The organism is Chitinophaga sp. SYP-B3965 (assembly GCF_009647655.1).
In the GTDB taxonomy this organism is placed as follows: Bacteria; Bacteroidota; Bacteroidia; order Chitinophagales; family Chitinophagaceae; genus Chitinophaga.
This window is the reverse complement of record NZ_WJFD01000001.1, coordinates 1,499,459-1,557,129: the sequence shown is the minus strand read 5'-3', so window position 1 is coordinate 1,557,129 and position 57,671 is coordinate 1,499,459. Positions and strand designations below refer to the sequence as shown.

The following is a 57,671-nucleotide window of genomic DNA, read 5'->3' as shown; positions in this document are numbered from 1 at the left end:
ATGGATACTACGGCAAACGGAACGCCAAAGGGGATCGGCTTATCATTATGGCGTTTTAACATAGGCGGGGGCAGTTATGAACAGGGGGTTGGAAGTAATATTGCAGATGAATGGAGAAGGGAAGAATGTTTTATGAACCCGGATAATACTTACAACTGGTCTAAACAGCAGGGCCAGCAATGGTTCCTGCAGGCGGCAAAACAACGTGGTGTTAAATACACGCTGGGGTTTTCATTAACCGCACCCGTGTTTATGTCTAAGAACGGAAAAGCCTATAACAGTTCCGGCGGCACACTGATGAATATACAGGACGGCAAATTAGACGCATACGCAGGTTTTCTGGCAGAAGTAACCAAACACTTCCGGTTTGATTACCTGAGCCCTGTAAACGAACCGCAGTGGGCATGGGGGCAGGCTACTTCTGCGGGCCAGGAAGGTACGCAGTGTACCAACGAAGAAATAGCTGCGTTTTGCAAAGCCCTTTCCCCTAAACTGGCCGGTACCTCTTCTCAGATAGTAGTCGGAGAAGCCGGTACACTGGCATACCTCTATGGTACCAACACAGATAACCGCGGAGATCAGATCACACAGTTCTTTAACGCAGCTTCCACCAATTACATCGGAAACCTGCCGAACATGGCACATACTATTTCAGGGCATAGCTATTTCACTACTTGTCCGGATAACACATTGATCAGTACCCGCCAGCAGTTGGTAAACAAAATAAACCAGGTAGATGCCACCCTGAACACCTGGCAAACAGAATTCGGGATCCTGGGAGATATCTGCGGCCAGTACAATGGTTCTCCAAGGAATATCGGTATTGAATACGGATTGTATGTGGCTAAAGTGATCCATCACGACCTCGTGATCGCTAATATGAATTCCTGGCAGTGGTGGCTGGCAGTAAGCCCTTATAATTACAGCGATGCGCTGGTGTATATCAACGATCCTGCCGGACAGATAAACGTGGCCAACTGCAAAACGGATGGCATTGTGCTGGACTCCAAGCAGCTATGGGCATTCGGCAATTATGCGCGTTTTATCAGGCCCGGCATGAAACGGGTGGAAACCACCATACCCGGGAATAATGATCCTGGCATAGCAGCGGGCACGTTGATGATCTCAGCTTACAAGGAAGAAACCGAAAAGAAAATAGTAGTAGTGCTGGTGAACCCGGAAACAAAAGAGAAAACGATCCAGCTGAACGGATTGACCGTTGGTGTGTTAGATCAGTATACAACAGATGCCGGTAACAACCTGAAAAGAACGCAAACGGCTGCCGGAGAAATTAGGGTGCCCGCTAAATCTGTTGTAACATTAACAGGAAAATATCAATAATGAGCAAGCAATTCAATCATACTTACATCATCGGGATTTCATTTATTTCGGCATTAGGCGGATACCTGTTTGGTTTTGATTTTGCAGTGATCTCCGGGGCGCTGCCTTTCCTGCGCAGCGCCTTTGGGCTCAATGCATGGTGGGAGGGTTTCTTAACCGGCTCGCTGGCATTGGGCTGTATGGTAGGATGCCTGGCTGCAGGAAAGCTGGCAGACCGTTATGGCAGAAAACCAGGGCTGATACTGGCCGCTATAATTTTCACCATCTCTTCCTTAGGCATGGCCTGCTCCAATGGTTTAGGCGTATTTGTTTGCATGCGTTTTGCCGCAGGCATTGGTGTGGGTATGGCGTCTATCCTGAGCCCTATGTACATCGCAGAGGTTTCTCCTGCACAATTCCGCGGGAGGAATGTTTCCATCAACCAGCTGACTATCGTGATAGGGATCTTGATTACAAATCTCGTGAATTATACATTGGCAGGTAAAGGAGAAGAAGCATGGCGCTGGATGTTTGGTCTGGGTGCCGTGCCTTCCCTTGTTTTTTTACTCGGTGTGTTATGGTTGCCGGAAAGCCCGCGCTGGCTGATCGGCAAAGGAAGGATAGATGAAGCAAAGAAAACGCTGGCGAAGATTGGTGATGATATTGAACTATCAGTAAAAAAAGAAGAAGCCCCCTCATACCGCGCAGTATTCGAGAAAGCAGTAAGACCAGCAGTGGTGATCGGTATTACTCTCGCGGTGTTCCAGCAATTGTGTGGCATCAATATCGTATTTAATTATACCTCTACCATTTTTGCATCTGCGGGTGCAGACCTCAACAGCCAGTTATTTGAAACCATCACCATTGGTGTGGTGAACCTTGCTTTCACATTAGTAGCCATGTGGCAGGTAGATAAACTGGGGCGCAGGCCTTTAATGCTCATAGGTTCCGCGGGACTTTCCGTAGTATATATCGTACTCGCATTCCTGTTGCAGAACCAGCTGGATGTGCGGCTCGTTTCTTTTTTCGTGATGCTGGCCATTGCGCTGTACGCTACTTCGCTGGCCCCGGTTACCTGGGTATTGATCTCAGAAATATTTCCGAATAACATCAGAGGGCTTGCTTCTTCAATTGCCATTGTTTCCCTGTGGGGCGCTTATTTTATCCTCGTATTTACTTTTCCCATCCTGGCAGAGCAGCTGGGTACTTACGGGCCATTCTATCTATACGCCGGTATCTGCGCGCTGGGATTCCTGTTCATCAGAAGCAAAGTGAAGGAAACAAAAGGGCAATCCCTCGAACAATTAGAACAACATTTAACAGGACATTAAAATACAGACATGAGTAGTGATTCTTTGGTGCAGGTTTGGGAGGAAAAGATCAGTATCCCAACTTATAGCATTGGTAAACCCGACAAAAACCCGATGTTCTTTGAAAAGCGTGTGTATCAGGGCAGTAGTGGCGTTGTTTATCCTAACCCGGTAATAGAAAAGATCTTTGATGAAAAGAAGGATGAGGTGTACACAGCCGTATTCCTGGAGAACCGTTACCTGAAGATCATGGTGCTGCCGCAATTAGGTGGCCGTATACAGATGGCTTATGATAAAGTAGGGCAGCGGCATTTCATTTACTACAACCAGGTGATCAAACCCGCCCTGGTTGGATTGTGTGGGCCATGGATCTCCGGTGGTATAGAATTTAACTGGCCCCAGCATCATCGCCCCAGCACTTTTGAGCCGGTGGATTATGCCATGGAAGAGAACCCTGATGGCAGTAAGACGGTATGGGTGAATGAGGTGGAGAAGATGTTCCATACCAAAGGTATGGCAGGTTTTACTTTACATCCGGATAAAGCTTACCTTGAAATTAAAGGCAAACTCTATAACCGCACTGCATTGCCGCAGACGTTTCTGTGGTGGGCCAATCCGGCCGTGAAAGTGAACGATGATTATCAATCCGTATTTCCGCCGGATGTGAATGCTGTGTTTGATCATGGCAAACGGGATGTGTCCACTTTCCCGATCGCTACCGGTACTTATTATAAAGTAGATTATGCACCGGGCACAGATATTTCCCGGTACAAAAATATCCCCGTGCCTACTTCGTATATGGCTATCCGTTCAGATTATGATTTTGTAGGAGGATATGAGAATGATACACAGGCAGGTTTACTGCATGTGGCCAATCACCATATCTCCCCCGGCAAAAAGCAATGGACATGGGGACACAGCGATTTCGGCAAAGCATGGGATAAGAACCTCACGGATGAAGATGGCCCGTATATAGAATTGATGACGGGGGTTTTCACAGATAACCAACCGGATTTCAGCTGGCTGATGCCTTATGAGGAAAAGTCATTTTCGCAATACTTCATGCCTTACAGGGAACTGGGCATTGTTAAAAACGCCAGCAAAGATTTATTGATCTACGCCAGCGATACAGCAATAAAAGTATTTGCCACCGGCATTCAAACCGGCATCACGCTGGAAGTGTATATCAATCAAACATTACTTTTCTCTGAAAAAATAAACGTATCTCCTGAAGCCATTTATCAAAAATCCATACTAGCGAAAGAAGAAGAATTACTGGTGATATTAAAAGATCGCCACGGAAAAGAATTGCTACGCTATGAACCAGCTGCCAACCGGAAAAATGAGATCCCTCAGCCAGCAATGGCCGCACTGGAGCCAAAAGCCGTAGAGAACAACGAGCAGCTTTTCCTGACGGGTTTGCATCTGGAACAGTACCGTCACGCTACCTATAACCCCGTGGATTATTATGAAGAAGCATTACGCCGTGATCCCAAAGATCTGCGTTGCAATAATGCATTGGGAGCATGGTATTTGAGAAGAGGTAATGTAGAGAAAAGCGAAGCCTATTTCCGTAAAGCCATTGAAACACTCACACAGCGCAATCCCAATCCATACAACGGAGAGCCGTTGTATAACCTGGGCCTTTGCCTGCAATTACAGGGCAGGGTAGAAGAAGCATATGAGATGTTCTATAAAGCTACCTGGAACAGCGCCTGGCAGGATAGCAGTTATTTCTCTCTTGCACAGCTGAGCACCGCGAAAGGCAATTATGCAGAAGCGCTGGAACAGATAGAATGGTCGCTGGACAGGAATGCACGTAACAGTAAAGCCTGGGCCCTGAAAGCCATGATCCTGCGTTTATTGGGGAAAGACACAAAGGAAGTATGCAAAGAAGCGTTACGCCGGGATATCTTTAACCTCACGTTGTATGCAGAACTAAAAGAACTGAATACCTTAATAAAGCTAGGCCGCGAAGACGAACATAGTTTCATTGAATATGCCATCGATTATGCATCCGCAGGTTTGTACAAAGAAGCGGTTGAACTGCTGAGCCTTGTGAAAGGAGGTCCCATGCATGCATATTACCTGGGATGGTTTCATTACAAGGCCGGTAACACAGATCAGGCGCTTTTCTTCTTTAAACAGGGTGCCAAAGCAGATCCTGCCTTATGTTTTCCGAACAGGATAGAAGACGTGGCCGTATTGAAACTGGCTATGACGCTTAACAATGAAGACGCTAAAGCGCCCTATTACCTGGGCTGCCTCTGGTATGATAAACGCCAGTATGCAGAAGCCATGGAGATGTGGGAACTGTCTGCCATCAGGGATAATACGTTCCCCACGGTATTCAGGAACCTGGGCATAGCATGTTTCAATAAAAGGCAAAATAAAACGAAAGCACTTTATTATTTTGAAAAAGCCTTTTCACTGGACCCAACAGATGCGCGGGTATTAATGGAACTGGACCAGCTATACAAACGGCTGCATAAAGATCCTGAAAGCCGTTTATTGCAGCTGGAAAACCATCTTAAACTGGTGAACTGGCGGGATGACGTGTATCTCGAAAGGGCAGCCATCTATAATTTCATGGGGCAATTTGAAAAAGCATTTGACCTGATCATGCAGCGGAAATTCCATCCATGGGAAGGAGGAGAAGGAAAAGTCTCCGGGCAATATCTCTGCAGCCTCACCGGCATGGCGCGGCAGCATATCCAGGATAAGGATTATGAAGCAGCCATCAGGAAATTGAAAATGGCGCAGGAATACCCGGATGCATTAGGGGAAGGCAAACTGTTCGGGGCACAGGAAAATGATATATTTTACTGGCTGGGCATGGCATATGAAGGAGAGCTGTCAAAGGGGTACCTGGAAAAAGCCACGGAAGGATTATCGGAACCCTCCGCCGCGATGTTCTATAATGATCAGCCACCTGATAAGATCCTTTACCAGGGGTTGGCATGGGCCGCATTAGGAGATCAGGAGAAAGCGAATATTATCTTCCGGTCACTGGTAAAGTATGGGGAAACACATTTGCATGATGACGTGAAGATCGATTACTTTGCCGTTTCCCTGCCAGACCTGCTGATCTTTGAAGACGATGGAAAACTGAGGAACACGCTACATTGCACCTATATGATGGGACTGGGCTGGCTGGGATTGCAGGAGTATGATAAAGCTACAGCAGCATTTACACAGGTATTGGAACAGGATATGCACTTTGGTGCACAAACACATTTATCAATGATCCGGCAATTGCAGGAACAACATCTTTTACATGCGCGTTAGTTTCATTTTATTGGCATTGTGCTGCATGCTGCAGGCAAAGGCACAAACTATTTCACTGGAAGGAGAATGGAAATATAAATTAGATGAAGGAGGACAATGGTCTAAGATCAAACTGCCCGGAACACTGGATAATGCGGGTGTGGGCAATGCCACTACCTTAACAGCGGATTCGCTGAATAAGGAAACATTGCTGATGCTCACGCGTAAACATTCCTATATCGGCCCGGCATGGTATAGCAGGGAGGTCGTGATCCCTGCCAGTTGGAAAGGGAAAAATATCGAACTGTTCCTCGAACGGGTGATTTGGAAATCACAGGTATGGGTAGATGGAAAGGAAGCTGGTATTACCGAAGAAAGCCTGATCGCACCGCACCGTTTCCCCTTAAGCCAATTGCTAACGCCCGGCAAACATAAACTGGAGATCAGGATAGATAACAGGAAGTTATATGATATGAGCACACGCGATATGGCGCATGCTTATACCAATGGCACGCAGATCATGTGGAACGGGATCATCGGGCAGATAAAGCTGATCGCCAATAACAAAACAGCCATCCAGGTGTACCCTGATGTACAGAATAAAACAGCCAGGATAAAAATTTCCACAGAAAACGGCAATCGTTTAAAAGTAAAAATTACGGGCAAACAATTTTCCTTTGAGAAAGAGATCCCAACTACCGGAGCACTAACAGAACTGGAGGTGCCAATGGGCAACAATGCAGCGCTCTGGGATGAATTTTCTCCTAACCTCTATAAAGTAACTGTACAGGTGAATGGAGAAACAGCCAGTACCACATTTGGTATGCGGCAGCTTTCCACTGAAAACGGTTTATTACAGCTCAATGGCCGGCGCATCTTTTTAAGAGGTACACTGGAATGTAATATCTTTCCTTTAACAGGTTATCCGCCAATGACCAAACCCGGATGGCTAAAGGTGTTCAGCGCAGCAAAAGCATATGGCCTGAATCATTTGCGCTTCCATTCCTGGTGTCCGCCCGAAGCAGCTTTTGAAGTAGCAGATTCTATGGGTTTCTATCTGCAGGTGGAATTGCCTTTCTGGAATAAGAATGCCGGAAAGGATGATCCTATGGATAAATGGCTGGCAGCAGAAGGCCAAAAGATCATCGCCAATTATGGCAATCATCCTTCTTTCTGTTTCTGGTCTATGGGTAACGAACTGGAAGGCGATTTTACATGGCTGGCGCAATTGCTCACCACATTGAAGAAAGAAGATCCCCGCCATTTATACAGCAGCACTACTTTTTCTTTCCAGAAAGATCACGGCCGTTTCCCTGAACCGGTAGACGAATTTTTTATCACACAATACACCAAGAAAGGATGGGTACGCGGCCAGGGCATCTTTAATACCTATGCGCCTAATTTTTCCACTGATTATACAAAAGCGATAGACAGTATCCCCGTTCCGGTGATCACGCATGAAATAGGCCAGTATTCCGTGTTTCCGAACATGGAAGAAATAAAGAAATACACCGGCGTATTAGATCCGATCAACTTTAAAGCTATCCGCAAAGACCTGGACAAAAAAGGGCTGCTTCCATTAGCGAAACAATTCCTGCTGGCCAGTGGTAAATTTGCTGCCAATCTTTACAAGGAAGAAATAGAACGTGCTTTAAAAACAAAAGGCCTCAGTGGCTTTCAGTTGCTGGACCTGCATGATTTCCCCGGTCAGGGCACCGCATTGATCGGTATCCTGGATGCTTTCTGGGATAGCAAGGGACTGGTGTCAGCCGAAACACATCGTACCTATTGTGGCCCCGTAGTGCCGCTTTTGCGATTTGATAAAGCAGTGTACACCAACAATGAACAATTCAAAGGCGCGGTAGAAATAGCTAATTTCAGCAATGTAGAATTAAAGAACAGCACTATTACCTGGACGGCGAATGATGCATCCGGCAAACAACTCGCAACAGGAGAGGGCAGTGTTACATTTGATCTGCAAAAGATCACAGTAGCAACAGCCGTCACTATTCATCTTAACGTAGCCGGTTATAAGAATGAGTGGACCATCTGGGTATATCCGGAAAAAATAACCACCAATACCACCATTGCAAAAACACTGGAAGAAGCTTTGCCGCTATTGGAACAGGGAAAAAGTATACTGCTCAACCCGGATACAGCAGCTCTCAAAGGGGTGCAAGGCCGTTTTGCACCAGTGTTCTGGAGCCCTGTGCATTTCCCTGACCAACCAGGCACCATGGGCATCTTATGTGATCCTGCACATCCTGCATTTAGACATTTCCCTACGGAGTTTTACAGCAACTGGCAGTGGTGGGACCTCATCACATCTTCCAAAACCATGGTCATTGACTCACTGCCGGAGCTGACACCATTGGTACGGGTAATAGATAATTTCTTTAAGAACAGGAAAATGTCCAATGTGATAGAAGCGAAAGTAGGCAAGGGAAAACTGATCCTCACTTCGATGGACCTCACGCACAACCTGGAAGGAAGACCTGCTGCAAGGCAGCTTCGCTACAGCCTGGAACAATATATGGCCACTAAAGCATTTGCGCCGAAAGTGGAATTGTCCATTGCACAGTTACAGTCGCTGATGAAATGATGCTAATTGTATAAATTAGCAGGATGGAATCGTTACGACCATTACTGACCACATATGCCTATAATGTAACAGGCTCACTGGAAGAAGCAAAAGACATTGTACAGGATACTTACCTGCAATTTATGCAGGTGGATGGAGAGAAGATCGAAAATAAGAAAGCCTACCTCGTGCGGATGGTGATCAATCTCGCTATCAACCGGAAAAAGAAACAACAAAAAATGCTTTCCGCTTACCATGGCGAATGGCTGCCCGAACCCGTAGCAACGGAGCATGCAGACGCCATGGTAAACCGGAAGGATATACTCAGTTACTCCCTCATGGTACTCCTGGATAAACTGGACCCTAAACAAAGAGCCGTTTTCATCCTGAAGGAAGCATTTGAATATGACCACGCAGAGATTGCCGATGTATTGGGCATCACGGTAGAATATTCGAGAAAGATATTAAGTCGCGCCAAACAACAATTAGCCACACTGGCCACGGTAAAGGACAGTAGCATCCCTGCTGATTACCTCAACAAATACCTCACCGTAATGGCCGCCGGCGATACCAAACGCCTGGAACAATTACTGAATCAGGACATTGTGCTCACGTCCGATGGCGGCGGGAAAGCCACTGCTGTACTCAACCCGGTTCATGGTTTGAAAAATGGCATGAGCATGCTGTTTGGATTGTACAACAAATTCTTCCGGATGGCAAAAATTGAGCAGGGTATTATTAATCACCAGCCCGCATTGTTCATTTACGAAGGAGACAGGCTCGCCACCTGCCAGGTATTCACCTTTAAGAATGGGCTGGTAGACCGGGTCTATTTCATCCGGAATCCGGATAAGCTCCAATCTCTCCAAAAAAAGTAAAGAAAGCTGTCACGTTTTAAACGTGAGATCACTCTTTATATAAAAAAGATGGAAAGAATTGCTTATCAGGAAATACCCGAAGGGCTTTTCCCGGCCTTGCTCAAACTGCAGGCGTATATCTACAAATCCGGATTGGACAGGAAACTGCATGAACTCCTGGCTACCCGGATCTCCCAGATCAATGGTTGTGCGTATTGCCTGGATATGCACTACAAAGAAGCAGTACATGCAGGAGAAGATCCGATCCGCCTGATCTCTTTACCCGCCTGGAGGGAAACCACTTATTACACGCCAAAGGAACAGGCTGCACTGGCTTTTGCAGAAGCCTTGACCCGTTTGCCGGATAATGGTGATCATGAACATCTTCATGAAGAATTGCTCAAACATTTTACCAAACAGGAGATTGCATTGCTCACACTGGATATTTCACAGAGCAATACCTGGAACCGTTTGAATATATCATTTGGCTCCGTTGCCGGACATTATAAAGTAGGACAGTTCAGTTAGTTGATAATCAGCTAAAAAGCCTCCCGGTGTTGCATCGGGAGGCTTTTTATTTTGATATCTATCAGGATAAGTTTAAATTACTGTAGTTATACCCGATCCCGAAAATCCCTTAACTCAAAACCCTTCTCCAATGAAAAAGATCCCCGTCACATTATGCTTATTCCTGTTGCCCCTATGGCTATTGGCGCAACAAAAGTTTGACTACCCAATTAAGCCCGGCACTGATAACTGGAAAGTGATGAAGAGCCACAAAGAAAGGGTAGAGGCCAGCCAGATCCCGGCTGCAGTTGCAAAGCAGCTCAGCACCCCCGCTTTGCTGGAAGCCGTGCTGGATTATCCGCTCAGCATGGACCTTTTTTTCTTTAATACCCTGCAGGATGGTATGGATATGCTGAAGACTAATTTCGCGGCTTTGCCTGAACTGTTATCCCGCAAAGACCTGATGACCGTATCAGTAGAAAGGTATGCGCAATTAAGAATGGACTCAGTAACATCGCTGGAAGGTAAATACGACAGGGCCATCTTCTCATTTAAGGTCAGTTTCCTGGAAATGATCCTGGCGCAACCGGAAGTAACCAATAAGCTGGATGCAGGCCGACGGAAGGTTGTGCTGGAGGCATTGGTGTCAAAGTATGAGCAGAAGGAAAGGCTGAAGGAGTTTTATGGAGAGATGAACCTCGGTTCCTCCGCCTGGGCTGCATATCGCATCAGCAAAAGGAGTGATGACAGTGCCCTGAACAAAGGTGCTTTTATATCTCCTGCTGCTTCAAAAAGTGTGATCCTGCAAACCAGGAAACAGATCGACTAAACTATCCTTCACCCTGAAACAGATCCTTCTATGAAAAAGATTTACTGGTTTTATATATTCCTGCTGCCCACAATTACTTTTGCGCAAACGCAAAGTAATGTTACCACACCTAAAGGCAGTTCAGTAGTGGCGTACATTTATGCTGAGGGAAGCTCAACCGCCAGAGGTAACACGGACATTGCGGTGGCTGCACAGTATCCCAATGCGGTGCAAACTTCTTATTTTAATGATGGCTATAGTTCTTCTGCCAGGTTTAATTGCCACGGTTATGCGTGGAACATGGTAGAGGGCGGGCCGGTGAGGTGGATAGGTGTAGGCACTACCACCCACGAAGATATTTATATGACAGATGGAAGTTATGTGCAGGTATGCAGTGAAACCTACCCTGGCAAGGTTTCACTGGGTGTTGCTGATCACTCTGCCATCACAACATCTACGCCTGGTATCTGGCAATCAAAGTGGGGCGGGCAGCCTTTGATGACACATGCCAGCAACGATCATCCTTATTATAAATTTGATTATACCTATTGGGTATCCACTGCTATTTCAGGCCCTGCAGAAGTATGCAGTCCATCTACCTTTTCCGTACAGAATATTTCCGGCGCAACTTATAGCTGGACGAGCAGCAGCAATCTGAGCATCTCCGGTTCAGGCAATGCCGTTACAGTAAGTGGAACCGGTACTAACGGAGCAGGATGGGTGGAAGTATATATTTCTACCGGCTGTGGTACTGCTACCCGGAGAATGAATGTACACAAAGGTCCTCCCGGCGCTCTCACACATACCATTGAAACCCTCTTTGATCCAACGCAGCTTTGTTACCTGGCAGGTAATACGTATACCTGGGTATTAAGCCCCCATGGCCCGGTGCCCGGAGCAACTAATATTTACTTCATGGTGTTTGAAGCTGCTACCGGACCAGGCTCACCCATACAGGGAAGTTACAGCCAGAATATGGATGTTAGTTTCTATTGGTATCCTTCTAATTATACTTTTATGGCCTGGGCAGAGAATGCCTGCGGCGCGGGATTGATCACGCAGAAAGATGTAACAACCTATGCTACCTGCGATGGGCCTATGTTCCGGATGTCCGTTTCTCCTAATCCTACTTCAGGACAATTGGTTGTTGAGATGGATAAAGATGTATCCGCCGGCAAAGTGGTATTTGAATTATTCGATTTCAATACCAATGAACGCAAAAGGATGTGGACGCAGCAGAGTGGCCAGGGCAGGCATAATCTCAGCCTGCATGGTTTGAAGAAAGGATTGTATATCCTCTCCGTAACAAAAGGAAAATTGAAAGAGTCTAAAAAAGTGATCATTCAATAATGCAGGAAATGATAAGGGTATAACAAAAAACGGGGCTGTTTGTAACGGCCCCGTTTTTAATTAGCATGAAGTTTGTAGTATATTGCTGGTAGCGGCTTTCAGCTAAATTTTACTTCAAATAGCATAAAAAGCAAGTCCACCTCATCTCCACCCCATCTCCGCATTAAGTCCACACCATCTCCACAGTTCTCCCTACTGTCTCCCATAGTTTCCCCATTATCTCCCCATGGTTCCCCCGTAGTTGAAGCATATCAAAAGCATTAATCCACCAATGCCTGGTAAACCACGTTCTGGAATGTTTCCCTAAGAGACCAATAAGGAGAGAAGTACTGCTGCGTAAGCATGATCCCTATCATTTGTTCCTTCGGGTCCGCAAAGTAATGTGTATGAAAAGCACCATCCCAGCTAAAGCTTCCGGAAGAAAGCGGCAGCACATAATCATTCTTATCTGTTTCCAGCGCAAAACCTAAGCCAAATGCAAAATCAGCCGTCATCTGCGGAACAGGTGATGCGGTAACGCCTTCCGGCAATTGATTACTGAGCATAAGTGCTACTGTTTTGGGGCTTAGTAAGCGCTTGTCTTTATATATTCCCTTGTTCAAAAATAAGGTCAGGAATTTGGCGTAGTCTTCAATTGTACCGCTAAGGCCGGCACCACCGGAAAAGAAAGTACTGGGTTGATTGGGATAGGAGGGATCGGCCCCGTCAAAGATGGGATATTCCACTTTAGCGATACCGCCATCTTCCATCGGCTGGTGAATGCTCACCAGGCGGTGATGTTTGCCGGCAGGGATCGTAAAATAAGTATCGTTCATCTCAAGCGGCTGGAAGATCCTTTGCTGATAAAGATCCGGGAGGGATTGCCCGCTCCAGGTTTCTACAAGATATCCCAGCAGGTCCGTGCTCAATCCGTACGTAAAGTGTTCTCCCGGCTGATGCAGCAAGGGTACTTTGGCCAGCATTTCCATGTGCTGCAGATTGGTGATCTCCGTAGTGCCCATTCCGAGCCTTATTCCGGCCTTTGAATAAATGGCTACCATCTTATCCTCGCTGAGGTAAGGGATGGGATAGGCGAGCCCGGAAGTGTGCCGGAACAGATCGCGGATGGTGATCTCCCTGTTGGCGGGTTTGGTGGTGTAGCTGCTGTCTTCCGGGTTGAAGGTATCTACCACTGCCATGTCCTTAAAGGCAGGCAGGTATTTGGAAACCGGTTCGTCCAGCAGGAATTTGCCTTCTTCCCAGAGCATCATGGCGGCGAGGCTGGTCACTGCTTTGGTGAAGGAAGCGATCCGGAAGATATCATCACTTTTGGTAAGTCTTTTAGTGGGCAGGTCTGCATAACCGAATGATTTGTTATACGCCACCTCTCCATTTCGCATCACCAGTACATTGGCCCCTGCAATGTGATTTTGTGTGATATGATCGTTGATGAACTGGTCTATCCTTGTGAGCCTGTTTTGATCGAATTTCATTTCGCGAGCATTTAATTTTTGTCAAAGCTGCGCGAATTCTACACATTAATCAAGTACTTACCCTATTGTAAGTACTAAATTACACCCTGCTGTATTTCCTCCTGTAATCCTGTGGGGTTAATCCTGTAATACGTTTAAATACCGTCCTGAAAGTTTTCAGATCATTATACCCCACATCATACATCAGTGAAAGGATGCTATAGTTATTTCGTTCCAGTGCTTTCTTCGCGGATTCTATTTTCACCCGCTGCAAATATTCCAATGGTGTGTTCTTCGTGGCGCTTTTAAATCTCCGGATAAAATTCCTTTTGCTCATATTGGTTTGCTCTGCCACGTGCTCCACAGAGATCTGTGCATGAAAATTCTCTTCGATATATGTTTGCGCACGCAGTATCTCTTCATCCTCATGCTGTCGCTGGCCCTGGAATACAGCAAAGTGGCTCTGGCTCATCCTGTCCAGATCTATGGAAAACATTTTGCTGGCCCATATCGCAGTATCGCGTCCGCAGAATTTTTCTATCAGGTAAAGGATGAGATTGAGAGAAGAAAAGGCGCCGCCGCTGGTATAGATCCCGTCTACATCTGTTACTACTTTATCAAACAACATCTTTACACGGGGATATCTTCTTTCCATATCCTCTACAGCCGTCCAGTGTGTGGTGCAGGATTTACCATTCAGCAAACCGGCTTCTGCCAGAAAGTAACTGCCGAAGCACAGGCTGGCCACTTCCGTGCCCATCTCATTCATTTCCTTTAACCACTCCACCGTTGCGCGGTTTTTGGATAACATGGTTGCAGGATCTCCGTGAAAGGCCGGAACAATGATGAGGTCTGTACTAGCTACTTCATCAATGGTTTTATAACAGAAGAATTGTGCGGGCAGGCTCGTTTGGATATTCTTCATTGTCTCGCTGACGAGACTTACTTTAAATGCAGGGTCTTTTCCTGTGCTTTCCAGGAATCGATTGGTCTGCGTTAGTATGTCCAGTACACCGGAAACGGAGGAAAGTACAACGTCCTCAAAAATGAGCAAAGAGACTTCTTTCATGGCATTTTGTGCATGGTTGAAGACAAAAATACCAATAGTTTATGGCAAAAATGCCCCCGCAGTTAGTCATTTTTGCCCTCTTTTACAGGCAATAAAAAACCCTGCCGGTTTTGCCGGCAGGGTAAAAAGTCTTTCATGCGATGTTAGAGGTTAATCGTTTCATTACCAGACCAGTCTGTTTCACCGATCATGAGGCCAATGCCCGCTCTGCTATATTCGGGGAACGTCAGTTGCAATTTAGTCAGCACATTCCTTTTGAAATAGATGTTTTTAGTGATGATGACCGAATGGCTGCCATCTGGTCTTAGCAAGGTCAGCTTTACATTAACAAGCTGAGTGCTATCAGAAGTTCTGAAATCATCTGAACCCAGGATATGATAGTCGCTATTGATATTAGCCGGCGTTAGCCTGAGATCAGCCAATACCGGACCGCCCAGGGCGTCTGGCCCGCGTGAAAATTCAACATACAATTCTCCTTCTGTAAAATTGGTAGCTCTGAACTGGATACCAAACGATCTTCTCATCATGCTAATGTAAATAGGCGCCGGATAGGGAGAGCCTATAAAATCAACATCTCCCTGGAAGTATTCCACCTCCGGATATATCACGGATGGTAAGCTGGTAATGGTTGAATCCAATGAGGCCACATCTGTAAAAGCTACCTGATCCATCAGATATGGGAACCTCACAACACTATCCATCCTGTTTTTCAGTTCGGTGCCTATAGGAAATGGAAAATACTTGAACCCATCCAAAAGGTCATAGTATAAACCGCCACCCGTTCCTTTCTTATAGATGTGGATACTTACATTGTATTGTCCGGACGAAGGTACGTCAATGTAGATGGAATCAGGATGAGTGAATAGTCCGGTAAAGAGCGGCTCAGTACCATCCTGCCTGCGCACGCCAACAGCATACAAAGTGTTGTTGCCAAAACTACTCCTTGCTGCGGATAAAATATCTCCGATCTTTCTGCCATTGGACAGGGGAGACTCGGTAAGCAGGATATCACCGGTTAGCTTCAGCTTTACCTTTGTGGTTTTATTGGTAACCGGAGGTTCTGCTGGTGGATTTTGCTTGTTCTTTTGGCAGGAAACAGCCATGATAACACAGCTAAGGGCTAAAAACAAAGTAATTGATCTCATAAATAAAGGGGTGTTTATCTCATGAAGATAGATGCATTTTATAACATTTGCAAGCGGTTTAATGGATGAGCAGCACACTCCCCATATTTTGCTTTAATTCCTTGGTTTTTAAAGTACGGTACTGCAAATGCCATACATAGCTGCCCGCAGGCATCAATGTTCCATTCAGCCGCCCGTCCCATCCCTGTTGGGGATTGGTTGACCGATACAACAGGTTGCCCCAGCGGGAAAAGACCTGCAGCAGGTAACCCGTAGGACCTCCACGGAATACGGGTCTTAAAAGATCATTTACACCATCCTTATTAGGAGAAAAAGCAGTAGGAAAAACATACTCCGGCTCACAGTCTGCTTCTTCAATGATCAGTGTATCACTATAGGTGCCGCAGCGGTTGGCGGTTTCGAGATAGTATTTTCCCGGTTGCGTAACCCTGAACTGCGGCGCATGGGAACCATCCTGCCAGGTATATTGCGGGTAATTGTATTGCGATTGATCCAGCAGTAATTTATCATTATAACACAACTTCGTGTTTTCGCCCAGTGAGAAACGGGGCAACGCATCCTGCTCCACGCGGAAACTGGTTGCCGTATCACAACCATTCAGTGAGATCCTTACATGGTAGGTGCCGGAATTGCTGATGCTGGTAGCGGGGCTCTGTTGCACCTGTTGCCAGTAATACAATGCACCGGGTTGTGCTATGCTTACATCCAGCTGCAGGGGAATATTATCACAGATAAAAGTATCACTCAATGCTTTTAATACCGGGTAAGGTTTAAAGTCAACATAAATTTGATCGCGTGTTTTGCAGTTCAGTACGCCGTACGTTACTTCCAGCCAATATAAGCCGGATTGTGTAACAGCCAGTTCCGGTGTAGTTTGCCCGGAGCTCCAGTAATAGGCTGTTCCTGCCAGATCTCCTTTAAGCGTTAACGGTTTCCCTGCACACACTGCTGTATCATTACCCAGATGTACAACCGGAAGCCGCATGTCATGATCCTGCCAGAGTGTATCAGTATGACAGGGATAATAACGGATAAGGCTGATGGTGTACATCCCTTCTGCCGGGAATTGATGTGTGCCGCTGAGTACCCTGGTGGTATCGCTGCCATCGCCAAAATGCCAGTGAACAGAATCAGGCGGCAGCAGACTGGTAAAACTATACACAGTACTGAGTTGATTGCAAACAGGTTCTAAGTTGATGATGGCGGAATTATCCGTGTTATCGCCGGCAATGATATTCGGAAGGCCGAGTGTGGTGCCGCCGGTACGGAAATTATAAACGCTGTAACCGGGCCTGTCGCGGTTATCAGGATCAGTGAGCACACTGGTGTAAGTGCCCGTTATTTTTTCCGCAACATAGATCCTGTTATCTGGTGCAAGGGCCAGGCTGAACACTTCCCTGTAATCATCCCACGGCAATACCTGCCTTACAGAAGCAACGATATCATTCCTGTTAAAATTAGTGATGTCCATGCTCAGCATTTCTCCGCCACCGCCCCAGGAGTTGGAAGAACTCACATACAGTGAGCGGCAGTTACGGGAGAATTCAAGGCCGTATGGCGATAAATAATTAGCCGGAAAGGCCCAGGAGTAGAAAGTGATCGGATTCGTTAATTCACCGGTTTGGTTATTGAAATCGAAGATCTGGAAACCCAGTTCATAGAAAGCAGCCGCCATCTTTCGCCCGTTAGGGGCGTAACGGAGGTAACCTACGGTTTGATCCAGCGGCATCATCTGCATGCCTGTTCCACTTACAACCGGCATTGTACTGATACCGGCGGGTGTAACGAGGTAAGAGATAAAAGTATTATTGGTCTGCAGATAAGTGGTTACCCAAACATCCCGGTTGTTACAATGTTTTACAGCGCCCAGCTTCTCATAACAATTTGTTGTGAGCAGCACATTTTTAACAGCTGTAACAGCGCCATTACCGCCATCCAGTCGTATATCCACTTCTGAATACGTTAAACCGCTGGTACTCACTTCTCCTTCCCATGGCACCGTAAAAATGTAATAGATATTTTTATCGTCTGGTTTGGGAACTATCAGGGCAGATTGTGTACTGGATGCATGACCTTTCAGGCCGGTACCATTCACCATTACCTGGTGCAGTTTATTATACACTGTAACGCCATCGGTATAAAATAATAATTCTCCGTTATCATCTGCAACAGAGGCAGATCCTTCCATCTGGTTCAACGCGCTGGTAGTGAGCATAGTAGGACCAGTAGTACGGAAATCCAGTCCCACACCTTTGCCATAATACCATTGATACCATTGTTTCTGCTGGCTGAAGGAAGGCTGGAAGGATAAAAAGAAGAGGAGAAAGAGTAAATACTTTTTCATGAAAGGCCAGGCGTAAGGACACACTAATGTATGCATATTTTGCGTAACATTAGTGTGCTTTTTTAGTAGCTTTAACGTTATGGAGCATATTATAGAAGCAACGGTTCAATTTGTAAAAAAAGAACTGGAAGGGGCCGAGGGTGGCCATGATTGGTGGCATATTCATCGCGTATGGCAGAGATCTAAGCTGATAGCCGAAAAAGAAAAAGCAGACCTGCTGGTGGTGGAGCTGGCCGCCTTACTGCATGATATTGCAGATGCAAAATTCCACGATGGAGATGAAGAAATAGGCCCCACAAAAGCAGTGGCTTTCATGCAAACTTTAGCTATACCGGCGGACACGATAAAACATGTAGAGAACATTATCCGGCACATTTCTTTTAAAGGCGGAAACAATGCACGGGAGTTCTATTCTCCGGAACTGGCCGTTGTGCAGGATGCGGACAGACTGGATGCATTAGGAGCTATTGGTATTGCGCGTGCATTCAATTACGGAGGTTTCAAGAACCGCCCGTTATATGATCCTAACGTGAAACCACAATTGCAAATGACAGGGGAAGAATATAAATCCAGCACTGCACCAACCATCAATCACTTTTATGAAAAGTTACTGTTGTTAAAAGATCGAATGAATACAGCAACAGGGAAACAGCTCGCCGCGGAGCGGCATGCTTTTATGGAGGATTTTTTGGATAGGTTTTATGCGGAGTGGGAGGGGAGATGATGATGTTAAAAAACAGAATGAATAATAGAAATAGACAATAAGCTCGCCGCAGGGCGGCACGCTTTTATGGAGGATTTTTAGAAAGGTTTTACGTGGAGTGGGAGGGCAGATGATGATGTTAAAAAACAGAATGAATAATAGAAATAGACAATAAGCTCGCCGCAGAGCGGCACGCTTTTATGGAAGATTTTTTGGAACGATTCTATGCGGAGTGGGAAGAGAGATGATGATGTTAAAAGACAGAATGTATAATAGAAAATAAACAATAAGCTCGCCGCTCCGCGGTGAGCTTATTGGAAAGATTTTATGAAGAATGAGCGTGAATAGTGAGGAATAAGCCTGAGTATTTCAGGCAAAGTAACAGGTTTATCCAGCCGGCTCCACTTCCCTCACAGCAACAGGCGCCTGTTTCAGCTGACTAAATGCAAGAACCGCCAGCAATGCCATAGCCACTGCTGTAAGGATAGCCGTAAAATGAAGCCCATTCACAAAAGCTTCTTTCGCAGCATCCATTAAAGGAACACTTAATTCCCCCGAAAGTTTTGCAGCTTCTGCCACCGCACCGCCTAATGTATCTTTAGCGGTATCCGCCACTTCCGCCGGAACACCAGATGGTATATTATTGCTGATAGAAGTTCTGTAAATAGCCGTACTGATACTACCAAGGATCGCAATCCCCATCGCCGCACCAAACTCCGCACTCGTTTCTGAAATAGCAGAAGCCATCCCAGCTTTCTCCGGAGGCGCAGCACCAATTATCAGATCAGTGGTAAGCGTGAACACCGGCGCCAGTCCAAAGGAATAGATCACTCCGCCAATGATCAGAAAATTCAACCCGCTATCTATGCCTACCATGGACAATATCGAAAAACCCACAGCACCCACCGCTAATCCAACACCCATCACAAAAGCAGGTTTGGTATTTTTCACAAACACAGGCACCAAAAGAGACCCCACTATAAAACCAAAGAAGGTAGGCAGCAACCATAACCCCGCCTGCATAGCAGATAATCCGAGCACCAGTTGCAGATACTGCGAAGTGAAGAAGAAAGACCCGAACAGAAAGAAACCTCCCAGCCCATAAATGCTCAGCGCTGCACTGAAAGTCTTCGAGTGAAAAAGATGCAGGTCTATCATGGGATGTGCTAAAGTCTTCTGACGGCGGATGAAAACAATGGATAACAGAATACCAATGGCGATAGATAACAACGACAACCCGTCTATACCGCTTTCTGCTATTTTCTTCAACCCAAAAATGATAGTCAATACAGCCGCCAGGGATAAAAACGCGCTGATAAGGTCCAGCCGTCCTGCATTAGGATCACGGAATTCAGGGAGCAACATAGGCCCCAGGATCAGTAAGAGGATCATAACGGGAACGCCTATAAGAAATACAGATCCCCACCAGAAGAACTCCAGCATAAAACCACCCACGAGTGGCCCGATGGCCCCACCCGCAGAATAACTGGCTATCCATATCCCAATAGCGATGGTACGCTGCCTGTTATCATGGAACATATTGCGGATGAGTGATAAAGTAGAAGGAGCGAGGGTAGCGCCGGCAATACCCAATAATGCACGCGCAGCGATCAGGGTACCTGCACTGTTGGCAAATGCAGCCAGTATAGATGCAACGCCAAATGCAGCGGCGCCGATCAGTAATAACTTCCTGCGCCCGACGCGGTCGCCCAATGTGCCCATGGTAATGAGCAATCCTGCAACCAGGAACCCATAGATGTCCATGATCCACAGTAGTTCCGTACTGCTGGGTTTGAGGTCTGCACTCAAAGCAGGAACAGCAAGGTTCAATACGGTGAGGTCCATGGAGTAAAGGATGCAGGGCAATGCTATCACAGCAAGCCCTATCCATTCTTTACGTCCGGCAAGGCCATTGGTTTCCATATTACAGGTCTTTTTGTATAAGACAAAACTACAGGCAATCCGCCACTTTATGAGGGTGCGAATGCGGCAACTTAGAGGGGGAAATGTGACATTCTTTATTCGATCCTGAGCGATTTTATGGGGTTTGTCAATGCTGCCTTCACGCCCTGGAAGCTCACCGTGATCACTGCAATGGAAATGGCCAGCAGTCCGGATAAGGTAAACATCCACCAGGATAATTCCACATGATAATCCGCATCCGCCAGTAATTGCTGCATGGCAAAACCAGCCAGGGGGGAGGCCAGTACGAAAGCCAGCAATACCGGTTTTACAAAGTCTTTGGATAAAGAGTACCAGATCCTCCCGATGCTGGCGCCAAATACTTTGCGGATGCCGATCTCTTTCCTGCGTCTTTCTGCCAGGAAAGCGGAAAGCCCAAAAAGCCCGAGGCAGGAGATCAGGATGGCCAGCATACCCACGCCGAAAGTAAGTTGTACCGCTGCACGAAGGCCACGATATTCCTGGTCGTATTCTTCTTTCATAAACTTAAGTTCAAAGGGATATTCGGGGTTACTTCTCTTAGCGGCGCTTTCTACCAGGCTCACTGTTTTACGCCAGTTCTCGTCATTCGTTAATCTTACAAAGAAATAATTCATGCCGCCCGTACCCAGGAAAATGATCATAGGATTTGGATGGCTGTTCGGGTTATTGAACACAAAATCCTCCACCACACCTATCACCGTTTTGTCCCCCAGCCTGGTACCGATCACCGGTTCTTTCAATCCCATCTTTCTTACTGCAGTTTGATTGAGCAGGCAGGCAGTTGTATCTGTGCTGTAAGCAGGATCAAAATCACGGCCTGCCGCCATTTTTAAACCGGCCGTTTTGGTCCAGTTGTATGCTACGGATGTAACCGTCATGGGAAAATTCTGATCATCTGTTTTTCCCGGCCATTTAATATCATCTGTGGAACCGCCAAATCTGATCATGTTATTACTGCCCCCTGTAATGCTTTGCACACCAGGGATCTGCTGCACTTCTGATCTGAACAGCGGAAACTTATCCACCATATTGCCTCTTGCCGGTATAATGATCAGGTTCTCTTTATCATAACCCAATGGCCGGTTCTGTACATGTTGCTGTTGCTGGAAAATAACAATGATGGAGATGATCAGGAAGATAGAGATCACAAATTGAAAGGTGACCAGTCCTTTGCGCAAAAGCGCGCCTCCTTTACTATTCGTTACCACACCTTTTAATACCCGCACCGGTTTAAAACTGCTCAGAAAGAAAGCAGGATAACTGCCGGCTACAAGCCCTGTGAGGATGGTGAGGCCGGTTAAAGTACCAAGTATGGGCCAGTTGAAAACATCAAAGCTGATATTGACATCCGGCCAGCTGTTCACAACAGGTAATATCAGCCTGGCCAGTAACAGGGCTAATAGCAACGCCAGGAAGGTCATGGACAATGCCTCTGCCAGGAATTGCAGGATGAGCACTTTCCTGGAAGCGCCTAAAGCTTTACGTACGCCAACTTCTCTTGCACGGCGTTCTGAATGTGCCGTGGCAAGGTTCATGAAATTCACACAGGCGATCAGTAAGATGAACAACCCGATAATACACATCACCTTCACACCGTCTATCAATCCGCCGCTTACTTTACCGTTCCTGAAACTGCCATACAAGTGCAGGTCTGCCAGGGGATAGGCGAAGAAAGTAGTTTTATCTACTTCAGCATGTCGCTTAACTGTCTCCTGGATCTTATTATTAACAACGGTGATATCGGAAGAAGGCATTAATTCTATCCAGGTTTGAATGCTCAGGTGATCCCATCTGGTGATCCATTCGCTGTTTTCCTGTTCAAATATTTTAAAGGGCAATACCACATCAAACTTGAAAGTGCTTTTCACTGGAACATCCCGGATCACGGCGCCCACTTTCAGATCGCGGATATTATTATGCTTCAGTATCTTGCCCAGTGCGTTTGCTGTACCAAAGAGCTTTTTAGCTGTTCTTTCCGTGATCACTACGGATCCCGGATCTTGCAATGCGGTGATGGGGTTTCCTTCAATGGCATCGAAACTCAGCATCTGAAAGAAAGCTGGATCTGCATACATACCTCTTTCATAAAAACTGTTTTCACCGGCATGTATGATCTGCTGATCCGGATAACTGGTGCGGGCAGCGTACTTTATATCAGGTACTTCATCGCGTAATATGGGGGCTAATGGTGCTGCTACGGATCTTGATGTACCAATATCTCCACCTATCTGGTGGTTGTACATTACCTGGTGGAGTTGCGGAAGATGTGTATGGAACTTATCAAAGGTGAGGGTATCCCTGATCCACAACAAAAGTACAATGGTAATGGCCAGCCCGACAGCCAGGCCGCCTATATTGATCGTGGAAGAGATCTTATCTTTTATAATGTTCCTCCAGGAGATGAGAAAGTAGTTTTTAAACATAGCGTGGCAATTGGTCAGCAAGCATGCACCAAGAGAATGCCAGAAACATTATCCTTTATAAATCAAAGGTATATGCTTTTCATAATAGTAGGGAATGTCCGGTTTTAGTACATGAGGTGTTCGTTTTTTAAAAACAAAAGGCTGTATCAAAAATATGATACAACCTTTAATAAACAGTTCCCTTCAAAAAAAAATAAAAACCTCCGCCCTTTGCTGCGTGGCATGGTTGCTGCCTTAAATCTCCTCCGCCTTATACCCCACTTTCTCCAACGCCTTTCTAATCTCCTCTTCATCCACAGCCGCAGGCACCGTCAACACCTTATCCGGACTTAACAAATCTACCTCCCACTTATCTTTTCCAACCAGTTCATTCAATGCAGGCGTTACAGTAGCAATACATCCTGAGCACTTAATATTCGTCTTAAATTGTACAGTTTCCATTTTAAATATCTTTTGTACTGTAAAATTACACCACCACACCCGCGCCATTATTACATAATTCCTGATTCCTTTTATACAATTAGGATTTCTAAAAACCACTTCATACATTTGATATGTACTACATAAAGACCTAATGAACGTATTAAACGCAAACGGGATATATGGCAACTGGGCAACCCTGCTACTCCCGTTGAACAATGATGACAGTATCAATTACGACCAGCTGGCGCAGGAAATAGACACACTCATCTCCTTTAAAGTAGATGGCATCTACTCCAACGGCACCGCAGGAGAATTCTATAACCAGACAGAAGAAGAGTTCGACAAAGTAAACTTCCTCCTCGCCACAAAATGCAATGCCGCGGGCATGCCTTTCCAGATAGGCTGCTCCCACATGAGCCCCGAAATATCCCGCGAAAGACTAAAACGCGCCAAAGCACTGCAACCATCCGCCATACAGATCATCCTGCCAGACTGGTTCATACCCACCATGCCGGAGATCATTGATTATTTAAAAGTAATGGCGGAAGAAGCAGCGCCCATCGGCCTGGTATTATACAATCCTCCGCATTCCAAAAAGAAGCTGCAGCCAAAAGATTTCAAAGAAATATTGGAGGCAGGAATCCCGCTGGTAGGCTGCAAAGTACCCGGAGGTGATGAACAATGGTATGAGGAAATGAAACAACTGCCGGTTCCTTTTTCTATATTTATTCCCGGTCATCACTTAGCCACAGGCATTTCCCACGGAGCGCACGGAGCTTACTCCAACGTAGCCTGTTTAAATCCGCTGTTTGCACAACGATGGTATAACAGCATAAAAAAAGGAGAAAAAGAAGCCTTTGAATTAGAAAAGCGGATCCAGCAATTCATGAATGACTGCATTGTTCCTTATATTAGAGATAAAGGATACGCCAACCAGGCAGTAGATAAATTCATGGCAGCTGTTGGTGCCTGGAGCCCCATCAGTCCTCGTTTACGCTGGCCTTACAGATGGATCCCGGAAGAAGATATTCCACACATCAGAAAGCAATGCGAAGTTATTATTCCCGAAGTTTTTAATCAGACAAAATGAGATATTTATTAATAGCCATTATATTAACAGCCAGTGCCTGCAAAACAACCAGCACACTAACAAAAAATACCCCGCTGTTCGACAGCTCCCTCGTTTTTGAACCAGGAGGCCCATACGCCTCTATGCGCATCCCCGCATTAGTGATCACCAAAAAAGGAAGCCTCCTCGCATTTTGTGAAGGAAGGATCGGCACTGCCAGCGACTGGGCAGACATGGATATGATCATGAGAAGAAGCACAGACGGCGGAAAAACCTGGGCACCCAATGTGATCATCGCCCTAAAGGTAAGCGGGCAGCCCACCAGCAACGCAACACCCATCGTTGATAAAGACGGCACCATCCATTTATTATACCAGCGTGATTACGCGAAAGCATATTATACTTCTTCAAAAGACGACGGGAAAACCTGGAGCGAAGCAATAGATATCACCTACGCCTTTGATGCATTTAAACCGGAATACGATTGGAAAGTACTGGCCCCCGGCCCCGGACACAGCATCCAGCTCACAAACGGAAGACTGCTGGTACCAGTATGGTTAGCCAACCCGGTAAAAACCACGCCCAGAAGAGCGCACGCACCATCCTGCATTGCTACGATCTACAGTGATGATCTCGGCAAAACCTGGAAACGCGGCGCCATCATCGCAGATAATTCAACTGAGTTCAAAAATCCCAGTGAAACCATGGCTATCCAGTTAAAAGACGGCCGCGTAATGGTGAACATCAGGAACGTAACAGAAAAACGCCGCAGAGGCATCAGCTACAGCGCAGACGGCATCAGCAATTGGACCAAACCCACTTTTGATGAAGGTCTGTTTGAACCCATCTGCATGGCCACCATCAACCGTCTTGGATCAGATCTGTTATTCATCAATCCGGACAGTCAGGACACGGCCAGGAATAACCGCAGGAACCTCACCGCAAAGATCAGTCATGATGAAGGGCAGACCTGGCCTGTAAAGAAAGTGATCAATCCCGGCGCATCCGGTTACTCAGATGTAGCGGTGGGCCCGGACGGAACCATCTATTGCCTCTACGAAACCAATGCTGGTACAGGTTTCAACTACAGCATGATCCTGAAAAGGTTCAATTTACAATGGATCAACCAAAAAGACTAGCAGATCCGCTCTGCTGGCTGTTTTAATCAAATTCAGGAAAAATAATTTGGATTAATAAGAAATACTTCCCACTTTTGATATGTACTACATAAGTACTATTAACCAATCAATCATTCCAGTTATGAATAAAAAGTTACTCAGCAATTCCGCGGGGTATATTCCCAGGCTATTCAGCCTCCTATTCCTATCCATCTTCTTTCTTGGCGCAAGCGTTTACGGCCAGGACAGGGTATTAAAAGTTTCCGGTAAAGTAACCACTGAATTAGACGGGGCCGTGATCGGGGCCAGTGTCAGGATATCAGGTACCCGCCTGGGTACAGTAACTGACGCAGATGGTAAATATGCGATCAATGTGAGTCCTACAGACTCTCTTGAGTTCTCTTATGTAGGGTACAAAACCATCCGTTTTGCCGTAAGGAACAGGGTAGACCTGAACGTAAAATTAGAAGCCACTGCAGGTGGTTTGAACGAAGTAAGCATCATCGGTTACGGACAACAGAAAAAGATCAGCGTAATTGGTGCGCAATCCACACTGGACGTAGCTGATATCAAATTACCTATCAGGGACATTGCCAGCACATTGGGCGGCAGGATCTCCGGTATGATCACCACTTCCCGTGGTGGTGGCCCCGGCCAGGATAACTCCGGTTTCCTGGTAAGAGGGGTCGCTACATTTGGTACCAGCACGCGTACACCTTTGATCATTATCGACGGTGTGCCAGACAGGAATTTGAATGATGTAGATCCTGAAGACATTCAAACATTCACCGTATTGAAAGATGCCGTGTCCACAGCCGTATATGGTACCCGTGGTGCAAACGGCGTTATCATCATCACCACCAAAAAAGGGGTGGCTGGTAAACCCGCTGTTAAGTTTGAACTGAACCAGGGTATTACACAACTGGTACAGGTACCGAAATTAGTAGACGCGCCCACCTGGATGACCCTTTATAACGAAGGCCTCACCAGCAGGGGAAGACCAGCATTGTATACAGATGAACGTATTGCCCTGCACAGGGATGGTACTGATCCTGAACTGTATCCAAACGTAAACTGGTATGATGAGATCTTCAGAAAATCAGGCCTTACACAAAGAGCCAATGTAAATATCAGCGGCGGTTCAGACAGGGCTACTTATTATATCTCTGCAGGTTATTACAGGGAAACCGGCATGCTGCGGGATATACCGAAAGATCAGGACAGCTACGATACAAAATCAAATTACAAACGATATAATTTCACCGCCAATATTGGTGTTAACGTAACGGCTACCACAAAAGTAGACCTGGGTATTGCTGCTATCATTGATAACAGGAATGGCGTATGGGGTGGTGCAGATGTGAATGCACTCAACAACCTGTTCTTACAGGTGCTGCGTGTTCCTCCGCACATCATGCCGGGCCGTTATCCGAATGGTGTTTATTCCCAGTATCCCGGTGGTTTCAGCAGTCCAAGCAAGATCGCTTTTGACCAGGGTGCAACGAATGATTATTCTGCCACCATCCGTCCTAACTTAAGACTGAAACAAGATCTTGACTTCGTTACAAAAGGATTATCCTTCTCCGGTTTATTCTCTTTTGATATTTATACGGATGGTACTACGGCCACTACAAGGTCCGGCCCCTCTGTATATGCAACAGGCAGGGATACAGACGGAGAGCTGATCTATCAGCTCACACGTGATGCAAACGGCGCATTGACTTATTATTCCGCAAGAAGCTCTACGAGGAGAATGTATTCAGAGGCATCTCTGAACTACAACCGTACTTTCGGTAAACATGAATTTGGCGGTCTGGTGCTTTTCAACCAGTCTGAGTATATTGACGGAAACGCGGCCACCTTTACTTCCGCTGTACCTTTCCGCAACCGTGGTCTTACAGGAAGGCTTACTTACGGTTACAATAACCGTTATTTCCTGGAAGGTAACTTTGGTTACACCGGTTCTGAAAACTTCAGCCCGAGCAACCGATTTGGGTTCTTCCCATCTGCGGGTGTAGGATACATTATTTCCAATGAGAAATTCTATGAGCCGTTGAAAGACATCATGCCTTACTTCAAATTAAGGTATAGCTATGGCTTAACCGGTAATGGTGGTTTCAGCACCCGTTTCCTCTATCTCACACAATTGGCTAAAACAGCTGCTACCGGTTACCAGTTTGGTACACCTACTGCACTGTCTCCTGCCTACAGCGGATATGCTGAATCACAGATCGCTACAGATCCTACCTGGGAAACTTCTTATCGCCATAACCTGGGGATAGAAATGAACTTCCTGAAGAACGACCTGAAGATCGTTACAGAGCTGTTCAGAGAGATGCGTAAAGGTATCTTAAGAGCAGACCAAACTATTCCCGGCCTGTCAGGTTTTGGTGGTGTGAACCCTACCCGCAACATTGGTATTGTGCTGAACGAAGGGATAGACGTAACCATGACGTACAAGAAAACACTCAAAAACCAAAGCTGGATCAACGTTACAGGAACATTCACCTTTAACGATAATACCAACTTGCAGGATGGTTTACCTCCGCAAAGATATCCATGGATGGAGTGGAAAGGCAAACAGGTAGATGCTAAAACACTCTACATTGCTGACGGTCTCTTCAAAGACCAGGCAGAGATAGACAGATCAGCTAAACAAACCGGTGATATCCGCCCCGGCGACATCAAATACAAAGACCTCAACGAAGATGGTGTGATTGATGCAAACGACGTAGCACGTATAGACGTGTCCGGTACACCAAAAATGATGTATGGTGTGAACCTGCAATTTGGCTGGAAAGGTTTTGACATTGGTGCTTTTTTCCAGGGTACCGGTAAAACATGGCTGAGTTATGGTTTGGGTGATGGAACAACACCTTTTGCACAAGGCCCTATCAGTGCTGGTTTGATGAGCATGACAACAGACAGATGGACAGAAGCCAATCCTAATCCGAATGCCTTCTATCCAAGAATGAATACCAACCAGGACCCTAACTCCAATTACCTGAACAGTACCTGGTGGCTGAAACCATCAGACTTTGTTAGGCTGAAGAGTGCGGAGATCGGTTACACCTTAAGCGCTACACTTACAAAACGTATCGGTATCAGTAACCTGCGGATCTTCCTGAACGGAACCAACCTGCTTACATGGTCTAAATGGAAATACTGGGACCCTGAATTGAACGATACCGGTACCAGTTCAACGAACTACAGCAAGGGTGAATCTTACCCTAATACAAAGGCGTACAATTTTGGTGTCAGGGCTTCATTTTAATCTTTCAAGACTACTATCATGAAATATAATATCACTAAATATACCGCATTACTGAGCATCACTTTATTACTATCCACCGGATGTAAAAAGGGTTTCTTTGATGGTGCACCAAAAGATCTGCAAACCGTTGAAATGGTATTCCAGAATAAACTGGAAGCGGAAAGCTGGCTTTCCGGTGTATACAACCGGCTGCCTGATGTATGGGCAGATGGAACCGTAACCGGCAGGGGACTGGGGGAATTATGCGATGAACTGGAACTGAATGCGCCTTCCATCATAGCGGCGGGTACTATCAATGGTAGCAGCAGTATCAACGTATACACTTCTTATTACCAGGCTATCCGCTTAGCTAATATTTTCATGGCTAATATTGAGAACAGCAAAACAAATCTGCTGTTGGAGCCGAATGGCGCTGAACTGATCCAGCAATACAAAGGGGAAGCACGTTTCTTAAGAGCGTATTACTATTGGATGCTGATTAAATTCTATGGCCCTGTAGTGTTGGTAGGAGATAAGATAGCAGGTGTGGATGACGACTTTCAATTGCCAAGAAACACATGGAGTGAATGCGTTAGTTACATCCTGTCTGAAATGGATGCAGCGAAAGAGATGGTGCCTGAAAAACACATTGTACCATCCTCTGGTGCTGATGATCTTACGCAAACAGGCCGTATCACTAAACTGATCGTGGAAGCAGTGAAGAGCCAGGTGTTGTTGTTTGATGCGAGCCCGCTGGTGAATGGTAATGCAGACCTCGCTGAATTCAAAAATACAGATGGTAAACAACTGATGAATATGACGGCAGATCCTCTGAAATGGGGCCTTGCAGCAACAGCAGCTAAAGTAGCCATCGATCATGCTATTGCCAACGGCAGGAAATTATACCAGGTAACCAATGCTGATCCGTTCCTCGCAGCGGTGAATTCACACAGAGGTTTATTCTTAACAGGATGGGCAGATGAAGGTATCTGGTTAAGGACTGTTACAGGATATGCCGTATGGGAAGAACATTGCGCGCCCCGTGCCGTAAATGGTACTAAAACAGTAGGTGTACTTTCTCTGCCGCAGGAAATGGTAGACCTGTACAGGATGGGCAATGGTAAACGTATTGACGAAACCGGCAGCACTTATGTGGAAACCGGCTTTGCAGCTGCTGCAAAAGCAAACTTCTACGTAGCAGGTACTTCCAATATGTATGTGAACAGGGAACCAAGGTTCTATGTGAACGTTACTTTCAACGGTTCTACTATTCCTTTTGTACCTAAAACAGGGCTTACAAGAGTGGAATACTGGCCTGATGGTAACTCCGGTAATGGAAACGGTACGCAAACCATGTATCCTAAAACCGGCTACCTGGTGCGCAAGAACACCAATGTGAGCCGTAACCTTCAATCCAATGCCGGCAACATCGTTCGTCCGGCTATGTATATCCGCCTTGGAGAATTGTACCTCAATTACGCAGAAGCGCTGAATGAGTCTGATCCAGGTAATGCCGATATCCTCACTTACCTGAACTTTATCCGTGTGCGTGGAGGTATTCCTGCACTGGTAGCAGGATTGGATCAGGCTACTATTCGCAAACTGATCCAAAGGGAACGTTGCATTGAACTGGCATATGAAGGACATCGTTTCTTTGATGTACGCAGATGGAAGATCGTTACTGACCCTGAAGGCCGTCAGGGTGGCGATTTCCATGGTATGAACGTATTCACCGGCACCGGTTTGGGCGATGTGGCATTCTATGCACGTACAAGGACCAGCACCCGTGTCTGGAATGTACGTTATAACTTCCTGCCATTACCGCAAAGTGAAGTGAACAAGAATTTCAAGATGGTACAAACTTTTGGTTACTAATATATGAAAGGAGCAAAGAGGATCTTGAGCGCACTATGTTTACTGCCCGTTATGATGATGGCGCAGGAACAGAAAAAGTATAAAGTGCCGGTGCTGAAAGGGAAGGAGATCAACCCTGTGATCCGCATTGCTATCAATGCGAACGAAGGGGAAGTGCTTGAGCAGATGGAAGTCTCCATAAAAGGAGCTGCTATCCGGAACGTGAAAGTATTTTCCGCCGGAGCAGATTCTTCTTTCCTGAAAGGAGAAAAACCACTCTTTGCGGAAGCAAAAGCAGGAGAAAGCTTAAAAGGAAACGGGGTACTCCGCCAGGGCGCCAATTATTTCTGGGTAACGGTAACGCCTGATGTGAAAGCATCGCTGTCGGAACGCCTGAATATAAACGTTAGTACTGTTCGCCTGAACGGCAAAACAGTAAAAGTACCCACAGATAATGATAATTATACCAACAGATTAGGCATTGCCGTTAGACAACATTACCAGGATTCGGTGCATACGCACCGGATCCCTGGTCTTGCTACAGCTAAGGATGGTACACTGCTGAGCGTTTATGATGCCCGCAGGGATAAGGGCGGAGATCTGCAAGGCAATATTGACATCGGATTATCAAGAAGCATAGATAAAGGCAAAACCTGGCTGCCCATGCAGATCGTTCTGGACATGGGTACCTGGGGTAACCTGCCGGAAAAGTTCAACGGTGTTTCCGATCCCAATGTGCTGGTAGATAAAAATACCGGTAACATTTTCATTTCCGGTTTATGGATGCACGGTGTGATCAATGAACAGGGAAAATGGGTAGAAGGATTAACACAAGAAAGCAAAGACTGGAATCACCAGTGGAAAACAAAGGGTTCACAGCCGGGATTTGATCCAAAACAGTCCTCCCAGTTCCTGATCACCAAAAGCACAGACAATGGAAAAACCTGGAGTGAACCGGTGAACATTACTAAAATGTGCAAACATGAGGATTGGTGGTTATTAGCACCAGCACCCGGGCAGGGCATTACGCTGAAAGACGGAACACTGGTAATTCCTACACAAGGCAGGAATGCCAAAGGGAAAGCCTTCTCCAACATCACGTACAGTAAAGACGGCGGCAAAACCTGGAAAACAAGTAACCCCGCTACTGCAGAATCCACCACAGAAAATATGGCGGTGGAACTTACAGATGGCAGCATCATGTTAAACATGCGTTCCGGCGCTAATAGCAAAGACACGGGCAGCACAAACGGGAGGGTAATTGCTACCACTACTAACCTGGGGCAGGATTGGGCCATCCATCCTACCTCTCACAACGCTTTGCCGGAACCTACCTGCATGGCCAGCATCATCAGACATGACTTTGTACGAAATGGTAAAAAAAGGTCCGTACTGTTGTTTGCTAATCCGGATTCAAAAACAGCCCGTCAGTTTATGACCATCAAAGTAAGTTACGACGATGGCAAAACCTGGCAGAACAATAAAAAGATCTTGCTGGACGAAGGAAAGAGCAGGGGTTATTCCTGCTTAACCAGCGTAGACAATGAGACGATAGGTATTTTATACGAGAGCAGCCAGGCGGACCTGGTCTTTCAAACCATACAATTAGAAGAACTATTATGAACAAAATTACCGGATTAATCGCTGCAACCTTTGCAGCTTATCACGAGGATGGTGCAGTTAACCTGGAGATCATTCCTGCTATTGTAGACAAAATGATCGCTGACGGCTTATCAGGCGTATTCATTTGTGGTACTAACGGAGAAGGTCCTAACCTGACTATTGAAGAGCGGATGGCTATTGCCGAAGCTTATGTAAAAGCAGCCAACAAACGCATTTTGGTACTTGTGCACGTAGGGCACAGTTCCATTGCAGAATGCCGTAAACTGGCAGCACATGCAGAGAAGATCGGAGCAGATGCTATTTCTTCTGTAGCCGCATTCTATTTCAAACCTTCTTCCGTAAGCAACCTGGTGAAGAGCATGGCACAGATCGCATCTGCAGCGCCTAACACACCGTTCTATTATTACAATATCCCGGCCCTCACAGGTGTGGCCATGGATATGATAGAATTCTTAAAACAGGCTGAGAAACAGATCCCTACACTGGCTGGTATTAAATACACTTCAGCTACTTTACATGAATACCATGCTTGTGTAAACTATAAAAATGGTAAGTTCGATATCTTATTCGGTTATGATGAAATGCTGCTGCCTGCATTGGCAGTAGGTGCAAAAGGAGCAATAGGCAGTACTTATACTTTTGCCGCACCATTGTATCTGAAAGTGATGAGATTGTACGAAGAAGGATTGAGGGATGAAGCGGCTGCCACACAGTTGCATGCAGTGAACATGGTTCGTTGCCTGGTTAAATATCCACCCATTCCTGCACAGCGTGCTTTTATGAAGATCATAGGGTTTGAACTGGGTACCTGCCGTTTACCGCTTGAACCATTAACGGAGAAAGAGGTAGCTGATTTTAAAGCATCACTGGAAGAGATTGATTTTTTCAATGTAGTGAAGCAGTCCCGTGTTGAGTTGATAAATTGATGGTATGGAGGAAGATTGGAGTATTAGTTTGCCGAATATACCTGACCCCATTGGCTTTGCGGGTTCTTTCACTGGTGTTTCCAATGGTGCTTTACTGGTAGCAGGCGGTGCAAACTTCCCGGACGGTGGCACACCATGGACGGGTTCTAAAAAAGTATGGCATGATCATATCTTCGCTTTGGAAAAGCCGGGCGGAGAGTGGAGAACAGCAGGCATATTACCGCAGGCATTGGGTTATGGCGCTTCGGTTACCTGGAAAGATGCCTGCATCTTTATCGGTGGCAGTAGTGAAAAAGGGCATCATGCGGAAGTATGGATGCTGAAATACAATGAAGGAAGGATTACCAGCACAGTATTACCTTCTCTGCCAAAAGCCATTGCCAATACGGCTGCTGTACTCATCGGTGATGTGATCTATGTGGCAGGAGGATTAGACAGTCCGGATGCTTTGCAAACGGCGCACAATTTCTGGTCACTGGATCTGGCTGCGGAACATAAAACCTGGAAGGAATTAGCACCATGGCCTGGCGTTTCCCGCATGTTGGCGGTAACAGGAACTTTAGATGGAAACTTTTATCTTTTCAGCGGCGCAGAACTGGAAAATGGCGTGCGGAATTATTTGCGGGATGCTTACGAGTATTCTCCAGTAACAGGTTGGAAGAAACTGCCATCACTTCCTAACGCAGTGGTGGCTGCACCAACGCCCGCTTATGCAGCTGGCGAAGGTTTGCAGATCTTTGGTGGTGATGATGGTACCGCTGCATCATTAAGAGAAGAACATCCTGGTTTTTCCAGGCAGATATTGAATTATAACACACAGGAGAATACCTGGTCCGTAAAAGGGCAGTTACCGGCAGCACCGCCAGTAACTACTTCCTTAACTTTATGGAATGGTGTTGTAGTGATCCCCGGAGGTGAAATAAAACCCGCCATCCGCACCACTACAGTACTTTCAGGTATTCCTAAACAGTCTTAATAAATGAAGCATTCCACGCAAAACACTGCTACTTATTCCTGGATCATTGTAGCCATGCTCTGGGTAGTGGCTTTCCTAAACTACCTGGACCGCTTGCTGATCACCTCCATGCGTGATCCCATTGTGGCAGACTTTGGCCTCACTGATGCGCAATTTGGATTGCTGACTTCAGTGTTCCTTTGGTCGTATGGCATACTCAGTCCGTTTGGTGGTTTCTTTGCGGACAGGTACAGCAGGAAAAAAGTAATTGTGTTTAGCGTAATGATATGGTCCATCGTAACCCTGTGGACGGGTTTCACCCATTCATTTTATGAAATGCTCACCGCCCGTTTTTTAATGGGCGTTAGCGAGGCTTGTTATATTCCTGCAGCATTGGCTTTGATCACAGATTATCATAAAGGCCGAACCCGTTCACTGGCTACAGGTTTACATATGAGTGGCCTGTATGCAGGGATGGCATTGGGTGGCCTGGGTGGTTACATTGCAGAGTTATGGGGATGGCGTTCCGGTTTTCACGTATTCGGGATCCTCGGGATCGTTTATTCCATTTTCCTGCTGTATATTTTAAAAGACTATAAAAGAACGGAAACGGAAGAAGCTGCTGAACCAGTTATTGAAAAGATCAGCCTTACCGGCGCTTTAAAAGAACTGTTCAGTAAAGCTTCTTTCTTTATTCTCCTGATATATTTTGCTGTGTTAGGCATTGTTAACTGGCTGGTATATGGCTGGCTGCCTACTTTCTTCAAAGATCATTTCCATCTTAATCTCGGAGAAGCCGGTCTTTCCGCTACCGGTTATATACAGATCGGTTCCTTTATTGGTGTTGTATTAGGCGGCATCCTGGCAGACAGGTGGACGCGAAAGAACAACAGAGGCCGGTTGTATGTACTGATCATTGGTTTTACCCTGGGTGCGCCATTTTTATTCCTCATGGCATCCACCACCGTATTTAGCGTTGCTATCATTGCGATGATCTTCTTTGGCCTGGCAAGAGGGTTCAATGATGCTAACATGATGCCCATCTTAAGACAAGTAGCAGATGGCAGGTACATTGCCACAGGGTATGGTTTCCTTAATTTTTTAAGCACAATTATCGGTGGCTTAATGGTATATGTGGGTGGTGCTCTCAAAGATGCACAGATAGACCTTTCTATCATTTACCAGGTATCTGCGGTGGCAATGTTGTTGGCTACCTGGTTATTATTTGCGGTGAAGTTGAAGAAGAACTAAGCTTTAGTTTAACCTTAAACCCAAATATAAACCCGTTATGCAAAAAACACTTAACGCGGGCATAGGCGCACTATGCCTTGTGCTTTCTATTGCCTGCACAAAACAAACCCTCCCTTCGGAAAAGTTAAACCCGGTTACCAAAGCAGAGGCCCAACTATTAGCCGCCGCCCAGGTACACACATCCGCCAAGATCTTTGATGGCGGAGGATCTGATGGTTATCATTCTTTCAGAATTCCCTCTTTGATCAGAACAACCAATGGCACACTGATCGCATTCGCAGAAGGCCGGATGTCCAACAACAAAGACTATGGCAACATTAACCTCGTTTACAAAAGATCTACGGACAATGGTGCTACCTGGTCTGCGCTTGGAGAAGTAGTTGGTGTTGGCCCTGGCACCTGGGGAAATCCCACCGCTGTAGTAGATCAATCTACAGGCAGAGTATGGTTATTCATGTCCTGGAACAGTGGAGACCATAATCAATCCGGCACAGATGGCTATTTGCCAATTGATAGCTGGGGAGAAAGGAAAGTGTATATGTCCTACAGTGATAACAACGGGGCCAGTTGGTCTGCACAGCAGGATCTCACTTCTACACTATTACCCTCCAATTTTACCTGGGATGCTATGGGCCCTGGTGTTGGTCTGCAAAAGAGCAAAACCGGCGCAACAGGCAGGCTTATCATTCCAGCTATCGGCAGGAATATTTACAGTGATGATCATGGGGCAACATGGCATTATCAATCTATTCCATCCGGCACCAGCGAAGGCACGATCATTGAAAAATTAAACGGTGGGTTGATCAGGAATGATAGACCTGTTGGAAGCCAGTGGGAACTTTCCAAAAGGAGAAGGATCTCTGTTGGTTCCATCACCAGTTTCCCAACATGGACATCTGATCCGGATCTGCTGGACCCTGCCTGCCAGGCTTCCGTGTTGAGATACACCGATGCTCCAAACCGGATCATGTTTCTGAACTCTGCGAGTACAGAAACAAGAGGTAAGATGCGGATCAGGATCACTTATGATGAAGGTGGTACATGGCCCATTAGCAGAAGGATCTTTGATAATTTAACAGAACAGCAGGCTATTGATCAGGGGAAAGGTGGGTACTCCAGTATGGCTAAAACAGCTGATTTTATGGTAGGGGCTTTAATTGAAGTGAATGAGAATACAGGGAGCTCTTCTACGAGTAACCGGTCTATTGAATTTCATAAGTTCAATCTGCCCTGGATCTTGAATGGGGCGGTGGAACCTTAATAGCATAAAAAGAGGGCTCTGGCGGAGCCCTCTTTTTACTTCTGCTAAAAAGAAAAAACTCCTCTTTGCATTAAAGTTTCGCCGCTTTCAAACGCAAACTATTACTCACCACACTCACAGAACTTAAAGCCATTGCAGCCCCCGCGATCATCGGGTCTAAGAGGAATCCGTTTATCGGATAAAGAACACCCGCTGCCAGCGGAATGCCAATGATGTTATAGATGAATGCCCAGAAGAGGTTTTGTTTCACCGTAGCCACCGTTTTACGGGAGAGCTTCAATGCTTTGGGGATACTGTTCAGATCTGAAGTGATCAGCGTCATCTTGGCTACATCCATTGCAATGTCGGAACCTTTACCCATGGCAATACTTACATCCGCTTGTGCGAGTGCCTGGGAGTCATTGATCCCGTCACCTACCATAGCTACTATTTTACCTGCTGCCTGTAATTCTTTTACGAACGCTGCTTTGTAAGCAGGTAATACTTCTGCTTTATAGTTTTTAATACCTACACTGCGGGCAACAGCTGCAGCGGTGTGTGCATTATCTCCTGTGAGCATGTATACCTCAATACCATCCCGGATAAGAGAAGCGATAGCTGTTTTAGAAGTTTCTTTGATCTTGTCTGCAATGGCAATGATGGCCAATATCTCTTTTTCATTTGCAAAGTAGATCACCGTTTTGGCTTCTTCCTGTAATACTCCGGCCTGTGAAAGCTGTATCTGGTTGAGTGGGATATTGTTTTCTGTTAAGAGTTGCTTATTACCTGCAAAGAAATTCCTTCCTTCGTAAGTACCTTTAATCCCTTGCCCGGTAATACTTTCAAAGCTCTCCAGTTTCACCGGTTTCACTTTTAAATAGGCTGTTACTGCTTCCGCGAGGGGATGTTCAGATTGTTGTTCCAGCGAGAAAAGTACAGAACGAAGATCAGCTGTAGTTGTATTCCAGATCATATCTGTTACCACCGGTTTGCCTTCTGTGATGGTGCCCGTTTTATCCAGGATGATGGCATTTACTTTATGCCCCAGTTCCAGGCTCTCTGCGTCTTTGATGAGGATATTATTTTCTGCACCTTTACCAACGCCTACCATAATTGCAGTAGGTGTAGCTAATCCCAGCGCACAGGGGCAGGCAATCACTAACACTGTTACCGCAGTAAGTAAGCCATGTGTGAAGAAATGTTCACCACCCACTACTATCCAGGTAATGAATGTGAGGATGGCAATGCTGATCACAATGGGCACAAAGATACCTGCTATCTTATCTACCAGTTTTTGCACCGGGGCTTTACTGCCTTGTGCTTCCTGCACCATTTTGATGATCTGTGCCAATACAGTATCTGCACCTACTTTTTCTGCTTTGAACTGCAAGCTGCCTTTCTGATTGATGGTGCCCGCAAAGATTTTTTCTCCCTGTTTCTTCAGCACAGGCACCGGCTCTCCGCTGATCATACTTTCATCCACATATGATTCTCCATTCATCACCATACCATCCACAGGGATCTTTTCACCCGGTTTCACCAGCAGGATGTCCTGCACCTTTACATTGGAAATGGGGATCTCCTGTGTTTGTCCGGAAGCATCTATGAGCAATACCGTTTTCGGTTGCAGGCCCATGAGTTTTTTAATGGCAGAAGAAGTATTGGATTTGGCCCTTTCTTCCAGCAATTTACCCAGAGAAATAAAAGCGATCACCACAGCAGCGGCTTCAAAATAAACGTGCGGATGTAAGCCGCGCTGATGCCAGAATTCAGGATAAATGGTATTGAAGGCACTGAAGATCCAGGCAATACCTGTGCTTAAAGCAACGAGGGTATCCATATTGGCCCTGCCATGTTTCAATTGTTTCCAGGCATTTACGAAGAAGTTACGGCCAAAGTAGAATACCACCGGTGTAGCCAGGATCATCATGATCCAGTTACCATAAGGCATATTCATGAAGAACATGCCAATGATCACGATGGGAACAGATAAGATGGAAGACCAGATGGTCCGTTGTTTTACTTCGTTATAATGACGGCGTTGTGCTTCTTCTTTTACTTCGTCCTGGTTATCCTTATCTATCACCAGGTCGTAACCAATAGAACGTACCGTATTTTGAAGGGATTCCGGTGTAGTGGCAGCAGGGTCATATTGCACCCAGGCGCTTTGATTGGCGAAGTTCACACCGGCATCTTTAACACCCGGCGCTGACTTTAACATGGATTCCACGCTGATGGCGCAGGCCGCGCAGGTCATTTCAAGTACGGGAAAGGTTTCTTTGGTTATTGCGGTTGACATATTTCCAATTTTATACAAAGTTACGATGGGGTAGAAGGGGAGTTGTTACACAATTCAGCATTAGTTGTACATAATTTTACTGCGCTCAGCGCCTATTTCCTTAAAATGAGAAGGCGTAAGCCCTGTGATGCTTTTGAACTGCCGGGATAAATGCGCGGCACTGCTGAACCCTAGTCTGAAAGCAATGTCTTCCATCGTATATCCTGTGTACACAAGGAATTCCTTCGTTTTTTCTATGCGGAATTCCATGATATACCTTTCCAGTGTAGTGCCTTCTGCAGCTGAAAAGCTTTTGCTGACAGCGGCGTAGTCCTTTTTAAACCAGGCGGTGATGATATCAGAGAAACGGAAGTCGTGCGGGAAATCATAAGTGCCGTTGTATACCTGTTGTACGAGTACTTTCACTTCCTGCACCAGTTTGGTGCGCTTGTCTTCCAGCAGTTCAAACCCTAACTGCTGTAAACCTTCTTTAACAGCCAGTACATCAGGCGCAGAAAGTGTGGTAACGGTTGTTAATTCTCCCAGTTGGATATTGGACACCGGGATGTCCAGCTTAAGGAAAGTGCCCCGTACAGCCTGAATGCAGCGAAGGCAAACCATTCCTTTGATGTAGAGTTTAAAGGCAGTTTTCATAATGATGTAAAGTTCTTGTGTTTGAAGGAGGCGGCACTTACATAATTGAGGTATTCTTTTATAATATTTGGTAGTTCAGATAGCCTATCGTAATATTGCGATATAATGGGAGCCAGTAAAACAGACCTCTTTACAAAACAACAGAATGATATCGCCAATATGGCGAAGGCATTGGCGCATCCGGCACGGATAGCTATCCTGCAATACCTGGTGAAAAAGAACGCCTGCGTTTGCGGGGATATCGTGGAAGAACTGGGTTTGGCACAGGCTACTACTTCTCAGCATTTAAAAGAATTAAAGAATGCGGGGATCATACAGGGAGATATAGACGGGGTGAGCGTTTGTTACTGCATCAATCCCAAAGTATGGAAACAATATCATGATCTATTTCAGTCGTTTTTTAAAGACGTTACGCTAAGCGGTAAATGCTGCTAGCTATTTTTTTACCCTAATAAATCGCAATAATACGATGAAAGAATTAGTTAAACAGAAATACAGCGAAATAGCCTTGCAGGATAAGGAAAATAACCAGGCCTCCTGCTGTGGCGCAGGAGGCTGTTCCACAGAAGTATACAACATCATGAGTGATGATTATGCTGCGGTAGAAGGTTATAATCCGGATGCTGATCTGGGGTTGGGTTGCGGATTGCCCACACAGTTTGCACAGATCAAAAAGGGTGATACCGTCATAGACCTGGGCAGTGGTGCAGGCAATGATTGTTTTGTTGCCAGACATGAAACAGGAGAAACCGGAAAAGTGATCGGTATCGACTTTACACCTGCCATGCTGGAAAAGGCACGTAAGAATGCAGAGAAGCTGGGTTTTAATAATGTGGAGTTCAGGGAAGGGGATATAGAGAACATCCCTGTATCTGATGATATCGCAGATGTGGTGGTGAGTAATTGTGTGTTGAACCTGGTACCGGATAAAGATGCGGTACTGAAAGATATTTACCGTGTGTTAAAACCTGGCGGTCATTTCAGTATTTCTGACATTGTGCTTTCCGGTGTGCTGCCGGAAAAGATCCAAAAGGCCGCTGAAATGTATGCCGGATGTGTATCTGGTGCCATTCAGAAGCAGGACTACCTCGATCTGATCGAACAGAATGGCTTTAAGAACATAACCCTTCAGAAAGAAAAGGCGATCCATATACCGGATGATATCCTTTCTGCTTATTTATCCCCTGAAGAGATCAGGGAATTTAACGGTATTTTAAGTGTAACAGTATATGCAGAAAAAAGTACTCGTCCTTTGCACCGGTAACAGCTGCCGGAGCCAGATAGCAGAAGGTTATTTAAAACATTTTGCAGGCGGCCTCGCAGAGATATACAGCGCTGGCGTAGAAACACATGGCGTGAATCCGAAAGCCATTGCTACGATGGCGGAAGACGGGATTGATATTTCCGGCCATACCTCCAACAACATCCTTGAATACACAGGCATTGATTTCGATTATGTGATCACGGTATGTGACAACGCTAAGGAAAGATGCCCTGTTTTCCCTTCTAAAGCGCTTAAATTTCACCATAATTTCCCTGACCCGGCAAAGTCTACGGATATGGAAGAATTCGGGAAGGTAAGGGCGCTAATTAAAGATTATTGTGAGAAATTCGTGGAAGAGAACCTGAAACAACATGGAACTATATGATGTAATTGTGATCGGAGGCGGACAAAGCGCTTTAGCAACAGGGTATTATTTACGGAGAACAGATCTGAAATTTATTATGCTGGATAGCGCTGCCGCCCCGGGCGGTGCATGGCAGTATGCATGGGATTCTCTCACGCTCTTTTCTCCTGCATTATGGTGTTCATTGCCAGGTGTAATTATGCCGGGCGGAAAAGAACATTACCCCGGTAAACAGGAAGCTGTGGCTTATCTGAAAGCATATGAGGAAAGATACCAGTTACCAGTGATCAGGCCGGTAACAGTAAAGAACGTGCATAAAGAGAATGGGTTGTTTATAGTGGATGATACTTATGCTGCGAAAGCGATTGTTAGTGCTACGGGGAGTTATCGTTCACCTCTTATCCCTGATCTCCCTGGCACTTTCAAAGGCAGGATCTTACATTCCGCAGAATACCGGGAATCATCCCCATTCATCGGTAAAAGAGTAGCAATAGTAGGCGAAGGGAATTCCGGCGCACAGATCCTCGCAGAACTCTCTAAAGTAGCAGATACATTATGGATCACCCGTAATACGCCGGAGTTTTTACCGGATCATATAGATGGCAAATACCTGTTTGATGCCGCTACACAATTGTATGAAGCAAAACAAAGGGGAGAAGATCTTCAACCCCCTTCACTCGGCCACATTGTAATGGTACCTGCTGTGAAAGAAGCCAGGGACCGTAACGTATACCAAACCTGGTTGCCTCCGTTCGATGCCTTCACACCAGATGGCATCACTTGGAACGATGGACGAAAAGAACAGGTGGATGCCGTTATTTTTTGCACTGGTTTTAAACCTTCTCTCTCACATTTAGCACCTATCTTCAATGGACATAAAATAACCACAAAAGGTACCCGCGCGCTTGATAATGAAGGTCTTTGGCTGGTAGGCTATGGTTCCTGGACCGGGTTTGCTTCTGCTACGCTGATCGGTGTGGGCAGAACAGCAAAACGTACCGTAGAAGAGATCGTTGCCTTTTTTTCTTAATTTAGTATACTATGAAGAAGCCCTTAATGATCCTATGCTGTTTGTTCCCTCTTTGTGCCCATTCTCAGGGCAGCACGAAATGGTTGCAGGACTGGTTTAAAGCCTGGGAACTGGTAAACAGTAAGTTACTGTTCTTGCCATCGGGCACACCACCTGAAATGGTTTTTTATGATGACAGCTGGATATTTACGACTTCCGAAATAACTGCCCCCGCAGCTTTGCCAATGACGGGCCCGGGTATGTATGGGCGACCATTGAAGTGGAGGAAAGTAAGGCATGGAGATTCCCTTACCATACCAGACGGCCAGCGTGTAGCCATTGGCCTGATGAGTTTTGCAGCCTCTACCAGTGAGGGGAAAAGTTTCTTTGTAATGGGAGCCCCTCCTTTTTGGAAAGCGGCTGGTGTAACAAGCACTGCGTTTACATTAGACAAGATGCTGACAGGGGTATTCCTCCATGAATTCACGCATACGCGGCAGCAAAAGGGTTTTGGCCGGCAGGTAGATTCAATGGAACGGGTACATACTTTTAAAGATGTTCCTTTATCAGATGATATTGTACAAGGTTATTTCAAAGCCGATAGTGAGTATGTTCGCAGTTTCAAAGAAGAGATCGATGCGTTTTATACTGCAGCTGCTGCAACAGGAAAAAAGCAGGCTAAAGATGCTGCACGGAAAGGACTCGATCTGCTAAAAGCAAGACAGGCAAAGTATTTTACGGGCGACAAAGTGATCCTGAAAACACTCGATGATATCTTTCTTTCCATGGAAGGGTTGGGGCAATATGTTGCCGTGTATTGGCTTATTCACCCACAGGGTGGTAATGTGAAAGCAGACGTTACGGTATCCGGCTTTCGCAGGAAACGCAATCAGTGGTCACAGGAAGAAGGGCTGGCTATGTTTTTAGCGCTTGCCAGGTTAACGGAGCAGAACTGGATAAAAGATCAGTTCAACGAACAGCCCCGCACCATTGTTGATTTGCTGGAACAGGCAGTGAAATAAATTATAATAAATGGACACACTTTTAGCAGACATTCTCTTTCACACCGTTGGCCGGTTATTCTTATTTCTTCGTTACAGAAATGAAGAAAAGAGGAAAGCAGTATTAGTGGAAAAATACTTTGATTCTTACCGGTCAGCTGGATTGTCCGTGATCCTCCGGCCTTTTGCATTAATATGTTTTTTGCTGATGCTGGTTTTCATTGCTGTGGTTTTATATAATGTGACTTCATGAAAATAAATAAGAGATTCTCCTGAGCGCAGGTTTATATTGGAAGAAATTAACTGCTGTTTTGGAGTTTATGATAGTTTAAATTATCTTTAAAAATATCCTCCACGTGTAAACTTAAAAATATGAAAATCCTGTTATTTGTTTTCCCGGTTATGTTGGCACCCAATTTTCTTTTTGCCCAAAGCCAGCAAGATTGTAATAAATTAAAGGAAGAAAATGCATATCTACGAGCCTCTCTGAAGATTAACGAGCCTATTAAGGTGGTTAATTCAGATAAGATTGAATTTAAGCTATTGAAGGCAGAAGGAAATGCAAAGTCTCAATCCATCACCTTCACCTTTGTCTTGCTTACAAGTGCAGCTAACTGGGAAATAGAGCAACGCATAAAATCAATTATAGATATTGATGGAAATGAGTATGAACTTAAATCAAAGACTATTGGGGCAAAGTCTTATGGTGATATAGTTTTAAATACGGATGTGCCGATAAAATGCACTTTTACATTCGGGGGAGTATTGCCCGCTGTTAAACTCATCAAGCTGTTTAAATTTGAATATTATTATCCGGGCCAAACCCGTTTCGCGGAATTCCGTGATATATCTATCGACTGGAAATAAATAAGAAACCGCTTCTTCCCGTCTCAAAACTTCATCAATACCTGGTATGCCGGCGTATAAGAAGAAGAATACCAGGAAACCTCCGGAGGGCGAGCCGCATCCACTTCAATATCCAGGAAATCTGTTTGAATGAGATCGTCGTTTACATTATTGGTTTGTATGATGCGGAAGGGGAGCAGCGTTGTTTTATTGATCATGATCATATAATTGATCGTCCGCTCCGTGGTTAATGAGGAAAAGCCTTCCAGGTAATTAAACACCCGTTTGTTCAATGAGAGCTGCACAGTGTAATAATCGTCCTCCTCCGTTAACTGTTTAGAGATCGTTTCATCAGATAACACCGCCGGTATGATCCCCTTTAGTGTAACAATGGAATTATAGAAGTAAGAAATAGAACTAAAATTTTTGGCGGAAGGGTTTGGATGAACATTGATGGTTTTGTTTTTCCTGTCCAGATCAAACTGCTCTATGCCATTAAAAATGTTACTGTAATCAGCATCGTCTATCTGGTACCGGAATCTCAGCAAGGTATCCTTACTGGAAAAATCCAGGAATATATTACCTGCCGTACTGGCTTTGTAATTTTCTGAAGGGTAGGAGATCTGCCTGTTGTAGTTATACCGCAGGGTCTTTATGCTGTCCAGCTTGTCTGCCATGCGCTTTAAAACATAATCCGCCCTGAGGTCAGATGACGTTTTAAAGCTGCACAGAGCAGAGGTAAGGATCATGAAAATGATACTTCTCTTCATAATTACGACTTATTCGTAAATCTACGAACATTCCGTAATAAAACAAATTTATTTCTAAAAAGTAACTATTGCTGCCCCGCAAAAACACCACCACCGGATTCTTCCAATGGTTCATAAGGTTGCGTAGGCAGATGCACTTTATTTACTTCCTCAAACACATCCCCATTTTCATAACTCACCGCCACTACTACAGATAAAGTCTGTATAGCAGGACCTTTAAACGTTCCCTTCACCGGACTGCAATCAGAGAAATTCCTGCCCACAGAGAGTTTAACATGTTTATTGGTCACCCAAACATTATTGGTAGGATCAATCCCTGCCCATCCAAATTCCGGTATCCAGACTTCCGCCCATGCATGTGTAGCCCCCTGGCCACGCATCCCATTCTTATTAGGACAAATATATCCGCTCACATACCTGCAAGGGATCTGCAAACTGCGTAAGATCTGTAACATGAGGTGCGCAAAATCCTGGCAAACACCTGCGCGGTGTTCCAGGATCTCATCTACCGTAGTTTCAATATTGGTGATGCCTTTAATGTACTTGAAGTTCTTAAAGATGTACTCGCTGCATTTCTCAACAGTAGCACCCACACTTTCCTGCGAAACGATCTTTGCGATCTTGCTGATATCTGCCTGTGAAGCAATGTGATTGGCATGTGATAGTTCTATCAGTTGCAGATTGCCCAGCGTTTCTTTTTTCAAAGCACCCAGCCCGGAATGAAAATTGAATTCCAGTTGGGAAGAAGCCGTGGTACGGATGATCAGCCTGCTTTCCACAGAGAGGAACTTATGTGGTTGCAGCAGGTTGAAGCTGCCGGATTTATTGCCCCAGTAATCTGTATATGTGGCTATCTCCGGTTGGCCTGTAATGTAGATATCATGCTGCAGGGTTTCCTGTTCTCTGCATTGATAAGGAAATACCTTCACCTCGTTCATGCTTTCAGAAACCGGCCTGTCATATTCGTATTTGGTGGTATGTTGGATCTTAAATGTGGGCATGTGAAAAGCTTAAGAATATGAGAAAAAGTTCTGGGCCAGTCTCCTGGCAAACACTACCAGTTCTCCGCGGATATCTTCCAGGAATTGCGGGAGCGTTTGATCGTTCAGTGATTCCATATCTGTGTAGCGTACTTTACTGTGGATCCTTCCCAGGTGCCGCATCAGGTTCGCATTATCAACAGAGTTGTTTTGTTTGATCACTTCCGCCAGGTGCCTTTCTATCCTTGCCAGCGAGTAAATAACGGAATGCGGAAATTCTTCGTTGAAGAGGATCTGGTGAATAACGTTATAGTTGTAATTGGAAGAGCCATATGTTTTCAGATGCAGTTCATAACCGGAGAGGGACATCAGCAGGTAACGCCATTGCATGATATCTCTCATCTCATCCAGTTTGTAATTGATCAGTGCATATTGCTTGCTGATCAGTACGAGGGCTTCCAGGCAGCGTTCTATATATTTGCCGAGGTTCATGAAATGCCAGCCGGTGCCGCGTGCCATCGTAATATCTGTAACACCTGCATACATTACACTGTGGCGTGTAAAGAGCCCCAGTACTTCAATCGCTTCATAACTGCCCAGCCTTCCTTCCAGCGAGGAGTAGTTCATCAGGTGATACACAGAATTCACTTCTTCCCATACTTCTTTGGTGATATGGTCCTGCACACCTCTTGCATTTTCGCGGGCGCGGCTCATGATCATTTTCAGGGAATTATCATTGGTGGTATCTGTGATCAGTTTCTTTAAGGATGCGCCGGTATCATTTTCTATGGCAGCTATCTCTTCCTCCGGGGTAATGCTGAACATTTCCAGCACGGGCCGCCAGGTGAGGTTGCCGTTCACGTCTTTATCAAAGGAAAGGATGTAATGGGTGGAAACTACTCTTAGCAGTCCGTCTGCCCGTTCCATGTATCTATTCAGCCAGTATAATGAATCTGCAATTCTACTCAGCATGCTGTGTTTTTTCGTAATTAAAAATCTACCACCCAGGTGTCTTTACTGCCGCCGCCCTGTGAAGAATTCACGACCAGGGAGCCTTCCCGCAGGGCTACTCTTGTGAGGCCACCGGGAACTATCTGCACACCTTTGGGGCCGTATAATGCATATGGGCGAAGGTCTACATGCCTTGGCTGAAAAGCGCCGTCTATGAAACAGGGTACGGTAGACAGTTTGATGATGGGCTGGGCAATGAAACTGCGGGGATCTTTTTCAATTTCCTTCCTGGCTTTATTCCATTCTTCTTCTGTAACGCTGTTACCCATTACCATTCCATAACCACCGGATTGGTTGGTACGTTTTACCACCATGTTCTGAATATTGGCAAACACATGTTCACGTGCATCTTTATTCACCAGTTCGTAGGTAGGGATATTGGAAAGTATGGGTTCTTCGTTGAGGTAGTATTTGATCATGGCCGGCACGTAAGCATATACGGCTTTATCATCTGCCACACCATTTCCTAATGCATTCACGATGGCCACATTTCCTTTGCGGTAAGCACTCATCAAACCTGATACACCTAATGCACTGTCCGGCCGGTAGGTGAGGGGATCGAGGAATTCATCATCCACCCGCCTGTAGATAACATGCACTGGTTTGAGGCCATTGGTAGTTTTCATATATACCTTATGGTTATCCACCACCAGGTCTCTTCCTTCTACTAAGGAGATCCCCATTTGCCGTGCGAGGAAAGCATGTTCGTAATAAGCGGAATTATAGATACCGGGTGTAAGCAATACCACAGTGGGATTACTTACTTGTGTGGCGGCCATCTGTTTGAGGATGTCGTGCAGGATGAGCGGGTAATTGCTGACCCTTCTTACGTGGTTGGCCACCAGCATATCCGGGAAGATGCGTTTGGTGACTTCCCTGTTCTCTAACATATAACTGACGCCGGAAGGTGTGCGGAGGTTATCTTCCAGCACATAGAAATTACCATCTTCCCCACGGATCAGGTCAATGCCGGAAATATGTAAATAGATATCATGCGGAACTTTTATGCCATACACATCTCTGTTGTAATGCGGGCAGGAGGAGATCAGTTCAGGCGGTACTACTTTATCCCGCAGGATGGCCTGTTCACTGTAAATGTCTTTCAGGAAAAGATTGAGGGCTTTGAGTCGTTGTGCGATCCCTTTTTCCACATGGTCCCATTCCTTACCGGTAATGATACGGGGAATGATGTCGAAAGGGAAGATCCGCTCAATGCCGGTATTGTCACTGTAAACGGTGAAAGTGATGCCCTGGCTGAGGAAGAGTTCGCCGGCAAATTTGTCCTTCTGCTGAAGGATGCTGACGTCCAGTTGTTGTAAAGCGTGAAAAACTTTGCTGTAATGCTCGCGCACCTGGTCTGTGTCTCTCATTTCATCCCAGATGCCTGCTGTACTGCTGTATTCATGAAGCAAGGTCGGTGAACCCATATCCCATCTGTTTTGGTAAATGATATACTGAAATTACATATGTATTAATGGGAAGGGATTATTTTTGTCGAACTACTAAAATAATTACTATCCGATGATAATATACGAAGAAAAATGCTTTTCTAATGCATGTACTGTTACTGTAATGTCACATAATTATAAATTGAATATCTCAAAGATAGTATTTATTTATTCCCTATTTCAGCACGGTATTAGAAAATATCTGGAATTAATGCTAAAAATGTGGATAAAATTTAACAATTTTGTAGTTACGTTTTAAAATATGAAAAATGAGCCAAATGCCTGCTACATTATTTGACAAAGTATGGGATTCACATGTTGTCAGGAAGATTGAAGACGGACCTGACGTGTTTTTTATCGACCGGCACTTTATTCATGAGGTGACCAGTCCGGTTGCCTTTCTGGGTTTGGAAAGCAGGAAGCTGGGGGTGATGTTCCCGGAGAAGACTTTTGCTACAGCGGATCATAACACGCCCACCATCAACCAGCATTTGCCGGTGAAGGATGCGCTTTCTGCCAATCAGCTGAAGGCTTTGGAAACGAATTCGGCCAAATACGGTATTTCCCACTGGGGTCTTGGAAACCCTAAGAATGGTATTGTGCATGTGGTAGGACCAGAAAATGGTATCACCCTTCCGGGTATGACCATCGTTTGCGGAGATTCCCATACTTCCACGCATGGCGCTTTTGGTGCTATTGCTTTTGGTATTGGTACTTCTGAAGTGGAAATGGTATTGTCTTCTCAATGTATCATGCAACCCAAGCCAAAGAAAATGCGTGTGCAGGTGAATGGCAAACTGGGTAAAGGGGTTACTCCGAAAGACGTAACGCTGTATGTTATTTCAAAACTGACCGCAGCAGGTGCTACCGGTTATTTTGTGGAGTATGCCGGCGAGGTGTTTGAGAACATGAGCATGGAAGGCCGCATGACGGTTTGTAATATGAGTATTGAAATGGGTGCGCGCGGCGGTATCATTGCGCCGGACGAAACCACCTTTGCATATATTAAAGGAAGAGAGAAAGCGCCGAAAGGAGAAGCATGGGATAAAGCCCTCGCTTATTGGAAAACACTGAAAACAGATGCCGGTGCGAAATACGATATGGAGCATGTATATGATGCAGCTGATATTGAACCAATGATCACGTATGGTACCAATCCCGGTATGGGCATGGGTATCAGTCAGCATATCCCGCAGGCAAAAGAAACCGGCGGCAGTGCTTCCAGTTATGGTAAATCCCTGGATTACATGGGCTTCCATGAGGAAGATGCCATGCTGGGCAAAAAGGTGGATTACGTATTCATCGGTAGTTGCACCAACGGGCGTATTGAAGATTTCCGCGCATTTGCCTCTATCGTAAAAGGCCGGAAAAAAGCAGAACATATCACTGCATGGATCGTACCCGGTTCTCATATTGTGGAAGCACAAATTAAAGAAGAAGGTATCCTGGATATTTTAACAGAAGCAGGATTTGAATTGCGCCAACCAGGTTGCTCTGCCTGCCTGGCCATGAATGATGATAAAGTACCTGCCGGTAAGTATGCGGTAAGTACCAGTAACAGGAACTTTGAAGGCAGACAAGGCCCCGGTTCCCGTACCATGCTGGCCAGCCCTTTAGTGGCAGCTGCAGCAGCGGTTACTGGTGTTGTTACAGACCCAAGATTATTAATGGCAGACTAATCATCAATTAAAAATTAAACAATGGCTTACGATAAATTCACGATACTCACCAGCTCAGCGGTTCCCATGCCTATTGAGAATGTGGACACTGATCAGATCATCCCCGCCCGTTTCTTAAAAGCTACGGAGCGTACCGGTTTTGGTGATAACCTTTTCCGTGACTGGCGTTATAATACAGACGGCACACCTAAACAGGATTTCGTTTTAAATAATTCCATCTACTCCGGCAAGATCCTGGTAGCAGGGAGGAACTTTGGAAGCGGCAGCAGTCGCGAGCACGCAGCATGGGCTATTTATGATTATGGTTTCCGTTGCGTGGTATCCAGTTTCTTTGCAGATATCTTTAAGAACAACTCTTTGAACATAGGCATCTTACCTGTACAGGTGAGCGCGGAATTCTTAGATAAGATCTTCACAGCTATTGAAGCAGATCCCAATGCCCAGGTAGAAATTAACCTGCCTTCCCAAAAGATCACCATCCTGGCCACAGGAGAAAGTGAATCTTTTGATATCAATACTTACAAGAAACTGAACATGACCAATGGTTATGATGATATTGATTATCTGCAAGCCATGAAGGGCGAAATAGAAACTTTCGCCGCGAAGAGTATGTACTAAACAAGCCCACGAATTATTATGCCATCTTCAGCCCAGCGCTACATAGAAATAATGGATACCACGCTCCGCGATGGTGAACAAACGAGCGGCGTTTCTTTTTCCCCTTCTGAAAAATTGACCATCGCCCAGCTTTTATTGACCGAAGTAAAAGTAGACCGCATTGAAATTGCGTCTGCCCGCGTATCGGAAGGTGAATTTGCTGCGGTGAAGGCTATTACCAAATGGGCTAAGGGAAAGGGTTTATTGCATAAGGTGGAAGTACTGACCTTTGTGGATGGCGATGTTTCGATACAATGGATGCTGAAAGCAGGTGCACAGGTGATGAACCTGCTTACTAAAGGTTCTCTCAATCATTTAACACACCAGTTAAAAAAGAAACCGGAAGAACATTTTGCAGAAGTGGCAGCGGTGATCAAACAGGCAACGAAGAAAGGCCTGGAGTGTAATGTATACCTGGAAGACTGGAGTAATGGGATGCGTCATTCCAAAGACTATGTTTTCCAATACCTGGATTTTCTAAGCACCCAGCCGGTAAAACGGGTGATGCTGCCGGATACTTTAGGTATCCTCACACCTGCAGAGGTAACTGCATTTGTATCAGAAACAGTGCAACGCTACCCGAAAATTCACTTCGATTTTCATGCGCATAATGATTATGACCTGGGCACAGCCAATGTACTGGAAGGTGTAAAAGCCGGCGCCCATGGTATACATCTCACAATCAATGGAATGGGAGAGCGGGCTGGGAATGCTCCTTTAGCCAGTGCCATTGCAGTGCTGAATGATTTTATGCCGGAGCTGAAAACGGGTGTGGCGGAAGGGTCTCTTTATACGGTGAGTAAACTGGTAGAAACATTTTCCGGCTTCCGGATCCCGGTGAACAAACCGGTAGTGGGAGAGAATGTGTTCACCCAAACTGCCGGTATTCATGCTGATGGTGATAAAAAGAACAAGCTGTATTTCAGTGACCTGATCCCTGAACGTTTCGGCCGTACGCGTAAATACGCTTTAGGCAAAACAAGCGGAAAAGCGAACATTGAAAATAACCTGCAGCAACTGGGCTTGCAACTCTCAGAACCTGATCTGAAAAAGGTAACACAACGCATCATTGAACTGGGTGATAAAAAGGAAGTGGTAACACAGGCAGATCTGCCTTACATCATTTCCGATGTATTGGATAGTAATATGATAGAAGAAAAAGTAACGGTGCTGGACTACGTGCTCACGCATTCCAAAACGCTTAAACCTTCTGTAACACTGCGTATCTCTATCCAGGATGAGATCTTTGAAGAACATTCACAGGGAGACGGGCAGTATGATGCATTCATGAATGCATTGAAGAAAGTATACAAAAAGCTAAAACAGGACCTGCCTGTGCTGACAGACTATGCCGTACGCATCCCCCCAGGCGGTAAGAGTGATGCTTTGTGCGAAACGATCATTACATGGCGTTATAATACCCGGGAATTCAAAACCCGCGGATTGGACAGTGACCAGACGGTTTCTGCCATCAAGGCCACACAGAAGATGCTGAACTTAATTTAAGATATTGAGGCACAATAGAAAACCTGAATAGCCCCTAAGGCTATTCAGGTTTTTTTTATTGGAACAAAAAATCTGCTTAACTTCCCTATAGCAGTAAGGCAAGAATACTATAGCTCCATTTTCCTAACTACCCTAACCCAAATTCATCGATCTATTCTATTACCCTAAATCTAATCAGATGAAGAAATCCCTTTTTAGCCCATGGCTACGATCCCTATTTGCTGTTTGTTCCATTATTCTTCTCCTCACTGTTGGCTGTCACAAAAACAAAGATGACACGACCGTTGAAATTTCATCCGCTGCTTACTTTACCCTCTCCGCAGATGCAGACACAAGATTGCCATTACTGCTCACGCAGGTAAAAGCAGCAGAAACCAAAGCTCCTTTTTTCGCAGACATCGTACAAAAGTACGGTGACCCCGTATGGGACAAAGGTATTATTGGTGAACGAGGCACTACTACCGTGTATGCCATTCCCCTGAAGCCACAAGGCAAAGGGCTTTCGGGTTGTATCGTCTTTGAATTGGGAGAAGAACTCCGGTTTAAAGTGTATGAGAACCGCGACTTTTTCCGTTATGGCTTCAGTACCCAGAAAGGAGCGGTAACAGGAAGAAAAGTGCGCAATCTCATGATGGCCCTTAACTTCAGGCTTCCGCCGGATGATCCCAACAACCCGCTGCCTCCTGTACCTCCTGAAGAAGAATGTGTGAATACCGTACGGGAAGCTCAGTTGCTGGAACAGGCCAGGGCAGCTAATCCCGGGAAGAAACTGCAATTGCAGAACAGGATGATCTCAGTAACAACCTGTTATTCCTGGACAACCTGTACTGGTGATGGTAATGGTAACTGCGTTGGCCAGATATACTATCACGAGGAATGTGTCACTAATACTTATTGGTATCCTGATAATGGTGGTGGTGGAAATTCTGGTGGTGGAGGAAGTGGTGCCGGCCCCGGTGAAGGTGGTGGCGGTGGAGGCGGCGCTCCAGGTAATCCTCCTTCTAATCCACAAGATCCACAAGATCCTTGTCCTCCTATTGAGGAGCCGCTGCCAGATCCGGTTCCCGTTGCTGAAGAAGATATGCTGGAATTACCTTGCCCTAGTTCCTTTAATTTGGTAAGGCAGGCCAGCTGGCAATCTTGCGTTACCACAAACTATCGGTTCGGTTTATTTAACCGTGCCGGTAATCAGTTGAACTATTACGTAGAGATAGGTGCTATGGAAGTGGGCTTGCCCTACACTACTTACAATGGTACTATCATTCATCATGCAGCGGCACAGGCAATGATCACACAAGCCGCTGTACTGGCCGAAGGAGAGGCACTTGCTGCGTTGAGTGCATACCTGATCATCAATCCCCATATTCCGCCAAGCCAGGTTAATTATGAACATTACAAGCAGATCTTTAAATCGCAATTAAAATGGCACCTGGATAACTTCCTGCGAAGTGATTATTATGACGACGATGAAAAGGTTAAACCCAGCCGGGTAACTTTTGATTCCGCCAGTTTCGGATTGAAAGATGCCACGAAATACAGGCCGTTTAAATTCAGAGGAGTAGATTGCTGACCATAAAAAAGCAGGTATCTCCGGATACCTGCTTTTACTGATATGATGCGAATTTGCCGATCTATACTATATTCTTTAATTTGGATGATCATCCCGGTAAAACTTATCGGTCAAAAAACAACTATGCTCCATGATCATGGTATTGGAAAGATCCATTTAGGTGAAAAAATAACAGATGTAAAAGAGGTGATCCCTTTCCGGGACTTTGCACAGGCAAAGGATTACATCTTACAACCAGGACCTTCGTCCTTCTATTATTATACGGGCGATATACTCAGGGCCACTGATAGTATTGAATTACTGCTGGCAATAGAACATATCTTCATTGGTGTGGATCAAAACAACCGGATCAATATCATTATCGTACATTTCTTCAATAACCCTGAGCAGGACGTTCCCGGTGTTCTGACGAAATATTATGGAGAACCTTCCTCAATATCAGGTATACAGGTAGAAAACATGCCCGTGCGGCAGCATATCTTCTGGAATACGGCGGACAAGGAAATACAGATCGGGTTTTCAAGCGCCACAACTGGTGATGCTGCCACTTATCCTATGATGGTTTACACCCGTACACGCGAGATCTCCTTATTGCGCAAATACGCTGTGGTGAAACGGACATGGCAATTCTGAATTAGCTATTAAAATACAGATTTACTGCGTACTTTTGGGCTCTTCAAAACAACAGCATGGCAACTAAACATATTTTAATTGTTCCCGGTGATGGTATCGGGCAGGAAGTTACCGCAGTAGGTAAAAAGGTTTTAGATAAAATAGCGGCAAAGTTCGGCCATACTTTTACCTATGATGAAGCGCTGATCGGCCATGTGGCTATTGAAGCCACAGGCAATCCCTTACCGGATGAATCCCTGGAAAAGATGCGTAATTCCGATGCAGTACTGTTTGGTGCAGTAGGCCATCCTAAATATGATAATGATCCTTCTGCAAAAGTAAGACCTGAACAAGGCTTATTGAAAATGCGGAAAGAACTGGGTTTGTATGCTAACCTTCGCCCGATTAAATTATTTGATGAACTGCTGGATGCTTCCAGCATTAAACCGGAAATATTAAAAGGTGCGGATATCTTATTCTTCCGTGAATTAACCGGAGACATTTACTTCGGTGAAAAAGGCAGAAAGAACAATGGCGATACGGCTTATGATATTGCCGAGTATAGTCGTTATGAAGTAGAACGCATTGCCCGCAAGGCCTTTGATGCTGCCAGAACAAGACGGAAGAAATTATGCTCTGTAGATAAAGCAAACGTGATAGAAACTTCCCGCCTCTGGAGAGAAGTAGTGCAGAAAGTTGCATTGGAATATCCTGATGTGGAAGTAGAACATCAGTTCGTAGATGCTACTGCCATGCTGCTGATCAAAGACCCGCGTCGTTTTGATGTAGTGGTAACGGCTAACCTTTTTGGGGACATCCTTACAGATGAAGCTTCCCAGATAGCTGGTTCCATGGGTATGCTGGCGTCAGCTTCTATTGGAGATGGTACAGGTGTGTATGAGCCTATTCACGGTTCTGCGCATGATATTACAGGTAAAGGTGTGGCCAATCCATTGGCTTCTATTTTGTCTGCCGCTTTGCTGCTGGATATTTCCTTTGGCATGAAGGAAGAATCTGAGCTGGTGATCAGTGCTGTAGATAAAGTATTGAAAGAAGGTTTCCGTACAAGGGATATTGCAGATGCCAATACCGCTGCGGATAAAATATTAGGTACAGAAGCAATGGGAGCAGAAGTACTGAAGTTCCTCTAAGATCTTAGATGGTTTGTATATGGCCCGGGTAACATGGTTATCCGGGCTTTTTTATGCCTGGGAGCGGGGCTGGCGAATACTCCAGTCTTTCTCCATACGGAATAGTTTCCATAGGTAAGTGGCTAATAAAACACCTAAAAAGCCATAAGTACCCCAGAAAATTGCGGTTATTTGAGGTGTAACAAATGTTCCTGCTACTGAGTAGGCAGTCTCAACAACGCTTACAAATCCGTTCATAATGGCTATTTTAATAGCCCAATCCTTTTCTTTTAAAAGCCCATATGCTGCGACTATTGTAAACAAGGAATTGGCAAGTGCTAAGGCCTCTTTAAAGGTGATGGTAGTTTTGGGACTAATCGAAAATATGCCTAAATCAAAACTGCCTATTCTGGAATACTCTATAATTGCTATAATGACCTGGAGGGGGCATATAATAATGAACAACCAGGAGAAAAAGATGATCCACCAGGGAAGCAGGTCTTTTCTCAGGAGTACATTGAAGTCTTCTTCAAATATTGAAGGCTGTGTTTCTGGCATAGGGATATGTTTATATAATTATTATGGACGGCTGATATCCCATTGAGGGCTTATCTTATGCAATGTCCACAGGTATAACACTAATAGGAATATTTCTATTCTGGGTTGAATGGTCCCACCTGGCTGATCATCAAAAAAGGGATAAACTGCCGAAAAGATGCTGATTAACAGGTTAATTACTGCATCTGCTATCGCAACATTGATCGCCCAACTCTTTCCTGATAATAGCCCGTATGATGTAACTGCTTTAAGTGCAATCCAGATAAACAGAATAGTGCCCATGATTGTTTTCGCATCTGATGCGGTAGTTTCAAACCCCTCCATGGTGAAAGTGCCGAAAAGCAAAGCAAGCAGTAGCAATATCCCTATACCACCCATAAACAGGAAAAACCAGCTGCAAACCTTGATCCACCAGGGAAGCAGTTCTTTTCTCCGCGGTTTAATAAAATTCTCTATTTCACTATCAAAGATGGATGGTTGTTTTTCTTCCATGCGGTATGTGTTTTTATGCACCAACCCTGCTATCCCATTCATTTCTGATCTTTAGCAGTTTTCTTAAAAAGAAGAATAATGCGATCAATTCAATTCTGAATGTAAAAAAACCATTATTGCCTGGTAAAGCGATCATGGTGTATACACAGATCACGATGCCAATGAAAGCATCTGCCATGGCCACATTAACACCCCAATTCTTTTCTGCCCAAAGGCCATAAGCGGCGATACCCTTGAACATCATGATACCTATAAGTAAGAGTCCTGTAGGAGTGAGAGGATCTCCGTTGCTTGATAAACCGTATATAACCAGGCTAGCCCGCATGCCGGCAAGGCCCGTGATCAACAGGATAACAGCAGAACCGCCCATGAGCATAAAAAGCCAGTTGAAAACCTTGATCCACCAGGGGAGCAGGTCTTTTCTACGAAGAGCTTTGAAGTCCTCTTCAAAGATAGATGATTGTATTTCTTGCATCAGGCAGGTGTTTGTTTCAGGCAGATTCTTCTTCAAAGAGGAAATCTTACACAGGTATAAGCTATATTTATGATATCAAGATACGGACTTCTTTTATAATTTTATAATGGCCATCAACCAATTACCATGCGTCTACGTTTGCTCGCTTTACTTATCATTATTCCTTTTGCCGGTTTTGCCAAAGACCCGATCCTTACCGGGGCGGATCAGCTATCTGCTTACCTGCCTTACCTGAAAGGTAAAAAAGTGGGCATGCTGGTGAATCAAACTTCTGTTATTGGCGGGAAGTCCATCGTAGATAGTTTACTTACTTTAGGCGTGAACATTAAAATGATCTTTGGCCCGGAGCATGGCTTCCGTGCAAATGCCAGTAATGGAGCTGTGGTGGCGGATGAAATAGATCCGAAAACGGGTATACCTATCATCTCTTTATATGGTGCGCGGAAGAAACCTACTAAAAAAGAACTGGATGCGCTGGACATTATGCTTTTTGATATCCAGGATGTGGGCTGCCGTTTTTATACCAATATCAATACATTAAGGGATATCATGGAAGCCTGTGCTGAAAATGGCAAG

General features: G+C 45.5%; 48 protein-coding genes (2 of these 48 running past the window's edge). 32 read left to right on the top strand and 16 right to left on the bottom strand.

Features of this window, described 5'->3' with window-relative positions:
• The 8 genes from GFS24_RS06135 to GFS24_RS06105 all read left to right on the top strand — a co-directional run.
• A protein-coding gene (locus GFS24_RS06135; protein WP_216647363.1) for a glycoside hydrolase crosses the window boundary here: on the top strand, positions 1-1,341 show its 3' portion. It extends 267 nt beyond the left edge of the window; the window shows 1,341 of its 1,608 coding nt (coding positions 268-1,608); the start codon falls outside the window, past its left edge; the stop codon is at positions 1,339-1,341.
• The gene (locus tag GFS24_RS28970) at positions 1,341-2,651 is read left to right on the top strand and encodes a sugar porter family MFS transporter (protein WP_173002985.1); all 1,311 of its coding nucleotides are present in this window, start codon (positions 1,341-1,343) and stop codon (positions 2,649-2,651) included. The genes GFS24_RS06135 and GFS24_RS28970 overlap by 1 nt, the downstream gene beginning before the upstream one ends.
• Before the next feature lie 9 nt (positions 2,652-2,660).
• Positions 2,661-5,918: a DUF5107 domain-containing protein gene (locus tag GFS24_RS06130; protein WP_173002984.1), complete on the top strand. Its 3,258-nt coding sequence runs from the start codon at positions 2,661-2,663 to the stop codon at positions 5,916-5,918.
• Positions 5,908-8,499 (top strand): glycoside hydrolase family 2 protein, encoded by a 2,592-nt coding sequence (locus GFS24_RS06125; protein ID WP_153658699.1) that lies wholly within the window; start codon positions 5,908-5,910, stop codon positions 8,497-8,499. Before GFS24_RS06130 ends, GFS24_RS06125 begins: the two co-directional genes overlap by 11 nt.
• Before the next feature lie 23 nt (positions 8,500-8,522).
• Positions 8,523-9,356 (top strand): sigma-70 family RNA polymerase sigma factor, encoded by an 834-nt coding sequence (locus GFS24_RS06120; RefSeq protein WP_153658698.1) that lies wholly within the window; start codon positions 8,523-8,525, stop codon positions 9,354-9,356.
• A gap of 48 nt (positions 9,357-9,404) precedes the next feature.
• The gene (locus GFS24_RS06115) at positions 9,405-9,863 is read left to right on the top strand and encodes a carboxymuconolactone decarboxylase family protein (RefSeq protein ID WP_153658697.1); all 459 of its coding nucleotides are present in this window, start codon (positions 9,405-9,407) and stop codon (positions 9,861-9,863) included.
• A gap of 130 nt (positions 9,864-9,993) precedes the next feature.
• The gene (locus GFS24_RS06110) at positions 9,994-10,671 is read left to right on the top strand and encodes a hypothetical protein (RefSeq protein WP_153658696.1); all 678 of its coding nucleotides are present in this window, start codon (positions 9,994-9,996) and stop codon (positions 10,669-10,671) included.
• Positions 10,672-10,701: 30 nt separating this feature from the next.
• Entirely contained in the window at positions 10,702-12,000 is a 1,299-nt protein-coding gene (locus tag GFS24_RS06105; protein WP_153658695.1) for a T9SS type A sorting domain-containing protein, read from the top strand.
• A 260-nt stretch (positions 12,001-12,260) separates the two neighbouring features.
• On the opposite strand, the gene GFS24_RS06100 is transcribed toward GFS24_RS06105, so the two are convergent.
• The 4 genes from GFS24_RS06100 to GFS24_RS06085 form a co-directional block, all read right to left on the bottom strand.
• Positions 12,261-13,472, bottom strand: coding sequence for a serine hydrolase (locus GFS24_RS06100; RefSeq protein WP_153658694.1), 1,212 nt, complete (start codon positions 13,470-13,472; stop codon positions 12,261-12,263).
• 79 nt (positions 13,473-13,551) lie between these two features.
• On the bottom strand, positions 13,552-14,520 hold the full coding sequence (locus GFS24_RS06095; protein WP_153658693.1) for a GlxA family transcriptional regulator: 969 nt from the start codon (positions 14,518-14,520) through the stop codon (positions 13,552-13,554).
• A 143-nt stretch (positions 14,521-14,663) separates the two neighbouring features.
• Complete coding sequence (locus GFS24_RS06090; RefSeq protein ID WP_173002983.1) at positions 14,664-15,623, bottom strand: hypothetical protein; 960 nt, start codon at positions 15,621-15,623, stop codon at positions 14,664-14,666.
• A gap of 100 nt (positions 15,624-15,723) precedes the next feature.
• The gene (locus GFS24_RS06085; RefSeq protein WP_173002982.1) at positions 15,724-18,009 is read right to left on the bottom strand and encodes a gliding motility-associated C-terminal domain-containing protein; all 2,286 of its coding nucleotides are present in this window, start codon (positions 18,007-18,009) and stop codon (positions 15,724-15,726) included.
• A 79-nt stretch (positions 18,010-18,088) separates the two neighbouring features.
• Here GFS24_RS06085 and GFS24_RS06080 point away from each other — a divergent pair, with 79 nt between their 5' ends.
• Positions 18,089-18,733 (top strand): HD domain-containing protein, encoded by a 645-nt coding sequence (locus GFS24_RS06080; protein ID WP_153658690.1) that lies wholly within the window; start codon positions 18,089-18,091, stop codon positions 18,731-18,733.
• 366 nt (positions 18,734-19,099) lie between these two features.
• Here the strand turns inward: GFS24_RS06080 and GFS24_RS06075 are convergent, their stop codons facing one another.
• From GFS24_RS06075 to GFS24_RS06065, 3 genes are all read right to left on the bottom strand, one after another.
• Positions 19,100-20,635 (bottom strand): MFS transporter, encoded by a 1,536-nt coding sequence (locus GFS24_RS06075; RefSeq protein ID WP_153658689.1) that lies wholly within the window; start codon positions 20,633-20,635, stop codon positions 19,100-19,102.
• 95 nt (positions 20,636-20,730) lie between these two features.
• On the bottom strand, positions 20,731-23,079 hold the full coding sequence (locus GFS24_RS06070) for an ABC transporter permease (RefSeq protein WP_153658688.1): 2,349 nt from the start codon (positions 23,077-23,079) through the stop codon (positions 20,731-20,733).
• Positions 23,080-23,313: 234 nt separating this feature from the next.
• Positions 23,314-23,520, bottom strand: coding sequence for a heavy-metal-associated domain-containing protein (locus GFS24_RS06065; RefSeq protein ID WP_153658687.1), 207 nt, complete (start codon positions 23,518-23,520; stop codon positions 23,314-23,316).
• Positions 23,521-23,653: 133 nt separating this feature from the next.
• On the opposite strand from GFS24_RS06065, the gene GFS24_RS06060 reads away from it, so the two are divergent.
• From GFS24_RS06060 to GFS24_RS06020, 9 genes are all read left to right on the top strand, one after another.
• Complete coding sequence (locus tag GFS24_RS06060; protein WP_153658686.1) at positions 23,654-24,592, top strand: dihydrodipicolinate synthase family protein; 939 nt, start codon at positions 23,654-23,656, stop codon at positions 24,590-24,592.
• Positions 24,589-25,710: an exo-alpha-sialidase gene (locus tag GFS24_RS06055; protein WP_153658685.1), complete on the top strand. Its 1,122-nt coding sequence runs from the start codon at positions 24,589-24,591 to the stop codon at positions 25,708-25,710. The genes GFS24_RS06060 and GFS24_RS06055 overlap by 4 nt, the downstream gene beginning before the upstream one ends.
• Positions 25,711-25,831: 121 nt before the next feature.
• Positions 25,832-28,963, top strand: a complete 3,132-nt coding sequence (locus tag GFS24_RS06050) for a TonB-dependent receptor (protein ID WP_173002981.1) — start codon at positions 25,832-25,834, stop codon at positions 28,961-28,963.
• 18 nt (positions 28,964-28,981) lie between these two features.
• A complete protein-coding gene (locus GFS24_RS06045) occupies positions 28,982-30,817 on the top strand; it encodes a RagB/SusD family nutrient uptake outer membrane protein (protein WP_153658683.1) in 1,836 nt (611 codons plus the stop codon).
• Between the two features lie 3 nt (positions 30,818-30,820).
• Entirely contained in the window at positions 30,821-32,419 is a 1,599-nt protein-coding gene (locus GFS24_RS06040) for a sialidase family protein (RefSeq protein WP_153658682.1), read from the top strand.
• Complete coding sequence (locus GFS24_RS06035) at positions 32,416-33,345, top strand: dihydrodipicolinate synthase family protein (RefSeq protein ID WP_153658681.1); 930 nt, start codon at positions 32,416-32,418, stop codon at positions 33,343-33,345. Before GFS24_RS06040 ends, GFS24_RS06035 begins: the two co-directional genes overlap by 4 nt.
• 4 nt (positions 33,346-33,349) lie before the next feature.
• Entirely contained in the window at positions 33,350-34,321 is a 972-nt protein-coding gene (locus tag GFS24_RS06030; RefSeq protein WP_153658680.1) for a galactose oxidase, read from the top strand.
• Positions 34,322-34,324: 3 nt separating this feature from the next.
• Complete coding sequence (locus GFS24_RS06025; RefSeq protein ID WP_153658679.1) at positions 34,325-35,551, top strand: MFS transporter; 1,227 nt, start codon at positions 34,325-34,327, stop codon at positions 35,549-35,551.
• Positions 35,552-35,588: 37 nt separating this feature from the next.
• Positions 35,589-36,812, top strand: coding sequence for an exo-alpha-sialidase (locus tag GFS24_RS06020; RefSeq protein WP_153658678.1), 1,224 nt, complete (start codon positions 35,589-35,591; stop codon positions 36,810-36,812).
• 70 nt (positions 36,813-36,882) lie between these two features.
• Here the strand turns inward: GFS24_RS06020 and GFS24_RS06015 are convergent, their stop codons facing one another.
• Together GFS24_RS06015 and GFS24_RS06010 are read right to left on the bottom strand one after the other, a co-directional pair.
• Entirely contained in the window at positions 36,883-39,090 is a 2,208-nt protein-coding gene (locus GFS24_RS06015; RefSeq protein ID WP_153658677.1) for a heavy metal translocating P-type ATPase, read from the bottom strand.
• 60 nt (positions 39,091-39,150) lie between these two features.
• Positions 39,151-39,723, bottom strand: coding sequence for an AraC family transcriptional regulator (locus GFS24_RS06010; protein WP_153658676.1), 573 nt, complete (start codon positions 39,721-39,723; stop codon positions 39,151-39,153).
• A 105-nt stretch (positions 39,724-39,828) separates the two neighbouring features.
• Here GFS24_RS06010 and GFS24_RS06005 point away from each other — a divergent pair, with 105 nt between their 5' ends.
• The 7 genes from GFS24_RS06005 to GFS24_RS05975 all read left to right on the top strand — a co-directional run bounded on the left by GFS24_RS06005 (position 39,829) and on the right by GFS24_RS05975 (position 44,228).
• Positions 39,829-40,158, top strand: coding sequence for a helix-turn-helix transcriptional regulator (locus GFS24_RS06005; protein WP_153658675.1), 330 nt, complete (start codon positions 39,829-39,831; stop codon positions 40,156-40,158).
• 34 nt (positions 40,159-40,192) lie between these two features.
• Positions 40,193-40,987 carry an arsenite methyltransferase gene (locus tag GFS24_RS06000; protein WP_153658674.1) on the top strand — a complete coding sequence of 265 codons (795 nt, stop codon included), beginning with the start codon at positions 40,193-40,195 and terminating at the stop codon, positions 40,985-40,987.
• Positions 40,953-41,372: an arsenate reductase ArsC gene (locus tag GFS24_RS05995; protein WP_153658673.1), complete on the top strand. Its 420-nt coding sequence runs from the start codon at positions 40,953-40,955 to the stop codon at positions 41,370-41,372. Before GFS24_RS06000 ends, GFS24_RS05995 begins: the two co-directional genes overlap by 35 nt.
• Positions 41,359-42,381 (top strand): ArsO family NAD(P)H-dependent flavin-containing monooxygenase, encoded by a 1,023-nt coding sequence (locus tag GFS24_RS05990; protein WP_153658672.1) that lies wholly within the window; start codon positions 41,359-41,361, stop codon positions 42,379-42,381. The genes GFS24_RS05995 and GFS24_RS05990 overlap by 14 nt, the downstream gene beginning before the upstream one ends.
• A gap of 11 nt (positions 42,382-42,392) precedes the next feature.
• Positions 42,393-43,382 carry a hypothetical protein gene (locus GFS24_RS05985; RefSeq protein ID WP_153658671.1) on the top strand — a complete coding sequence of 330 codons (990 nt, stop codon included), beginning with the start codon at positions 42,393-42,395 and terminating at the stop codon, positions 43,380-43,382.
• Between the two features lie 10 nt (positions 43,383-43,392).
• Positions 43,393-43,614, top strand: coding sequence for a hypothetical protein (locus GFS24_RS05980; RefSeq protein WP_153658670.1), 222 nt, complete (start codon positions 43,393-43,395; stop codon positions 43,612-43,614).
• Positions 43,615-43,733: 119 nt separating this feature from the next.
• Positions 43,734-44,228: a hypothetical protein gene (locus tag GFS24_RS05975; RefSeq protein WP_153658669.1), complete on the top strand. Its 495-nt coding sequence runs from the start codon at positions 43,734-43,736 to the stop codon at positions 44,226-44,228.
• A gap of 23 nt (positions 44,229-44,251) precedes the next feature.
• On the opposite strand, the gene GFS24_RS05970 is transcribed toward GFS24_RS05975, so the two are convergent.
• From GFS24_RS05970 to GFS24_RS05955, 4 genes are all read right to left on the bottom strand, one after another.
• A complete protein-coding gene (locus GFS24_RS05970; protein ID WP_153658668.1) occupies positions 44,252-44,977 on the bottom strand; it encodes a hypothetical protein in 726 nt (241 codons plus the stop codon).
• Between the two features lie 65 nt (positions 44,978-45,042).
• Positions 45,043-45,978 carry a transglutaminase family protein gene (locus tag GFS24_RS05965; protein WP_153658667.1) on the bottom strand — a complete coding sequence of 312 codons (936 nt, stop codon included), beginning with the start codon at positions 45,976-45,978 and terminating at the stop codon, positions 45,043-45,045.
• A 9-nt stretch (positions 45,979-45,987) separates the two neighbouring features.
• The gene (locus tag GFS24_RS05960) at positions 45,988-46,929 is read right to left on the bottom strand and encodes an alpha-E domain-containing protein (RefSeq protein WP_153658666.1); all 942 of its coding nucleotides are present in this window, start codon (positions 46,927-46,929) and stop codon (positions 45,988-45,990) included.
• A 17-nt stretch (positions 46,930-46,946) separates the two neighbouring features.
• Positions 46,947-48,395 (bottom strand): circularly permuted type 2 ATP-grasp protein, encoded by a 1,449-nt coding sequence (locus tag GFS24_RS05955; protein WP_153658665.1) that lies wholly within the window; start codon positions 48,393-48,395, stop codon positions 46,947-46,949.
• Between the two features lie 299 nt (positions 48,396-48,694).
• Here GFS24_RS05955 and leuC point away from each other — a divergent pair, with 299 nt between their 5' ends.
• The 6 genes from leuC (at position 48,695) to leuB (ending at position 55,591) form a co-directional block, all read left to right on the top strand.
• The gene (leuC, locus tag GFS24_RS05950; protein WP_153658664.1) at positions 48,695-50,095 is read left to right on the top strand and encodes a 3-isopropylmalate dehydratase large subunit; all 1,401 of its coding nucleotides are present in this window, start codon (positions 48,695-48,697) and stop codon (positions 50,093-50,095) included.
• A 21-nt stretch (positions 50,096-50,116) separates the two neighbouring features.
• The gene (gene leuD / locus GFS24_RS05945; protein ID WP_153658663.1) at positions 50,117-50,713 is read left to right on the top strand and encodes a 3-isopropylmalate dehydratase small subunit; all 597 of its coding nucleotides are present in this window, start codon (positions 50,117-50,119) and stop codon (positions 50,711-50,713) included.
• 51 nt (positions 50,714-50,764) lie between these two features.
• A complete protein-coding gene (locus GFS24_RS05940) occupies positions 50,765-52,258 on the top strand; it encodes an alpha-isopropylmalate synthase regulatory domain-containing protein (protein WP_153658662.1) in 1,494 nt (497 codons plus the stop codon).
• A 178-nt stretch (positions 52,259-52,436) separates the two neighbouring features.
• Positions 52,437-53,828, top strand: a complete 1,392-nt coding sequence (locus GFS24_RS05935) for a hypothetical protein (protein ID WP_153658661.1) — start codon at positions 52,437-52,439, stop codon at positions 53,826-53,828.
• 123 nt (positions 53,829-53,951) lie between these two features.
• A complete protein-coding gene (locus tag GFS24_RS05930; protein ID WP_153658660.1) occupies positions 53,952-54,461 on the top strand; it encodes a hypothetical protein in 510 nt (169 codons plus the stop codon).
• 56 nt (positions 54,462-54,517) lie between these two features.
• Positions 54,518-55,591 carry a 3-isopropylmalate dehydrogenase gene (gene leuB, locus GFS24_RS05925; RefSeq protein ID WP_153658659.1) on the top strand — a complete coding sequence of 358 codons (1,074 nt, stop codon included), beginning with the start codon at positions 54,518-54,520 and terminating at the stop codon, positions 55,589-55,591.
• A gap of 51 nt (positions 55,592-55,642) precedes the next feature.
• Here the strand turns inward: leuB and GFS24_RS05920 are convergent, their stop codons facing one another.
• From GFS24_RS05920 to GFS24_RS05910, 3 genes are read right to left on the bottom strand one after another with little or no spacing between them, the layout of a single operon-like run.
• Positions 55,643-56,128, bottom strand: a complete 486-nt coding sequence (locus GFS24_RS05920) for a hypothetical protein (RefSeq protein ID WP_153658658.1) — start codon at positions 56,126-56,128, stop codon at positions 55,643-55,645.
• 21 nt (positions 56,129-56,149) lie between these two features.
• Positions 56,150-56,620, bottom strand: coding sequence for a hypothetical protein (locus tag GFS24_RS05915; protein WP_153658657.1), 471 nt, complete (start codon positions 56,618-56,620; stop codon positions 56,150-56,152).
• Positions 56,621-56,633: 13 nt separating this feature from the next.
• The gene (locus GFS24_RS05910) at positions 56,634-57,095 is read right to left on the bottom strand and encodes a hypothetical protein (RefSeq protein WP_153658656.1); all 462 of its coding nucleotides are present in this window, start codon (positions 57,093-57,095) and stop codon (positions 56,634-56,636) included.
• Positions 57,096-57,221: 126 nt separating this feature from the next.
• Here GFS24_RS05910 and GFS24_RS05905 point away from each other — a divergent pair, with 126 nt between their 5' ends.
• Positions 57,222-57,671, top strand: the 5' portion of a protein-coding gene (locus GFS24_RS05905; RefSeq protein ID WP_153658655.1) for an exo-beta-N-acetylmuramidase NamZ domain-containing protein. It continues 732 nt past the right edge of the window; the window shows 450 of its 1,182 coding nt (coding positions 1-450); it begins with the start codon at positions 57,222-57,224; the stop codon falls past the right edge of the window.

Coding starts and splice junctions, on each gene's coding strand:
- GFS24_RS06015 (WP_153658677.1), bottom strand. CDS start 39,090: ATGTCAACCGCAATAACCAAAGAAACCTTTCCCGTACTTGAAATGACC.
- GFS24_RS06125 (WP_153658699.1), top strand. CDS start 5,908: ATGCGCGTTAGTTTCATTTTATTGGCATTGTGCTGCATGCTGCAGGCA.
- GFS24_RS05990 (WP_153658672.1), top strand. CDS start 41,359: ATGGAACTATATGATGTAATTGTGATCGGAGGCGGACAAAGCGCTTTA.
- leuC (WP_153658664.1), top strand. CDS start 48,695: ATGCCTGCTACATTATTTGACAAAGTATGGGATTCACATGTTGTCAGG.
- GFS24_RS06025 (WP_153658679.1), top strand. CDS start 34,325: ATGAAGCATTCCACGCAAAACACTGCTACTTATTCCTGGATCATTGTA.
- GFS24_RS06110 (WP_153658696.1), top strand. CDS start 9,994: ATGAAAAAGATCCCCGTCACATTATGCTTATTCCTGTTGCCCCTATGG.
- GFS24_RS06075 (WP_153658689.1), bottom strand. CDS start 20,635: ATGGAAACCAATGGCCTTGCCGGACGTAAAGAATGGATAGGGCTTGCT.
- GFS24_RS06050 (WP_173002981.1), top strand. CDS start 25,832: ATGAATAAAAAGTTACTCAGCAATTCCGCGGGGTATATTCCCAGGCTA.
- GFS24_RS05995 (WP_153658673.1), top strand. CDS start 40,953: ATGCAGAAAAAAGTACTCGTCCTTTGCACCGGTAACAGCTGCCGGAGC.
- GFS24_RS05985 (WP_153658671.1), top strand. CDS start 42,393: ATGAAGAAGCCCTTAATGATCCTATGCTGTTTGTTCCCTCTTTGTGCC.
- GFS24_RS06100 (WP_153658694.1), bottom strand. CDS start 13,472: ATGAAATTCGATCAAAACAGGCTCACAAGGATAGACCAGTTCATCAAC.
- GFS24_RS06115 (WP_153658697.1), top strand. CDS start 9,405: ATGGAAAGAATTGCTTATCAGGAAATACCCGAAGGGCTTTTCCCGGCC.
- GFS24_RS06060 (WP_153658686.1), top strand. CDS start 23,654: ATGAACGTATTAAACGCAAACGGGATATATGGCAACTGGGCAACCCTG.
- GFS24_RS06085 (WP_173002982.1), bottom strand. CDS start 18,009: ATGAAAAAGTATTTACTCTTTCTCCTCTTCTTTTTATCCTTCCAGCCT.
- GFS24_RS06040 (WP_153658682.1), top strand. CDS start 30,821: ATGAAAGGAGCAAAGAGGATCTTGAGCGCACTATGTTTACTGCCCGTT.
- GFS24_RS05920 (WP_153658658.1), bottom strand. CDS start 56,128: ATGCCAGAAACACAGCCTTCAATATTTGAAGAAGACTTCAATGTACTC.
- GFS24_RS05975 (WP_153658669.1), top strand. CDS start 43,734: ATGAAAATCCTGTTATTTGTTTTCCCGGTTATGTTGGCACCCAATTTT.
- GFS24_RS06070 (WP_153658688.1), bottom strand. CDS start 23,079: ATGTTTAAAAACTACTTTCTCATCTCCTGGAGGAACATTATAAAAGAT.
- GFS24_RS05980 (WP_153658670.1), top strand. CDS start 43,393: ATGGACACACTTTTAGCAGACATTCTCTTTCACACCGTTGGCCGGTTA.
- GFS24_RS06095 (WP_153658693.1), bottom strand. CDS start 14,520: ATGAAAGAAGTCTCTTTGCTCATTTTTGAGGACGTTGTACTTTCCTCC.
- GFS24_RS06000 (WP_153658674.1), top strand. CDS start 40,193: ATGAAAGAATTAGTTAAACAGAAATACAGCGAAATAGCCTTGCAGGAT.
- GFS24_RS06020 (WP_153658678.1), top strand. CDS start 35,589: ATGCAAAAAACACTTAACGCGGGCATAGGCGCACTATGCCTTGTGCTT.
- GFS24_RS06130 (WP_173002984.1), top strand. CDS start 2,661: ATGAGTAGTGATTCTTTGGTGCAGGTTTGGGAGGAAAAGATCAGTATC.
- GFS24_RS05970 (WP_153658668.1), bottom strand. CDS start 44,977: ATGAAGAGAAGTATCATTTTCATGATCCTTACCTCTGCTCTGTGCAGC.
- GFS24_RS05930 (WP_153658660.1), top strand. CDS start 53,952: ATGCTCCATGATCATGGTATTGGAAAGATCCATTTAGGTGAAAAAATA.
- GFS24_RS05910 (WP_153658656.1), bottom strand. CDS start 57,095: ATGCAAGAAATACAATCATCTATCTTTGAAGAGGACTTCAAAGCTCTT.
- GFS24_RS06035 (WP_153658681.1), top strand. CDS start 32,416: ATGAACAAAATTACCGGATTAATCGCTGCAACCTTTGCAGCTTATCAC.
- GFS24_RS05940 (WP_153658662.1), top strand. CDS start 50,765: ATGGATACCACGCTCCGCGATGGTGAACAAACGAGCGGCGTTTCTTTT.
- GFS24_RS06045 (WP_153658683.1), top strand. CDS start 28,982: ATGAAATATAATATCACTAAATATACCGCATTACTGAGCATCACTTTA.
- GFS24_RS06065 (WP_153658687.1), bottom strand. CDS start 23,520: ATGGAAACTGTACAATTTAAGACGAATATTAAGTGCTCAGGATGTATT.
- GFS24_RS06010 (WP_153658676.1), bottom strand. CDS start 39,723: ATGAAAACTGCCTTTAAACTCTACATCAAAGGAATGGTTTGCCTTCGC.
- GFS24_RS06120 (WP_153658698.1), top strand. CDS start 8,523: ATGGAATCGTTACGACCATTACTGACCACATATGCCTATAATGTAACA.
- GFS24_RS06055 (WP_153658685.1), top strand. CDS start 24,589: ATGAGATATTTATTAATAGCCATTATATTAACAGCCAGTGCCTGCAAA.
- GFS24_RS05955 (WP_153658665.1), bottom strand. CDS start 48,395: ATGGGTTCACCGACCTTGCTTCATGAATACAGCAGTACAGCAGGCATC.
- GFS24_RS06080 (WP_153658690.1), top strand. CDS start 18,089: ATGGAGCATATTATAGAAGCAACGGTTCAATTTGTAAAAAAAGAACTG.
- GFS24_RS06005 (WP_153658675.1), top strand. CDS start 39,829: ATGGGAGCCAGTAAAACAGACCTCTTTACAAAACAACAGAATGATATC.
- GFS24_RS05960 (WP_153658666.1), bottom strand. CDS start 46,929: ATGCTGAGTAGAATTGCAGATTCATTATACTGGCTGAATAGATACATG.
- GFS24_RS05915 (WP_153658657.1), bottom strand. CDS start 56,620: ATGGAAGAAAAACAACCATCCATCTTTGATAGTGAAATAGAGAATTTT.
- leuD (WP_153658663.1), top strand. CDS start 50,117: ATGGCTTACGATAAATTCACGATACTCACCAGCTCAGCGGTTCCCATG.
- GFS24_RS05965 (WP_153658667.1), bottom strand. CDS start 45,978: ATGCCCACATTTAAGATCCAACATACCACCAAATACGAATATGACAGG.
- GFS24_RS05935 (WP_153658661.1), top strand. CDS start 52,437: ATGAAGAAATCCCTTTTTAGCCCATGGCTACGATCCCTATTTGCTGTT.
- GFS24_RS06030 (WP_153658680.1), top strand. CDS start 33,350: ATGGAGGAAGATTGGAGTATTAGTTTGCCGAATATACCTGACCCCATT.
- leuB (WP_153658659.1), top strand. CDS start 54,518: ATGGCAACTAAACATATTTTAATTGTTCCCGGTGATGGTATCGGGCAG.
- GFS24_RS28970 (WP_173002985.1), top strand. CDS start 1,341: ATGAGCAAGCAATTCAATCATACTTACATCATCGGGATTTCATTTATT.
- GFS24_RS06105 (WP_153658695.1), top strand. CDS start 10,702: ATGAAAAAGATTTACTGGTTTTATATATTCCTGCTGCCCACAATTACT.
- GFS24_RS06090 (WP_173002983.1), bottom strand. CDS start 15,623: ATGGCTGTTTCCTGCCAAAAGAACAAGCAAAATCCACCAGCAGAACCT.